Here is a 56676-nt window from a genome sequence, read left to right as displayed (position 1 = left end):
ATGGCAAGGCAGAAGACCTGACCTGGGAAATTTTCCGCGACACCTTGATCGAACAGGCGGAGCAGGGCGTGGACTACTTCACCATTCACGCGGGTGTGCGCCTGGCCTATGTGCCCATGACAGCCAGCCGCATGACCGGTATTGTGTCTCGCGGTGGTTCAATCATGGCGAAGTGGTGCCTGGCTCACCACAAAGAAAGCTTCTTGTACGAGCACTTCGAAGACATTTGCGAAATCATGAAGGCCTACGACGTCAGCTTCTCGCTGGGCGATGGTCTGCGCCCCGGTTCCGTGTGGGACGCTAACGATGAGGCCCAATTGAGCGAGCTTCGTACTCTGGGCGAGTTGACCCAGGTGGCCTGGAAGCACGATGTGCAGGTGATGATTGAAGGCCCGGGCCACGTGCCCATGCAGTTGATCAAGGAAAACATGGACATTCAGCTGAAAGAATGCCATGAAGCGCCGTTCTACACCCTCGGCCCGCTGACCACCGACATTGCTCCCGGTTATGACCACATCACCAGCGGGATTGGTGCGGCGCAAATTGGCTGGTACGGTTGCGCCATGCTGTGTTACGTCACGCCCAAGGAACACCTGGGCTTGCCAAACAAGAAGGACGTGAAAGACGGCATCATCACTTACAAAATTGCTGCACATGCCGCCGATTTGGCCAAGGGGCACCCTGGTGCTCAAATTCGGGACAACGCGTTATCGAAAGCACGTTTCGAATTCCGCTGGGACGATCAGTTCAATTTGGGTCTGGACCCAGACACGGCTCGTGAGTATCACGATGAAACTTTGCCCAAACAGAGCATGAAGGTGGCGCACTTCTGCTCCATGTGTGGTCCGCACTTCTGCTCCATGAAAATTACCCAGGACGTGCGCGAATACGCCGAAAAGCTGGGTGTTTCTGAAAAAGACGCCCTGAGCAAGGGGATGGAAGAGAAATCCATCGAGTTCATCAAGAAAGGGTCTGAGATTTACCACAAGACCTGATTTTTAAAAGATAAATTGACACCGCCCCGTCGTCTTTGTACGATTAGGCGGTGTTTTTTTATTACAGGAGTGCTCGGGCCTTTCCCGACCGTCTATGGATAGTTCCAGTTGTCGAAGTTGTTCAAACTTCAACTCGCCGTCAGTGGCAAACCTTTTCAAAGCGCATGTAGCGCACCAGTTCTCCAAGTCCTTCCAGCCTAAAAATGCTCGATCAAGCCTTGCGTTTGCCGCCCTTGCTTCGCCTATGGGTCAAGGAGATTCCTCATGGAAGTGCTGATTCTGCTGGGTTTGATCGTGACCAATGGTTTGTTTGCCATGTCCGAGATCGCACTGGTGACAGCCAGAAAGGCGCGTTTGGTGAAATTGGCAGCAGAAGGCGACAAATCTGCTGCAGTTGCGCTCAAGTTGTCTGAAGATCCCACAAAATTTTTGTCCACCGTTCAAATTGGCATTACATCGATCGGCGTGTTGAGCGGTATTGTGGGCGAGGCAGTATTGGCCAAGCCACTCGCCCTTTGGCTGCAAACTTTCGGGTTGGAAGTGGCGCTGACCGATGTTGTTTCCACAGCCATTGTGGTGGTGGGCGTGACGTATGTGTCCATTGTAGTCGGCGAACTGGTGCCCAAGCGTTTGGGGCAGATCAGCCCCGAGGCGATTGCCCGCCTGGTTGCAAGACCCATGCAAATTCTGGCGATTGCCACACGCCCCTTCGTGATGTTTTTGTCTTTTTCTACCCGTGGTTTGCTGCGCATTATGGGTGTCAAGGAAAACACAGACAACGGCGTCACCGAGGAAGAAATTCATGCCATGCTCGATGAGGGCTCTGTTTCTGGCGTGATTGAAAGCAGCGAACACACCATGCTGCGCAACGTATTCCGTCTGGATGACCGGCAGCTGGGTTCACTCATGATTCCCCGTTCCGATGTGCTGTACCTCGACATTCGCCTGCCCCAGGAAGAGAACCTGAAGCGAGTTATTGAGTCGGAGTACTCGCGCTTCCCCGTGGTGGATGGCAGCCTGGACAACCTGATTGGTGTCATTCATGCCAAGCAGGCGCTGGCTTATGCTGCACAGGGCAAAATGCCTGACTTCTCCACCAACTTGCAGCAATGTGTGTTTGTTCCTGAAACCTTGACGGGTATGGAGCTGTTGACCCAGTTCCGCAGCAACAACATGGACATTGCCTTTGTGATTGACGAGTATGGCGAACTTGAAGGCATTGTGACCTTGCACGATTTGATGGAAGCCCTGACTGGTGAATTTACCCCGCACAACAAGGAAGACTCGTGGGCGGTGTTGCGAGACGATGGCTCGTGGCTGCTGGACGGCGCAATTGCCATTTTGGAATTGAAAGACACCTTGAATATCAAGAGCGTTCCGGAAGAAGAGAAGGGGCGCTACCACACCTTGAGTGGCATGGTGATGCTGTTGACTGGGCGTTTGCCGGCCACCGGCGACACTGTTGATTGGGACGGTTGGCGTTTTGAAGTGGTGGACATGGACCAAAAGCGAATCGACAAGATTTTGGCCTCACCGATTCGCGAAGAAGAACAAACCGACGAATCGGCCTGATCGCCAAGCCGGCAACAAAAAAGCCTCAGCACATGCTGAGGCTTTTTTGTTGGGTGTGTGTTTTTCTATCGAATTTGTGGGCGATTGCCCCACAGCAGTTTTTCCTGCATTTCGCGGGTGGTGTTGCTTGTTGATTCTTGTGGCGCGGTTGCAGCGTTGTTGCCATTGCCAAACAAGCCTTTCAATTCAGTCACTTCACTTTGCGATGAGCCCGCGGTGTTGCGATTGCTCGCTTCGCGAATGATTTCCCCGGTGTATGGGTCGATCACAATGTTGGGGTCTTGTTTTGATGATGTTTCTGCCGGTGGCGGGGTAAGTACGATTGGGTTGTTCGCACGTGATTGAGTGGGTGATTTGGCAGTTGATTCAGCGGTACTTAGCCGCGCACAACTTTGCGCCGACAAATTATTCATCTCGGTCAGCATATTGAATACCGCGTGTTCAATCACCATGCGAACGCCTTTTTGAATGGGTTCTTGGGTGCGCTCGGCTGAATTGATATCGACCAAACCATCACTGAATAGTCGGAAATAGCCGCCATTTAATTCTGTGCCGATAATTTGTTTCTGAAGACTTTGTATGTTCACAACTTCAAGCGTTTTTGTATTCACGACGCGCAGGTCGACCGCCACGTTCATGACAAAGTAGCGGGCTGCGGCACCAATGAAGCGAATGGACGATTCAATGCTTCCGCTGCGAATGTTGTAGTTCACTTCTGTGATGCCTCCCACAATGTGATAGTCCGAACCCGGCAGGGTGCCTGAAAAAATTTGCCGGTGTGCTTTGCTGTCGGGGTTGTCTGTAATCAACTTGTTGTCGGCGTACTTCAGTTCCATGTCGGCGATGGTGGTGTCGAATCGCTCAACGATTGGGACCCCGGTTTTTGCCAAAGCGGAAATGACCATCAAGGCAGCACCCTGTGTGATGCGCTTGCCGTTGACCAAATCTTCCTTGCCCGTGAAGTCGCTGACCCGGCCAACTGCGAATCGTTTTGAATTGGGGCCGCGCCCGCCCACCATGGGCTTGAGGCATTCAAGCGCGGGACTGTAGCGGGTTGTGTTTTCCACCACGCTTGCGCCGTCGAAGGGGCTGACATACTCCGCTTCACTGAAGGAGGGTAGTGTTGTGCATGCACTGGCCGATGCAGCAAGCACCGAAATAAATGCAAATTTTGGAAGCGGGTAGCAGAACATAGTGGGCCTTTGTTTATTCAGTATCAGTGCGTGACGTGGGTTCTCAGAAACCGCCGTCAATCGTGGCGTTTTGAGAGCCGTTGTTGATTTGGGTCGCATTAATGACAACGGTGTTGTTGTTGCCTTCGGTTTGCACATTGATCAGGTTGCCAATGGCGGTGGATGCGAATCCCCAGCCTGGAGAGTCAACTTGGGTGCGGTTGAAATTGGCGTCGCGGCGGGTGCCTGCGGGGGAGTCAATGTCGGTTACGCTGCGCATGCCATAGGGTGTTTCGAATGAGCTGACGTTGCCTTCAAAGGTTTGGGCGAATGCGCCGCCAAAGCTGAAGGCCAGTGTGGCAATACAGATTTTGAGTAATTTCATTCGAGTGGTTCCTTGGTTTCTTGAGGGGGCTTTGGGTAGGAATTCACCCCAAGCGACCTTTGGCTGTAGGTTGTCGCTTGGGGGAAAAAAGTTCAATTAAGGACGAGCACTGCCAATTGAAATGTTGTTGCCTACTGCTGTAGCAGAAGCGGTCAGGCGGGTGGGGTCCCAACGGTATTCGGCCACAGCCACGTTGTCGCTCACGTTGCACTGGGCCACTGACAATTCAGCCAGGCTGGCATTGTCCAGGTTCAGGCTGAAGTTGTTGCCAATTGAAACGGCTTCGATCAGTACTTCGCCAGTTTTGGAGGTGCTGCGCTGGGACACATTGACGGAGGCCAGTTGATCGCCGTAATTGCTCTGTGAGACGTGACGAACAGGCACGGTCGAGGAGGCGCTGAGTGAAATGGCAATGTTGTTGCCCACTGCTTGCGCGGAGCCTGTGATATTGCCGTTGTCGCGCATGACCACGTTTTGCAGGTCAACGATTGCAGCATTGGTGCCGGTGTTGCTTTGAATGAAAATGCCGTTGTGGTTTTCGCTCAAATAATAGCTGCTGTCAAAGTCAATGTTGGCGTCGATTTCAACTTGACAGTCGTTGCCTTGACAGGTGGCAGATGCAACGGAGTGCATGGACAGCAAGGCAGCCAGAATGGATAACGATTTTAGGGATTGCTTCAACATGAAGAGTGCTCCAGGAATATTGATGAGGGCTAGAAAAGACAACGGGGATCGGGCAGTTGGGCGACGAGCGTTGTCGCATTAATCAAAATGCTCCCTTTGAGTGACGGGGGTTACCTAAAAGTTCAGATCGCCCTTCGTTCTGGGTTCACAGGATTTTCGAGGGCCAAGGGAGTAAAATATGGACTTTCCTTGTCACCAACCGAGCGTTCCGTGAATCAAGTAGACATCAAGCCTGTTGAGTTCGATTTGCCATCACAGGCCAGCCCTGCCACAAGTTGTAAACCATCCCAAGCGTGGGCCCGCGTGCCCCAGCAGCCCGGGCCTGAAGAAAGGGCTGCACTGAAAGCGGAAATCAAGGCTTTGCTCAAAGCGCGCGATGCCGTGCTGGTTGCGCATTATTACGTGGACGCTGAACTGCAGGATTTGGCCGAAGAAACCGGCGGTTGTGTGTCCGATTCGCTGGAAATGGCGCGTTTTGGACGCGAGAGCAAGCAGCAGAACCTGGTGGTGGCTGGTGTGCGTTTTATGGGTGAAACCAGCAAAATTTTGAATCCCGAGAAGCGGGTATTCATGCCTGATCTGGATGCGACATGCTCACTCGACCTGGGGTGTCCCTCGGATGAGTTCAATGCTTTTTGCGACCAGCACCCCGATCGCACGGTGGTGGTGTACGCCAACACCAGTGCAGCCGTGAAAGCGCGCGCAGACTGGATGGTCACCTCAAGTATTGCTTTGGACATTGTTGGGCACTTGCATGCGCAGGGTCAAAAGCTGATTTGGGCACCCGATCGGCATTTGGGCCATTACATTCAAAAACAGACCGGGGCAGACATGTTGCTGTGGCAGGGCTCGTGCCTTGTACACGACGAATTCAAGGCGGAGGAACTGAAACTGTTGAAGGCCCAGCACCCCGAAGCCATGGTGTTGGTGCACCCAGAGTCACCAGCCGACGTGGTTGCGCTGGCCGATGTGGTGGGTTCCACCACGCAACTGATCAAGGCCACTCAAACCTCGGGTGTGAACACTTACATTGTTGCCACTGACAACGGCATTCTTCATAAAATGCGACAGTTTGCGCCAGGTAAACATTTGATCGAAGCACCCACTGCCGGCAACTCAGCCACCTGTAAAAGTTGCGCCCACTGCCCGTGGATGGCCATGAATGGTTTGCAGAATCTGCGCGATGTGTTGAAAACCGGGTTTGATAGTGGTGTGGGCGAGGTGCAGGTGGACCTGGCACTGGGCAAGCAAGCTTACCGTTGCATTGACCGAATGCTGGATTTTGCCAAAACACATGGTATTTCAGGGCCACGTGGCCAAGGCCGCCTTGAGCAGGCGCATAAGGGAGTGGGGCCAGCATGAGTCGTTCGGAATTGTTTCAATCTTTTGGACCCGCGCTTGAACTGGCGTTGTTGAAAAATGTACACGATGCCATTGCCGAGGACATGGGCAACACCGATTGGACTGGTTTGCTGGTACCCGAAGGAAAGCGTTGCAAAGCGCAACTGCTGTGCCGCGACAAGGCTGTGGTGTGTGGCCAAGACTGGTTCAATGGCGTGTTCAATGCGCTGTGCCCGGATTCTTTGGTGCGCTGGCAGGTTCCAGAGGGGCACGAGGTGCAAGCTGGCACGGTGGTGTGTGAAATTGATGCGCATGCCCGCCCTTTGTTGACGGCCGAGCGTTCTGCGATGAATTATTTGCAGCTGCTTTCTGCCGTGGCCACCCGCACCCGCCATTTTGTACATTTGATTGAGGGCACCAACGCGTCCATTCTGGACACCCGTAAAACCCTGCCAGGCATGCGCTTGGCGCAGAAGTATGCAGTGCGTGTGGGTGGCGGTTTGAATCAACGCCTGGCTTTGTACGATGGCATTTTGATCAAGGAAAACCACATTGCAGCAGCGGGTGGTATTTCACAGGTGTTGGCGAGTGCCGACGCGCTGGGTGCGCCGCATGTAAGTGTGCAAATTGAAGTGGAAAGTTTGGTGCAGCTTGAAGAGGCGTTGCAGGCCGGTGCCAAGTCGGTGCTGCTGGACAACTTTGGCCTTGAAGCCATGCGCGTGGCGGTTGAATTGAACAAGGGCAGGGCTGTTCTGGAAGCCTCGGGCGGAGTGAATGAGCACACGGTGCGCGCAATTGCAGAAACAGGCGTTGATCGCATTTCGATTGGATCGCTGACGAAAGACGTGACGGCGGTGGATTACTCGTTGCGGGTTCTGGATTAAGAGCCGGTTGATCCAAACCGGCAGCCTGGCAAGCGACAAGCAGTCGCTGCCGCACTCACTTTTTCTTGGGTCGCTGCAACACCGTGGGGAATGCTTTTGGCAATGTGCCTGGATAATCGGCACTGAAGTGCAAACCACGGCTTTCCTTTCGGCTTAGTGCGCTGGTCACAATCAGGTCGGCCACGTCCACCAGGTTGCGCAGTTCAAGCAAATCCCGGCTGACCCGGAAATTGCTGTAAAACTCGAGAATTTCCTCGCGAAGCAATTGAATGCGGTGCTGCGCGCGCTCCAGGCGTTTGTCGGTTCTCACAATACCCACGTAGTTCCACATGGTTTGGCGCAGTTCTGCCCAATTGTGGGAAATCACCACCTCTTCGTCGGGGTCGGTCACCCGGCTTTCGTCCCAGTCAGGCAAGCCCATGGTTTCGCGGTGGGGTTTGGTCAAAATGTGGTTGGCGGCGGCTTGCCCCAACACCACACATTCCAGCAAGCTGTTGCTGGCCAGGCGGTTGGCACCGTGCAGGCCGGTGTAGGCGGTTTCGCCCACGGCGTACAGGCCGGGAATGTCGGTGCGGGCGTTGTGGTCGGTGACCACGCCACCACAGGTGTAATGCGCTGCGGGCACCACAGGAATGCCTTGCTTGGTGATGTCGATGCCCAGTTCAAGGCAGCGCTTGTAAATGGTCGGGAAGTGCTTTTTCAGCTTATCGGCTGGTTCGTGGCTGATGTCCAGGTACACGCAATCCAGACCGCGTTTCTTCATTTCAAAGTCGATGGCGCGGGCCACGACGTCACGCGGTGCCAGTTCGGCACGTTCATCGTGTTCGGGCATGAAACGGGTGCCGTCGGGCAGTTTCAACAGGCCGCCCTCACCACGGACTGCTTCGGTGATCAAAAAGCTTTTGGCGTAAGGGTGGTACAGGCAGGTGGGGTGAAACTGAATGAATTCCATGTTGGAAATTCTGCAGCCAGCACGCCAGGCCATGGCAATGCCGTCGCCGGTTGCCGTGTCGGGGTTGGTGGTGTAGTTGTACACCTTGCCCGCGCCACCGCAGGCCAACACAATGTAGGGGCAGGTCAGGGTGAGCACGCGCTGTGATTGCTCATCCAGTATGTACGCACCCAAAATGCCGGCTTTTTTCTCGCTCAACCTGTCTCCGGTGATCAGGTCGATCACCATGTGGTGTTCAAACAATTGAATGTTTGGGTGGTTGCGTGCCTTGGCTTCTAGTGTGGTTTGTACGGCGTCCCCTGTGGCATCGGCCACATGCAGAATTCGCCGGCGGCTGTGGCCACCTTCGCGTGTCAGGTGAAAGCCGTTGGGTTCGGTGTTACTCGGGCCTTCTTCGTCTTCACGAGAAAAAGGCACGCCCTGTTCCACCAGCCAGTCGATGGATTTCGATGCATTTTCAAGAATGAATTGCACTGCATCACGTTCACACAGGCCGCCACCTGCCACCAGGGTGTCTTGCACGTGCTCGGCAACGCTGTCTGCGGGGTCGCGCACAGCGGCAATGCCACCCTGTGCCCAGCGGCTGGCAGAGTCAGACACAGAGCGTTTGCAGATAATGGCCACTTTGAGCTTGTCAGCCAATTGCAGGGCTGTGGTGAGTCCTGCTAAACCACTGCCGATGATGGCGACGTCGAACTGTTTCATTTTCACGGTGATGCTTTGGGTGTGTGAATGGTCATGTCAACATCATATCGAAGCAGAGCGCGCTCGGGTCAAATACAGCCAGATTTGAGGTGCTATTTGAAGCGTTTAGAGTTGATGAACCATCTGATCATGATTGCCAATCAGGTGTTTCAATTTGAATTCGTCAAATGACATGGGTTTGGACAACCAGAAGCCTTGAACATAGTCGGCCCCCAGTTTTTTGACCAGTTCGTATTCGGCTTGTGTCTCTACGCCTTCGGTCGTCACCAGCAGACCCATGATGTGTCCCATTTCAATGGTTGATTCAAGAATGATTTGTCCATCGGTATCAATGTCTGCGCCCTGTACCAGGGAGCGATCAATTTTAAGTTCAGTCACCGGAAAGCGTTTCAAATAAGCCAGGGAGGAGTAGCCCGTGCCAAAGTCGTCCACCGCAATCTGAAAATGCATGGCGGCAAGTTGATTCAGTATGTCCAGCGCTTGCTCGGGGTCTCGCATCGCAGCGCTTTCGGTGATTTCCAGCACAATATGGCGTGAGGCGTCGGGTTGCCTGCTGTGCATGTGTTGCATGAAATCAATCAGGCTGAAGTCTTCCAGATCCATGGCGGACAGGTTCACCGACAGCCTGATGTTTTGATTCGCGCACAGATTGATGATGGCGTAGGTTTGCTTGAGGACCAGGCGGGTAATGTCGCGAATCATGCCTGTTTGCTCTGCTAGTTCGATAAAGGCGCCCGGCGCAATCAAACCGTGGGTGGGGTGATTCCAGCGCAACAACACCTCCGCCTGATTGATGCTGTTGGTTCGAAGGTTTAGCTTGGGCTGAAAGTACAGACAAAACTCGTCGTCGGTGATGGCCCTGCGCAGTTGGGCAATCAGCTCAAGGCGGTTGGCTGAGCGTTGTTCAAGCCGGGCCTCGAACACAATGCTGGTTTGGCGTGTTTTCTTGGCCAGTTGGCGGGCGATTTCTGCCCTGCGCATCAGTGTCTCGGGGCATTGGCCGTGCTCGGGGTAATGCGCAAGGCCAGCGTGGCTTTGAATATCCAGCTGGTAGTCTTGCACCCGCAGTGAACCGTGAAGCATGCGTTTCAGGGTGTGCTTTTTCAACATGTTTTCAAGCAGCTCTCGCGGCAACAACATGCAGAAAATATTGCCTTCAAGCCGTGCAATCACCAGGTTTTCCTGACAAATGCGACTGGCCTTGCGTGCCACTTTGATTAACACTTTGTCGGCAACATCATGTCCCAGCACTTCATTGATATTGTCCAGGTTATCGATGCCCCAAATCACAATACTCAATGGCTCGCGGGCGCTTTGTGTTCGCTCCCTTAATGCGAGCGTCAAATACGCGCGGTTGTCCAGTCCGGTCAGCTGGTCTTTGTACGCGGTTCGCCGAATGACTTTGTCGCGTTCTTGCAGGCTTTTGGCCATGTGGTTGAATGTGAACGCCAGTTGGTTGATTTCGCCAATTGAGCTCTCGGAAAGCCGCCAATCGTAGTTACCGTCGGCCATCAGTTGCGCACTGGCGGTAATTTCGCCCAAAGGTTGGGTAATGGATTGACTGATCCAGCGACTGCACAAAGTGCTGATGACCAGCATCAGGGCGGCGAGACCAAGGAGATCCTCCAGCTGCATGTTCAACAATGAGGCATTGGGAATGTGTGTTGCCCACAAGGTGATGACCTGGCCTGCCGCGTGTTCAGGCGGAAGCATGGCCTGAAGGGCATGCAGACGGATGCCATTTCCGCATTGAAAACGACGAATTTCAGACCCGGGTAGTGTGGGCACCAATTCGCAGCCTTTGGGCCAATGCGACGTACCCTGCGCACCTTCAAGATTGCCGGAGTGGTAATAGACCGGTGTCATGGCCAGGGCGTGGTCGTGCCCTGTGTGGTCGCTGTGGTCGATGGCTTGCGCTTTCGCCATGAGTAATTGGTCGATGTGTTCAGCATGCTGTGCGCTGAACTGATTGTTCAAAATGGCGTAAATGCAGAGCGACAGGGCCAACAAGGCGGTGACGCAAACCAATAGCGTGCGTGAATTGAGCGATATGACGGCGCTGTTGGAGATGAATGCACGCAACAGCCCGTTTTTTTTCGATGAAAGCATGCCGTATAGAATTTGCGAGGTTGAGCCTGATTAAAGCAAATTCAGGCTCGGCAAGGCATACCGCAAGAGGGGAGGTCTGTTTGTGCTTCAGCGTACCTGGTACAGGAGGTCCCAAACGCCATGGCCCAATTTCAGACCTCGGTTTTCGAACTTGGTCAGTGGCCTGTCGTCGGGGCGTGGTGCAAAAGGCGCATCAGCCATATTTTTCCAGTGGGGTGCCACACTGAGTACATCGTGCATGTGGTGGGCGTAGTTTTCCCAGTCGGTGGCGCAGTGCAGCACACCACCTGGCTTCATCTTCGTTGCAAGCTTGGCGACAAACTCAGGTTGAATCAGGCGCCGTTTGTGGTGACGGGCTTTGCGCCAGGGGTCGGGGAAGTACAGCAGAACTTTGTCCAGGCTGGCGTCTGGAATCATGTCACGCAACACATCGACCACATCGTGTGAAATGATGCGAATGTTTTCAATGCCGTCTTCTTCGATTTTCTTGATCAGCGAACCCACGCCGGCGGTGTAAATTTCTACGCCCAGGTAGTTCACATGGGGATGTGTCTTGGCTATTTTGGCGGTGGTTTCGCCCATGCCAAAACCAATTTCCAGCCAATTGGGCTGGCCGGCGGTGCCCCATTGTTTGCTGAAATCAATTTGAGCCTGTGCGCTGTAGGCGATGCCCCATTTGGGCATGCCGTCTTCTATAGCACGTTCTTGGGCGCGTGAAATATGCCCCCGACGTTTCACAAAACTTTTAATGTGCTGGTCGCGAAACGGAATGTCGGGGGTTTGGTCTGTCATTTTGAGCTGGATGAAATAACGCCTTCCACTGGGGAAGAAGGGCTGGCTGTGTAAAACTTTTTCGGCATTCTACCTGCAAGAAAGGCCTCGCGACCGGCCTGTGTGGCCAAACGCATGGCGCGCGCCATTTGTACCGGGTTTTGGGCCTTGGCAATCGCGGTGTTCATGAGTACACCGGCGCAACCCAGTTCCATGGCAATGGCTGCATCGGAAGCGGTGCCCACGCCAGCGTCCACGATCACCGGCACTTGCGCTTTTTCCAGAATCAGGTTGATGTTCCACGGGTTCAAAATGCCCATGCCTGAGCCGATCAGGGAAGCCAGCGGCATAATGGCCAAACAGCCCACATCTTCAAGCTTGCGGGCGTAAATGGGGTCGTCGGAGCAATACACCATCACGTCGAAACCATCGGCCACCAGTTCTTTGGCGGCCACCAATGTTTCTTCCATGTCGGGGTACAGGTTGGTGGGGTCGCCCAGCACTTCGAGCTTGCACAGGTTGTGGCCGTCGAGCAATTCGCGGCCAAGTCGCAGGGTACGCACTGCGTCTTTGGCCGTGTAGCAACCCGCGGAGTTGGGCAGGTAGGTGAATTGGCTGGGTGAAATGTAGTCGAGCAGGCTGGCTTCGCCGGCGTTTTGGCCGATGTTGGTACGGCGTATGGCCACAGTTACAATTTCGGAGCCACTTTCAGTGATGGCCTCGCGGGTTTCTTCCATGCTGGCGTATTTGCCAGTGCCCACCAGCAAACGGCTGGTGAACTCACGGTGACCTACTTTCCATGTGTCCTTGGTGTTTTGCATGTTGGGTACTGCTCCTGATGGTTTAGCCGCCGCCCACTGCGACCACAATTTCCAGATTGGCCCCTTGGCTGATGGTTGTGGTGGCGTGCTGGCTTTTTGGCACAATTTCGCCGTTGAGTTCTACAGCAATGCGTTTACCGGTTAACTGGAGGCTTTCCACCAAGTGGGCAACCGTGCTGTTGTTCGGTAATTCACGATTTTCACCGTTGACTGTAACTTGAATCATGGCTTGAGCGAATGAGCTTATGTAAGTTTGTTACTATCGATTAACGCGATAAATAAACTGCATCAATCTTGCTTCCGAGCATTGATTCTCTCATTATCTGAAAACGAAATAACCGCGCGGCGCACAGAAACCGGAGCCTACATGCACTCAGTAGTTCATTTGTTGAAAAGTACCACCTTCCCTAGCGTAAAGCGCTTGAACCTGGAAACCATTCAGGTCAATTTGGGTTACCTGTGCAATCAAAGTTGTACCCACTGCCATGTGAATGCAGGCCCCAATCGCACCGAGTTGATGCAAGACGAGCAAATTGATCAGCTGATTACCCTGATGGATCAGGGTTGGGTGAAAAAGCTTGATTTAACCGGTGGCGCACCCGAAATGAACCCGCGCTTCAAGCGCCTGGTGGTTGCGGCCCGCAAGGCGGGTGTGCATGTGATTGATCGCTGCAACCTGACCATTTTGAGCGAACCGGGTTATGAAGACCTTGCCCAGTTTTTGGCCGACAACGAAGTTGAAATCTTCGCTTCATTGCCGTGTTACCTCGAGGACAACGTAGACAAGCAGCGCGGCAAGGGCGTATTTGATGCCAGTATTGCGGGCTTGCAAAAGCTGAACGCCTTGGGCTATGGCGACAGGCTGCGCTTGACACTGGTGTTCAACCCGCAAGGTCCTGCCTTGCCACCCCCGCAAGAGGCGCTGGAAGCTGATTACAAGGCAGTTTTGTTTGAGAAGTTTGGTATTCGCTTCACCGGTTTGGTGACCATTACCAACATGCCGATTGCCCGTTTTGGCAGCACCTTGATCAGCAAAGGTACGTTTGAAACGTACATGAATACGCTGAAAGGCGCCTACCGGGAAAGCAATCTGGACGCGGTCATGTGCCGCAGTTTGGTGTCGATCGACTACGAGGGCACACTGTACGATTGCGACTTCAATCAACAGTTGGGTTGGCCGGTGCGTGATTCGCAAGGCCGGGCGCTGACTTTGGCTGATTTAACGCAAACTGCTTTGGATTCCATCGAGGTGGTGGTGGGCGACCATTGCTACGGTTGCACGGCGGGTCAGGGCAGCAGTTGCGGTGGTGCCTTGGCGGCTTGATTGCCCGGTGAAGCCAGCGCGGTCTGTTGGCTTTTCTCCATCAGCCGTTTGGCCAGCCGCAAGGCACTTTCAGATTCTTGCGACGCAGATTCAGCAACCTGTTCAACCTGGCTGAGCAAGTTGGACCAAGCGGTTTGATTTACGGCCATGTACTCGGCCAACTTGTTCGATTCATGTTGGCCCATATTGATTTTCTGGCTGGCCAGCACCAAACCTTCAATGGATTCTTTCAGGGCCTGCTGGCTTTGCTCCACCAATTGCTGCAATTGCCGGCTGTTTTCCGGTTCTGTCAGGGTCAATTCCATTTGCGATGCGTCAAGCCGGCCTAAAAGTTGTCGGCTTACTTCGCCCGCCTTGCGCAAACCCTGTGCCGCACTTCGAATGTCGGAGCGCAAACCTTCGAGCTGGGTTTGCATGATTTCCATGTGGTTTTCGGCCTTGGCGTTGCGTTGCTCACTGTTGAGGGTGGATTTCACCACCTGTGTACCTTGGGTAGACAACTGGTGGAATGATTTGGCGAACTGCAACACGGCACGTCCACTTTGATTCAATTCCTCCAGCTGCTGCCCAATTTGCATCAGCGTGCCACGGTGTTCCAGTTGCTGGTTGCTGTTGAGTGCTTTTAATACGCCTTCCAAAGCTGCATGCGCACCTTCCCGTTTCTGGTCGTTTTCTTGTTGGCTGTGCAGTGCCCGGCTTAACATTTGCACCCTGCGGCTTAGGGCCAGGGTTTTTCGGTGGGTGTTCCATTGAATACCCAAGGCAACGCCGATCGCTGCCAACAATGTGGTCAAGCCGAATAGCAAGACCAGATAGCCGTTGGTGGCTTGGGCAATGTGCGATTTGAGTTGTGCGAGTTTGGGCAGGGTGTCAAGGCGCAACTGGATTTCCAGTTGGCGCTGCGTGTCCAGGTTTGAATCAATGCCTGCGACCGGGCGCGAGAGTGCTTCAATACTTTGCGTTAACAACACCTGCAAGGTTTGGCTGTGCAGGCCACCGAACCACTGGATTCCCTTGTTTTGCTGGCTGACCTGTTGGCCAATTCCCAGCAGGGCTTTTAAACCCTGAGGTTGCACGGTTTCACTGCCCGGGCCATTGAGCGCCAGCAATTCTTGTTGAACGCGGCCTTCCACCAGGTTGATTTGGGTCAGTTGGGTATTGCGAATGTTGTCCGATTGGCTTTTGGCAAACAAACCGGCCACCAACAAGACCAAAGCTGCGACCAGCAAGCCCGCAGAAAACTGACCCAGTTGCCGAACAAACTTGGGCCTGACCGGCGTTGGGGCGTGGTCTTCAAACGCTTTGGCAGGGTCGGCTGGTTGTTCGGTCATTGATCCATGGTTTTTTGGTTTTTAGATTTGAGTCATCTCGAAATCTTCTTTGCGGGCCCCGCATTCCGGGCAAACCCAGTTTGGTGGAACATCTTCCCATTTGGTGCCAGGAGCAATGCCTTCATCGGGCACGCCAGCGGCTTCATCGTATACCCAACCGCAAATCAAACAAATCCAAGTATTCATTCTGAGCTACTTCCAGAAAAAAAATTGCAACGGGTGGATAATACTGAGTTTGGCAGCCGACTACAAAGGTTGTCGGTTTTTTTTGGGTTTTGAATGACACTGACCGTACCCTTGGTGCTGACCTTTTCAGCATCGGATCCCACTGCTGGCGCGGGTTTGCAAGCTGATGCCCTGACAGTTTCGGCGCTTGGCGCACATCCTTTGACCATCCTTACCGGGCTGACGGCTCAGAATACCGTGGGTGTTCAGCGCTTCGAGCCATGTTCGGCCGACTGGATCAATGCCCAGTTTAACGTCTTGCTTGAGGACGGTGTCGCGCCAAGTGCGCTCAAAACCGGTGTGTTGGGCAGTTCGGCGGCGGTGGCCGCGGTGTTGAAGGCCAAAGCCTTATGGCCCCATGTGCCACTGGTGGTTGACCCCGTGCGGGCTTCCGGGCGTGGAGATGCTTTTGGCGGACAGGACTTGTTTGATAGTTACAGAAACGAGCTATTCCCGGTGGTTGACCTGTTAACTCCGAATTGGCCCGAGGCCAAGGCATTCACCGGGGCTAAAAATATTGACGAGGCGGCTGAACGCCTGCTGCAAATGGGTTGCAAGGCGGTGCTGTTGAAAGGCGAGCACCTGGACTCAGGCGATGTGGTCAACCGATTGTATGTGGCAGGCAAGCAGCTTGTTGAATTTCCCTGTGAGCGCCTTCCCGGGCAATACCATGGCTCTGGCTGTACATTGGCCAGTGCTTGCGCCGTGGGCCTTGGGCAGGGTTTAAGTGTGCAGGAAGCGGTTGAATTGGCGCTGGAATACACCTGGCAGGCCTTGAGTTACGGGTTCGCCGTGGGTCAAGGGCAGTTGATTCCTGACCGCATGCACCTGATGCAGCATTTGGGAGAGGATGAAGATGAGTGAGCTCGCCAATGAGCCGACCAATGCGCTTGTTCGAGGGGTGTATGCAATTACCCCTGAACGCTCCGCCATCTGGACCCCCGATGCAATTGTGGATTGTGTGGCTGCTGCGCTGGAGGGTGGCGTGCGCTTGTTTCAGTGCAGACAAAAAAATTGGAACCAAGCAGAGTTGATTGAGTTTGTCGGGCAACTGAACTCCCTGTGCGAGAAGTACGATGCGGCACTGATTTTGAATGATGTGCCCTCTGGCGAGTTTTCAAAATTTGACGGTGGCGCGCTGGTGGGTGTGCATCTGGGCAAAACCGACGAAGCCATCTCGCAGGCGCGAAGCCGCCTTGGGGCCAAATGGGTGGTGGGTGCTTCTTGCTACAATCAGTTTGAACTGGCAGAACAAGCTGTGCGCAATGGCGCAAGCTACGTGGCCTTTGGTGCCATGTACCCCAGCGGCACCAAGCCCAATGCGGTGCGGGCTGAACTCGAGTTGTTGTCAAAGGCCCGCGACTTGGGGGTGCCCACAGTGGCCATTGGTGGAATAACACTGGCGCATGTGCCCGAGTTGATGAAAGCTGGTGCCCATGCGGTGGCGGTGGTGAATGGTTTGTTTGGCGTGAAGCCGGATGGGGCGCAGGTTTGCAGTGTGGCGCAGCAGTGGGTGGATGCAGTGGAAACGCAGTATTAATAATTTGGAGTTTCAACAATGAGTGGTCAAGAAGTGAGCCAAAACGAAGTGCTGTTTGAACGCGCACAAAAAACAATTCCTGGCGGTGTGAATTCACCCGTGCGTGCTTTTCGTTCTGTTGGTGGTACACCCCGATTTTTCAAGCGTGCGAATGGCCCTTATGTGTGGGACGCGGATGACAAACGCTACATCGACTACATTGGCTCGTGGGGCCCCGCTGTATTGGGCCACGCCCACCCGGACGTAATCAAGGCAGTGCAAGAAGCCGCTGTGGGTGGTTTGAGCTTTGGCGCGCCCACCGAGGGCGAAATTGTGATGGCTGAAACGCTGTGCGAGATGTTGCCTTCGCTGGAGCAGGTGCGCCTGGTCAGTTCCGGTACCGAAGCCACCATGAGTGCCATTCGATTGGCCCGTGGCTTTACAGGCCGCGACACCATTGTGAAATTCGAAGGCTGTTACCACGGCCATGCCGACAGCTTGTTGGTGAAGGCGGGTTCTGGTTTGTTGACTTTTGGCAACCCCACCTCGGCCGGTGTGCCTGAAGATTTTGCCAAGCACACGCGCGTGCTGGACTACAACAATGTGGAGCAGTTACACGCGTTGTTCAAGGCCGGCGGCAGCAGCATTGCCTGTGTCATCGTAGAGCCGGTAGCGGGCAATATGAATTTGATCAAGCCCACGCGCGAGTTTTTGAATACTTTGCGCGACTTGTGCACCCAGCATGGAGCCGTGCTGATATTTGACGAGGTGATGACTGGTTTCCGCGTGGGGCCGCAAGGTGTGCAGGGCGTGTACGGCATCACGCCTGATTTGACCACGCTAGGCAAAATTATTGGTGGCGGCATGCCCATGGGTGCATTCGGTGGTCGCAAAGACATCATGGCCTGTATTGCGCCGTTGGGACCTGTTTACCAAGCGGGTACTTTGAGTGGCAACCCGGTTGCGGTGGCTGCAGGTTTAACCACCATGTGCCTGCTTAAGCAGGAAGGCTTTTACGAAAAGCTGGAAACTCAAACCCGCAAATTGGTGGAGGCCTTTAACCAGGTGGCGTATGCGCATGGCGAAACCTTCTGTGCAGACAGCATTGGCGGCATGTTCGGCATTTATTTCAGCGAAAAAGTACCCACCAGTTTTGCGGAAGTGAGTGCGTCGAATCGGGATCGCTTCAACAAATTTTTTCACGCTATGTTGGATGCCGGAGTTTACCTGGCGCCGTCGGCTTACGAGGCTGGGTTTGTGTCGGTGACGCACGACGATTCAGTGGTTGAGGCCACCAAGGTGGCGATTGACAAGGCGTTTGCGGCGATTAAGTAAGTTCACTGTTGCGAGTAAAGCCCCGCTCAGGTTCAAGCGGGGGCTTATTTTTTCTGTGTTGCAATATTGTAGATTGCGGCTTGTTCTTCTAGTCGCTCGGCCAACCACACTTTGATGATGGATTGACGAGTCACGCCCACCCTGTTTGCCTCTCTGTCCAGAGATTCAATCATCCACTCCGGGAAATCGACATTGACGCGTCTTTGCTGATTTGGACGGTGTGCCGACCCTAGGTCTAAATGTTCGGTGATGTTGGCTGCGCCTTCATCAAATTTTTTATCAAATGTTTTAGCTTTCATATAAAGCGACCTCTTCATTTCGTGCACGTCTCACCGAGATGATTCGAAGATTGCCATTTCGTCTGGTAAACACAGCAGTCCAGATTTTTGAATCAATTCGTCCAATCGCGATTGATCGGGGTTCATCGACTGTTTTTGCATCGATCTGTATCAAACACGGATCTGCCCAAAGTGCTTGTGCTTCGACAAAGTCGATTCCGTGTTTTGTGTGGTTACTTCTGCTTTTGGTCGAATCAAATTCAAAGTTCGGAATTGGTATAAAATTTATACCTTAAATGTATGTTTTTAACAATCATTAGTGCTTTTTTCAGAGAACTTGTTCCATAAAAAAACCGCCCGGGTTTGCACCCAAGGCGGTTTTTTTATTTGTGGGGTGTTGCTTAGCAGACCAACAAGTACACCATGTACAAGGTGATGAACACTTGAATCAAGAAGAAGGTAGCGCGTAGCATTACCAAAATAAATGAAGTGCCAAGAAGATGTGAAATGCTTTGCGCGATGCGGGCGTACAGAACAAACACGGCAATCGCGCTGATCGCTTCAATTTCACCCATTAGCCCAGCCATCGCCACAACGCCTGCAAACACCGGGAAGTTTTCCAGGCAATTCAGGTGGGCAGATTTTGCTCGCTGCAAGAACATCGGGTCGATTGGTTCTTTGCCACGCTCCCAGCTGTCAATACGCTTTTGGCCCAGCAAGGCTTGGGGCACCCGCGGCAGGGCATAGAACAACGCCAGAACTAAAATCCATCCGGCGTAAAGCAATACGGTGGTGTAAGCGTTCACTGTTTTGTCTCCTTCTTGTTGATTGAATCCGTTTGTGTGCTTGAAATTTCACCGCTGATTATGGGTGAAGGCACTTGCACTGACCATCATAAGTTCGGACAAAAACCGATTTCACTCTTTCTGTTTTTTCACCACTGCATATCGCTCAAGCGTTTTCTTCCTCGCCACATCATGTTCCACCACAGGCCTTGGGTAGGTTTCGCCCAGCACAACCCCTGCCATTTGCAGCTCGAACGGCGGGCATTCAGCGGGGTTGTGAATGTACTTGTTGGAAAGCTTGCTCAGTTCGGGGCAGTACTTGCGAATGAATTTGCCGTCGGCGTCAAATTTTTCAGACTGACTGTGGGGGTTGAATATGCGGAAGTAGGGTTGCGCATCGCAGCCTGTGCTGGCAGCCCATTGCCAGCCACCATTGTTGGCGGACAAGTCAAAGTCGTTCAATTGTTCAGCGAAATAACGCTCGCCCCAGCGCCAGTCAATCCCAAGGTCTTTGGTCAAAAAGCTGGCGGTGACCATGCGTAGCCGGTTGTGCTGGAAGCCGGTTTGGTTCAATTGGCGTTGCGCTGCGTCGACCAGGGGGTAGCCTGTCTTGCCTTCACACCAGGCCTTGAAAAGGCGTTTTGCCTTCTCATCATCATCCCAGCGAATTTGGTCGTATTCAGGCTTAAAGGCTTTTTCGGCAGCATCGGGGCGGTGGTAAATGATCTGGAAGTAGAAGTCGCGCCAAATCAACTCGTTCAGCCAGCCCATGGCACCTTCGCTGCCATCGAATTTGAACCGGTCATAGGCCGCCTTGGCCAGCCTGCGAATGGAAATGGTGCCAAAGCGGTTGTGCACACTCAGGTAGCTCACCCCTTTCACCGCAGGAAAGTCTCTTTTGTCCTTGTATTTGTCGATGCGCTCCAGAAAATCCTCAAATGCATCGAGTGCACCTTCTTCGCCGGGTTTGATCATGTCCAGCAAATTGGTGCGCGTGAATCCCATGTCTTCCAGACTGGGGGACGGCAGGTTCTTGTCGGCCGTCAAAGAATCAATGTGCGCCTCGCTGGGGTAGGGGGTTAGGTGGAATGCATCCAGTTTTTTCAGGCAGGCGTTTTTGAATGGCGTAAACACACTAAAAAACTTACCGGCCTGGGTCAAAACCTCGTCCTCTTCAAAAATGGCCTGGTCTTTAAAGCGGAACAGTTCAATACCCTTGCCCTGTAAGGTTTTGCCAACCGTAATGTCACGGTCAATGGCAGCCGGTTCATAGTCTTTGTTGGTGAACACGGCCTGCACACCCAGTTTCAAAGCCAGTTCGGGAATCGTTTTCTCGGCGTGGTCGTGCACCAGGTGCAGGTCGCCGCCAAAGTCCTGAAGTTTTTTCTTCAAGGCCATGCAGCTTTCCCAAATGAACTCAACCCGGCGGTCGGCTTTGTTGCTTAGTGCATCCAGAATGGTTCTGTCGAAAACAAATACGCAATGCACCTGTTTGCAGTGCTTCAGGGCGTAGAACAGCGCGGCGTTGTCGTGGGTACGCAAGTCGCGTCGGAACCAAACAAGACCTTTGGCGTACTCGCCTGGCTTGGGTTGGGTAGATAAAGGGTGGTTCTCGAGAAGTGATGCAGCCATGGGGAACAACTTAAATTGGGTTGGTCTGTGCGCTTTAAGGAGGGTAGAGGAACGCCTACCCACTTTTGCACAGTTAAAAGGCATTACAATTTTGGCATGAGCGAGACCGAAATTTCTACACCCACTGAATTTAGCTTGTCTGGTCAGTTGTTGATCGCCATGCCGAATATGCTCGACCCCAGTTTTGCGGGGTCCGTGGTGTATTTGTGTGAGCACTCTGGCAAGGGTGCCATGGGTTTGGTCATTAACCGACCAACCGACCTGCCCATTGAAGGTTTGCTCGAGAAAATCAATGTGGACATTGAAGGCTACTTGCCTACGCATTACCCGGTCATGATGGGCGGGCCCGTTGCCGCCGAGCGCGGTTTTGTGCTGCACACCGAGCCTTTGAGCTGGAACTCCTCCCTGAAGGTGAACGACGAAATTTCCCTGACCACCTCGCGCGATATTCTTGAAGCCGTGGCCCGCGGCGAAGCGCCCGGCAAATGGCTGATCACCTTGGGCTATGCGGGTTGGGGCGAGGGGCAACTTGAAGAAGAGCTTGCCCAGAATGCATGGCTGACCGTCTCGGCCAATCACGAAATATTATTCGACACGCCTTTGGAAGAGCGATTTGCCAGCGCCTACGCCATGCTGGGCATCGACCCCGCCTTGATGAGCGGTTCCGCGGGGCATGCGTAACAAGATGCAAACACCCAAGCCTACCCAATACCTGGCTTTTGATTTTGGATTAAAACGAATTGGTGTCGCATTCGGTAATTCGCTGACCAAAACGGCCAGCGGTGTGGCGGTGGTCGAGGCGCAAAACGACGATCAACGATTTGGCAAAATTGAAAGTTTGATCAAAGAATGGCAGCCAGAAGGTTTGGTGGTGGGAGTACCACGCCAGCCTGACGGTGCCAGCAACGAATTAACCACTCGATGCGAACGCTTTGCCCGTCAACTTGAGGGGCGTTTTGCCCTGCCGTGTGCCATGGTGGACGAGCGTTACACCAGTGCGATCATGGAAAGCTGCATGGGAGGCAAGGCCGCCCGCGAGAACAAGGGCCGAGTCGACATGGGCAGTGCCTGCCTGATTCTGGAACAATTTTTTCTGGAGGGACGATGAGCCTGCCCAACCCCGAAGCCCTGTATGCCCGATTGCGAGATCAAATTGAGAAAGCCTTTCCTGACCGCTCCGAATTGGGTTTGATCGGCGTTCACAGTGGTGGCGCATGGATCGCTGAACGCTTGCACAAAGACTTGAACTTCAGCTTGCCTTGCGGATTTCTGGACAGCGCTTTTTACCGTGACGACTTTTCCGAGCGTGGGTTAAAAGAGACGCCCAAACCTGCAGAGGTTCCATTTGACGTACAGGGACGCACCATTTTGTTGGTGGACGATGTGCTGTACACCGGTCGAACCACGCGTGCCATTGTGAATCACCTGTTCGATTTTGGTCGCCCCGCAAAAATTGAGCTGGCCGTGTTGCTGGATCGTGGTGGCCGAGAGTTGCCGATTGATGCACAGTACGTGGGCAAGCACTTGCCCTTAAAACCAAATGAAGCGTTTGTATTGACCCAAGATGATCAAGGTGCTTTCCGCCTGGAGCTGGAGGTAAAACCAAATTGAATAACCCTCAACTGAACGCCGCGGGTGAACTGATTCACCTGTTGAGTATTGAAGGGCTGCCCAAGGCGATGATCCATCGCATTCTGGACACGGCAGAGTCATTTTTGTCGGTGACCGATCGCGAAGTGAAACAAGTCCCTTTACTGCGCGGTAAATCGGTGTTCAATGTGTTCTTTGAGAATTCCACCCGAACCCGTACCACGTTCGAGATTGCGGCCAAGCGTTTGTCCGCCGATGTGGTGAACTTGAACATTGGTTCGTCGTCGACCAGCAAGGGTGAGTCGCTGATCGACACCATCGACAACCTGGCAGCCATGTCGGCTGACATGTTTGTGATGCGCCACTCGGAAAGCGGCGCGCCAACCTTCATGGCCCAGCACTTGAACCGCACCAGTGGCGGCACCATTCATGTGATCAACGCAGGCGATGGTCGGCATGCCCACCCCACGCAAGCGCTGCTCGACATGTACACCATTCGCCACTACAAAAAAGATTTCACCAAATTGCGTGTCGCGATTGTTGGCGATATTTTGCACAGTCGGGTGGCACGTTCAGATATTCACGCATTGACCACGCTGGGTTGTCCGGAAGTGCGCGCAGTAGGCCCCAGCACCTTGCTGCCAAACCACTTGGACAACATGGGTGTGCGTGTATGCCACGACCTGGTGGAAGGCATCAGGGATTGCGATGTCATCATCATGCTGCGCTTGCAGAAAGAGCGCATGACAGGCGCGCTGATTCCTTCTGCCCAAGAATATTTCAAGCATTTTGGTTTGACCGAAGAGAAGTTGCGCCATGCCAAACCCGATGCAATTGTTATGCACCCAGGCCCCATGAACCGCGGGGTTGAAATTGATTCTGCGGTGGCCGATGGTCCCCAAAGCGTGATCTTGAATCAGGTGACTTTCGGGATTGCGGTGCGCATGGCGGTGATGAGTATTCTGGCGTCGTCCAGCAAAAGCGCTTAAATTGAACAACGAGGACAAACAATGCGAGTGTTGATTTCTGGCGGACGTGTGATTGACCCCAGCATCGGTATCGATGCGATCATGGATGTTGCCGTGGCCGCAGGCCGCGTGGTGGCGGTGGCCCCCAAAAGTGAAATGCCCGCCGACTTCGCGCCCAGCAAAACCATTGACGCCACTGGCTTGTGGGTATTCCCCGGGCTGGTGGACTTGTCTGCACGCCTTCGTGAGCCCGGCTATGAATACCGCGCCACGCTGGAAAGCGAAATGGAAGCGGCCATGGCGGGTGGCATTACCTCGCTGGTGTGTCCACCTGATACAGAACCCGTGCTGGACGAACCTGGCTTGATCGAAATGCTCAAGTTCAAGGCCCGCCAATTGAACCTGTCCAAGGTGTACCCGCTGGGCGCCCTGACCACGGGTTTAAGTGGCGAAACGTTGACCGAAATGGCCGAACTGACAGAAGCGGGTTGTGTTGGTTTCAGCCAGGCGGAATCGCCCATTCGCGATTTGCGGGTGCTGTTGCAAGCCATGAAGTACGCCCGCAACTTTGGGCTCACGGTTTTTTTACGCCCAACCGAACCCAACTTCAGCAAAGGCGGTGTGGCCCACGCGGGTGCTTATGCTTCTCGCATGGGCTTGAGCGGTATTCCCGTGATGGCGGAAACGATCGCTTTACAGGCCTATTTTGAGCTTGTGCGGGCCACCGGTACGCGCATGCACATTTGCCGCATCAGTTCTGCCAAGGGTATTGAGCTGGTTCGTCAAGCCAAGGCGGAAGGCTTGCCGGTCACTTGCGATGTGGCAATTCACCATGTGCATTTGACCGATTTGGACATTGGCTTTTTCGACCCCAATGCCCACCTGATTCCGCCTTTGCGGGAACAACGCGACCGGGACGCCATTCGCGCCGGTTTGCTCGATGGCACCATTGATGCCATTTGCTCGGACCACACCCCCGTGGACGACGACGCCAAGTTATTGCCGTTTGCCGAAAGCGAAGCCGGTGCAACCGGGCTTGAACTCTTGTTGACCTTGGCGGTGAAATGGATGCGTGAGCAAAATGTGCCGCCTGCTCGAATTGTGGAATTGTTGTGCGGCAACCCAGCCGACATTATTAAAGTTCAGGCAGGCAGCCTGCGCACTGGCATGCCGGCAGACCTTTGTTTGTTCAACCCCGATGTGGACTGGGTGGTGGGTGAAGCAAGTTTGATCAGCCAGGGCAAACACACGCCATTCAATGGTTTTCCCATGCAGGGCAAAGTACAACTGACCATGGTCAACGGGAATGTAGGCTACAGCAGCCTTGATAAAAGCAAAATGAAAGTGTTGGCGGCTTAAGGGCTTTCAGGCTTAGGGACTTCAAGGCATGCGTAAAGTGTTCATGTTGCTTCGTCTGGTGACGCATCTGTTGTACGGTTTTGTAGTGGCTTTGGTGTTTTGGCCGTTGTTGGGCAAGGCTTTGAGGCAGGGCGTTGAAAAGCGTTGGGCACGCCAATTACTGGGCATTTTGAATGTGCAGGTGAAAGTGGTGTACGAATCGGCGGAATCAAATTACGCCATTCACCAACCCTGTTTGCTTTACAGCACCCATGTGTCCTGGCTCGATATTTTTGCGTTCAACAGCATTCATCCTGTGACCTTCATTGCCAAGTCTGAAATTTCAAAATGGCCCATTGGTGGTTTGCTGGCCAAGCGCAGCGGCACGCTGTTTATTGAGCGGGGCAAACGCCACGCCGTGCGCGATGTGATTCACGCTGCGGTGAAAGTGCTGGGCACGGGGCGCTGTGTGGCTGTGTTTCCCGAAGGAACAACCGGGCCTGGCGATGCGCCTTTGCATTTCCACAGCAACTTTGTGCAACCCGCCATTCAGGCCCATGTGCCTATGTTGCCTGTGAGCTTGCAGTACTTTACCCCCGATGGACAGTTTTCAGCCGAGCCCGCCTTTGTGGGCGAGCAAACGCTGCTGGAGAACATTCAGGTTTTGATGAACAGCAAGACCGGTTTCGTGGTGCAGTTGTACATTCATGCACCAATTGATACCGATGGGCGAACCCGGCATGAACTCAGCGATGAAGCGCACCTGAAGATCTGTGAATTGTGCCGGCAAACCAGTGGTGCAAGTTCAAGCGAGTAGGCCGGGTTTAAGGAATGGCAGGCAAGGGTGGCTCGACTGCTTCTACCTGAATAATGGCTTCATCTTCAAGCCGCAGCGCCGTCAGTTGCCCGCCCCACACACAACCTGTGTCCAGACAATATCCCGCCTTGTTTTTCAGCGCCCCCAGTGTAGACCAGTGTCCAAATACAATTGGCCCTTCGTTTGCAAACTCGCGTGGGGTATCAAACCAAGGCTTCAGGTCGGGCGGCGCGTCGGCAGGTTCCAGTTTGTATTTGAAATCAATTTTGCCGTCGTCGCGCACCATGCGCATGCGGGTAAACACATTCACAATCAAACGCAGGCGATCAAATCCTTCGAGGGTGGGGTCCCAACGATTGGGCTTGTTGCCATACAATTCGGCCATGAATGTTTTCCATTCGGGGCCCGCCAGCATTTGTTGCACTTCACCGGACAACTGAACGGCATCGCTGAAACTCCATTGGGCCAGAATGCCCGCATGCGTCAGCAAAGCATTGTGCAGTGCGTGGTTAACGTTCGGCAGGCGCAAGGCCAAAGGCTGGCTGCGTAGCCAATCAACCAGTTCCTGGCCGTCGGGCGCGTTGACCACTTCAGCAATGGTGTCGCTTTCGTGGCTGCGGCCACTGTTGCACCACAGGGCCAACAGGTGCAAGTCGTGATTGCCCAGCACGGCGTGGGCGCGTTCCCCCAGGCTTTTTACAAACCGCAGGGTATCCCGCGATTTTGGGCCGCGATTCACCAGGTCGCCTGCAAACCACAGCTCGTCAAGCTGGGGGTTGAATTGCACCTTGTCCAAAAGCTTGAGTAAAGAATCCAGACAACCTTGAACGTCGCCAATCACATAGTTGGCCATATTGAAAACAAACCAAAACAACGAAAGTAGTATTATGCCTTGTGTATGTGCTTTCAATGCGACAAGGCCATTGCGTCTTCTTTTTCCTTATTCGACTAATTCAGGTATTCACCCATGAGCATCTCCTCCTCCATTTTCAAGGCCTATGACATTCGCGGCATTGTGGACGATACATTGACCGAGGACGCAGCCTATTGCGTAGGCCGTGCTTTGGGGCAATTGGCACTAAGCCGTGGCAAGAACGAGGCAGTGGTAGGGCGCGACGGTCGCCTCTCAGGCCCTCGCCTGTGCGGTGCTTTGGCTGACGGGTTTCGCGATGCCGGTGTGAATGTTGTGGATGTTGGCATGGTGGCCACCCCCTTGGTTTATTTTGCAACCTTCTTGCTGGGCAATGGCACCGGGGTGCAGGTCACCGGCAGCCACAACCCCCCGCAGTACAACGGCCTGAAAATGATGGTGGCGGGTGAAACGCTGTATGGCGATACCATTCAGGGTTTGCTGAAATGGATTCAAAATGAAAAGCCTGTGCGTGGCGTGGTGCCTGGTGTGCAGCGTGGCGGCTACCGCGAGCTGAATGTGTGGCCCGATTACCTGGGTAATATTCTGGGCCACATTAAACTGGCGCGCCCCATGAAAATTGCAGTCGATTGCGGCAACGGAGTGGCTGGCGCATTTGCCAAAACCCTGTACGAAGCCTTGGGCTGTGATGTCACCGAATTGTTTTGTGAAGTGGATGGCAACTTTCCCAACCACCATCCCGACCCTGCTCACCCTGAGAACCTGCAAGACCTGATTGCCTGCGTGAAAAACGGTGATGCTGAAATTGGTTTGGCTTTTGACGGTGACGGTGACCGCCTGGGTGTGGTGACCAAAGACGGCGAAATCATTTACCCCGATCGACAGCTGATTTTGTTTGCACGCGATGTGATCGCACGCAACCCGGGTGCCATGGTGATTTACGATGTTAAGTGCACGCGCCATGTGGCCAAGGCTGTGAAAGCAGCGGGCGGCGAACCCTTGATGTGGAAAACAGGACATTCCCTGATCAAAGCCAAGTTAAAGGAAACTGGGGCACCGCTTGCTGGCGAGATGAGTGGCCACGTGTTTTTCAAAGAACGCTGGTTTGGTTTTGATGACGGTCTGTATGCAGGTGTGCGTCTGCTTGAAATTCTGTCGCGCGGCAGTGATCCCAGCGCAGAATTGAATGCGCTCCCGAACTCATCCAGCACGCCTGAATTGCAGTTGCAAACTGCCGAAGGCGTGAACTTTGAAATCGTCAAGCGCTTGCAAGCTGAAGGAAAGTTTCCGACTTCAGAATCCGTGAATACCATTGATGGTGTGCGTGCAGAATATGCAGATGGCTTCGGGCTTGCACGCCCGTCCAATACAACACCGGTGGTGGTCATGCGCTTTGAAGCCGACAGTGATGAAGCATTGGCACGCATTCAAGGTGAATTCAAGGCGGCTATTCTTGCCGTGGCCCCCGACGTTAAATTGCCTTTCTAAATGAGTACCGTGAACGATTCTGAAATGATCGAGGCCACTCGGCTGTGGGTGGAGCAGGTGGTTGTGGCCTTTAACCTGTGCCCATTCGCAAAACGAGAATTGGTGAAAAACCGGGTGCGTTTTGTGGTGAGCCAGGCAGTTGATGAAGCCACTTTGCTGGATGAGCTGGCACATGAATTGGCGCTGCTGAATGTGGATGAATCAGTGGAAACCACTTTGCTTCTTCATCCCCGGGTATTGCAGGATTTTTACCAGTACAACGATTTTCTGGAATTGGCTGACCAACTCTTGGTGGATATGGACCTGGAAGGTGTGTATCAAGTGGCCAGCTTTCATCCGGAGTATCAATTTGGCGGCACAGAACCTGACGATGCCGAAAACTACACGAACCGTTCCCCCTACCCAATGCTTCACCTGCTGCGTGAAGACAGTTTGAGCGACGCAATCGACAGCTACCCGGAAGTTGATTTGATCCCGGAGCGCAATATTGAATGCATGAATGAGCAAGGTGCGGAGAAAATGCGTGCTTTGCTTGAAGCCTGCTTGCGCAACGATTCTGGGGCAGATCGCTGATTCTGAGTTTGCTTCACATTGTCAATTAACGTTACAAGTTGGAAAACATGGCCAAAGCCAATCCAGAGAAATTGAACTGGAAAGTGTCGATTGTTGATTTGATGAAGTTGTTGGGATTGGACGGCAGTTTGGCAGCGCGCAAGGAATTGGCCGCTGAGTTGGGATGCCCGGCCGAGAAAATGGGCGATTCTGCTCACATGAACATGTGGCTGCACAAAACTGTGCTTCAAAAACTGGCGGACAACGGGGGCAACATTCCGGCTGATTTGCGGGATTGATTGTTGAATATTTGTTGATGAATAAAACGGTTGTGGTGCCACACACCACAATCTTTCAGATTTGGTGTTTGACTCTAATCCGAGAAAAGAAAACAGCCGCCTTAACGCAAAGTAAAGCGGTGGTTATATTTCCGCGGTTTTTGAGTTTTTCTTCTAGTCCAAAACCTTGGATGTAACTTTGGAGTTTCGAGGAAAGCCTCGAAAAATCTAGTTGAAAGGAAATCGGGGTGCTTGCAAACTAAGGGCTCACATCCCTCCTCTTTTGCTTCTGAGGTTTGCCCGATTAACCATATCGGGCATTTTTTTTGCCTATTTTCTGGGCACTGTTTCCCAATTCAAGTAGCATTGCGCCTGTAACAAACAAGCGATCAAGCCGTGGCCACATACACAGTCAAAGAGATGTTTTATACCCTGCAAGGCGAAGGCGCCCAAGCTGGCAGGGCGGCTGTATTTTGCCGGTTTGCAGGCTGTAATTTGTGGACGGGTCGCGAAGAAGACCGGGCAACAGCTGTTTGCAAGTTTTGTGACACGGATTTTGTCGGCACCGATGGCGTGGGTGGGGGCAAATTCAAGGATGCAGCAGCGCTGGCGCTGGCCATTGCCAATGCATTTGAAGGCGATTCAACATGGAACAGACCCTATGTGGTGTTTACTGGTGGAGAGCCCACGCTGCAGTTGGATACAGCCTTGATTGAGGCAGTGCATGCCCAGGGATTCGAGATTGCCATTGAAACCAACGGCACCTTGCCTGTGCCTGCGGGCGTGGACTGGATTTGCGTCAGCCCGAAATTTGGCAGTGAGCTGGTGCAAACCACCGGCCACGAATTGAAAGTGGTGGTACCGCAGTTGGGCCAAGACCTGGATGCATTGGGTCAACTGGATTTTGAGCATTATTTTGTGCAAGCCATGGACGACGCTGAACCAGCCAGGAAAGCAAAGAATATGCAGGTGGCCATTCAAACCTGCCTGCACAAACCCCAGTGGCGTTTGAGCGTTCAAACCCACAAAGTGATCGGAATGCCATGAAAGTATTCAAGCAATTTACCTTTGATGTAGCCCACCAATTGCCAGACTGGCCCGGTCTACATGGGCACAGCTACACCGCCGAGGTGTGGTTTGAAGGTCCAGCCAAAGATGGTTATGTGGTGCCTGAAAGCCTGCTGAGCGAGCAGGTGGGCGCTGTGCACAAGCGCCTTGATCATTCTTATTTGAATGAATTTATTGAGCTGCCCACCTCGGAAAATATCGCCCGCTGGATTTGGGATCAGCTTCGCCCGGTCGGACCTTTGATCAAAGTGAAAGTGTTTCGCGGGTCAATCGGGTTCGGGGTTGAGTTTGACCTGGAAGATGCGAAGGCGGAAGGCCGGGCGTGAGGTAAAAATATTACGCCAAAATTTTCTTCGCCTTGTCGCTGGTGATCTGCTGCGCCCACACAAACTGCCTTGAGTCGTCGGCAGTCATTGGTCGGGCCAGTCCAAAACCCTGTAGTTCAAGTACACCCGATTCAATCAGAAAGTCCCGTTGCTCGGCGGTTTCAACGCCTTCAGCCACCACGCCCAGGCCAAGCGCCTTCGCCATGGCCAATACGGTTCGGGACAAGATAACGCTGTCGGTTTTGTTGGGCAAATTGCTCACAAACGAGCGGTCGAGTTTGATGGATTGAACCGGCATGCGGTGCAGGGTGGCCAGCGAGGAATAACCCGTGCCGAAATCATCGATCGACAAAGAAACGCCCAGTTCATGCAAGCGGTTCAGGTCTTGTAAAACAGTGTCCTGATTCTGCATCAATACGGTTTCGGTCAATTCAAGCTCAAGCAGTTTGGGTGGCAGGCCACTCAGTTTAAGCACCTTTTCGACAGTACCGCACAGTTTGCCATCCAGCAATTGGATACCCGATACATTCACAGAAACACTGATTGGATTCTTCAGTTTTTTATTGGTGTCTTTCAGCCATTTGCAGGCTTTGCGCATGACCTGTTCACCCATGGGAATGATCAGTCCTGTTTCCTCGGCGATCGGAATGAACTGGGCAGGGGGAATCAGCTCGCCAGTGCGTGAACGCATGCGAGCCAGGGCCTCAACGGAACAAATGGAGCCGTTGGCATTGAATCGCGGTTGGTAATGCAATTCGATGCGGTCGTGCAAAATTGCATCGTGCAAATCATTTTCCAGATCAACCTTGGTTTGCAAGGTGGCACTCATATTCGTGTGGAACACGCGCACCGTATTTTTCCCGGCCTGCTTGGCCTGATACATCGCAATGTCGGCATGTTTCAGCAAGCCCTCAACATCGGTGGCATCGGTTGGAAACAGGGCCACACCCACAGAGGCACCCACATAAATTTTCTTTTCACCCAGCTCAAACGGTTTTTTGCTGACGGCATCTACCACCTTGCGGCCCACATTGAATGCGGTGTCTTGGTCGGCAATGTAGGGCAGGGTGATTACAAATTCGTCGCCCGACAAACGGGCAACAATGTCTGAACTTCGAACCACGCTGCGCAAGCGTTTGGATACGGCAATCAGCAGGTCGTCTCCCCGGTCATGGCCAAGCGTGTCGTTCACCGCTTTAAAGCCGTCCAGGTCGATGAACAGCAAGCCCAGTTTGAAGTCCTGAACCTGGTCGTTGCCAAGCAGTTCTTGCAGGGTTTGCGACAAGGCCAGGCGGTTGGGAAGACCCGTTAACGGATCGTGTGTGGCTTGATGCCGCATTTTGCTTTCACTGCGCTTGATCGAACTGATGTCGGTGAAGAAAATCGAGATCAGCTCGTCGCTGGGGTAAGCCTTTACTTGGTACCACATGTCATTGGCGGGGTCTTGCCACTGAAATGTTTCAGGCTGCATGCTGCCTTTGGCCTGATTCACATATTTAAACAGCGGTGTTTTCTTCAAGTGGGGGGCACGTTCCCACACCATTCGACCCAGCAAAAGTGCAGCACTTTTGCCCAGCAATTCGGCGCCTTTCTCATTCAGGTAGTTCACGTAGCCATTCATGTCGATGGCAAAAAATGCATCGTCCATGGACTCAAGAATGTTGTTGATTCGTTCTTCGCTTTTCAGCAAGGCTTCTTCAAGATGAATATTGCTCGAACGGCCAATCAGGAGAATGTCTGCACCAATACAGGCAGCTGTCCAGTCGAAGTACACCACATCATTGAAGGTGTTGCGCAGGCGAAAGGAACCATCGGTAGAGCCGGTTTGATATTTCACCTGGTCAAGTACCCGCTTGAACTGACCTACATCGGTTCGAAACACCAGGTTTGCAGCATCCAGGTTTTGCAGTTGTTCGCTGCTTTGCCCCAAAAACTCCTCCAGCGAAGGGCTGACCTTTTTGATTCGCCCTTTGTCGTCAACACTGAGTAACACGCTGGTTGGAATTTTTTTGTCGGCGCTCTCGGCTGAATCAAGCCGTTGCTCTGGGGTGTTGGTCGTTGGCAGTGCCGATGACGGTTTGCCATGCTTGACCTCTTGTTCGTGAAGCACGCCAAATTCGCCATGGGCCAGCATTTGCAAACGAAACCACTGCTCATTCACCTTGACATGGCCGGTCCAGCCTTGTTGGCGAAGCAAGGCGTTGGACAGGGCGCGGTAAATGGACATGCCATACCGGCTCACAATTAATTCACCGCCCGATTTGAATCCCAGTTCTTGCCGAAACAGTTTGCTTGCAGCGATCAGGCTGAGTTCATCCGTGACGTGTCCCAACAAGGCGTAGCGAAAGGCTCCACTGTCCAGCAATTCATTGATCAGTGGATCATCCAGAATATTGCTCAGGCTCATACATCGAACCTCGAAAGCCGCTTCTCCATTTCACGCATCAAATCATCGGAGCGCAAAATGGTTTGAACCGTGCTGGCCAGCGTACGGAATGCACTCTCGGTGCGCGTTTGCATGCCTTCCATGGCACCCAGAACTTCCCAGCCCTGGCGTTGATTGCCATGACCATTTTCAACCCATTGGTGCGTTGATCTGTCGATCGACACCAGCTGATTTTCAATGGCACTCAGACCACTTTTCAGAACATCCATCCTGCCCATGAAAGCATTGGTACGCTCATTCAGATTGTCCAGTGTTGTCAGGGTGGCTTGCAGTTGTTGGGCAGCGCCTGGCGACAGCTCTTTCTGGACTTCCTTGTGCAAGGCCTGTATTTGCTGGCTTGAATCAAATGCCTGTTTGCTGATGCGTTGCAACTGCTCCAAAGATTGATTCAGTTCATTGAGCAGATCAAAACTGTCCTCTGTGACCTTTTTGGACAATTCAGCAGTGCTTTGACCCATGCGTGTTTGATTGCCCAGACTTTGGACGAAGTCGCGCAGCTTTTTGGAAGCCAGCGAACTCTCTTCCAGCTGCTGGTTGTTGTCCGAGCCCAATTCTTTGGCAATTTGCGACAATTCGCGAATGTCGGTCCGGAGCATTTTGAATGCAGCAACCACGAACGCCATGTTGTCGGCGTAATCATTGAACACCTGGCCCATGGGGGATGTTCTGCCCAGTTCATCGGTTTGTGCGCGAACCCGCAGGTTAATGCCTTTCTCTTTGTCCAGATAGGCCAGTAATTTGGTGCTTTCTTCGGCAGCCAGTGCGTGTTGGCGAAGCACCTGTGCAATCACTGTGAGCAGCAGCACTTCGGTGGCGATATAGAAACTATGAAGGGCTACTGCGGGCAGACCTGAAAAGGGGCCGCGAAATATATAACAGTCGAAACCAGCTTGTTGAAGCATGTCGAACACAATGTGATGAATCACAATGAACAGGCCCATGCTGAGCAGGGGGCGTGTATCCCGATAGGCCAGCATGACTGGCAGCAACATGAAAAAACTGAAATGATATTCAGGCAAACCGCGTGAAATGTGCACGTGCAGTGCGCCCATGCCGACCAGCAGCAGCGCATTGATGTGCATGGTCAAGGGGTGGCCTGCATACAGCCGGGTGACCACCAGGCTGCCTAGAAACAAAGGAATTCCCCAGCCGAGGGCTTGGGCAATGTTGTTGTAGGCAAAGCCTTCCAGCGCAGCAAATGCAAGGCAAACAAAACTGACCACCACGCACAGCCAGTCGGCATTGATGCGTATTGAGGCGAAATCAGTGGCGTTGGCTGCCGCGCCAGACAGCTTGCTTAAAAATGCGAAAAACCCGCTAGAGGGTAGTTGCACCCGGGTGTGGGAGGCGTGTTGTTTCAGGGCCGAGTGCTGGGCATGCATGGTGAATTCTCGAAATTGACTTTGTCCAAATGTTAATTTCGAGAGTACCGGAAGTTATTTCCAATCAATCACCTGAATAGAGTGGATTTTCACCCCTTCAGAATCGTTCCTCCGGGGTCAGCAAACGCCACTGCCCCACGGGCAGGTCACCGAGCATCACGCGGCCAATTCTTACCCGTTTCAAGCCCACGACCCTTAGGCCCACGATCTCGCACATGCGGCGAATTTGTCGTTTTTTGCCTTCGTTCAAAATGAAGCGAAGCTGGTCCTCGTTTTGCCAACTCACGCGGGCAGGTTTCAGGGCTTCACCGTCCAGGCTCAGGCCATAACGCAGCATTTCCAGCCCACGGTCAGTCAATTCACCTTCAACTCGAACCAGGTACTCTTTTTCCACCGTGCTGTTGGCGTCGATCAATTGCTTGGCAATGCGGCCGTCTTGTGTCAATACCAACAAGCCCGTGGAGTCGATGTCCAGGCGGCCAGCCGGTGCCAAACCTTTCAACATGGCAGGCTGAAATGGAGTGGATGTTTTTCGATCCGCCTGGTTTTCAAGGCTTAAGCATTCCATGGCGGCTTTGTAGCGGCCTTCGGGTTGACCGGATACCACGCCAATCGGCTTGTGATACAAAATGGTGACTTGTTTGCCCAGCACATTTTTCGCGCGAGCGTCCAGGTCGATCGTGACGGTGGGCAGCACTTTGGCACCCAGTTCGTCGACTACTTTGCCATTCACACGGACCCAGCCGTTTTCGATCAGGTAATCGGCCTCGCGACGGGAACACAGTCCTTTGGCCGCCATGATCTTGCTCAATCGTTGCGGCTCGAATGGGTCCAGCATGTCGAGTGTGTTGGTGCCAGTCACCTTGCTGCGGCGTGGGCGCGCTGTGCCTGCCGTTGGGGCGGTGGGGGCGCTGCGCAGGGCGGCACGGTTGCGGTCGGGTTTTGCCGGTACAGCTGCCTTGCTGCTTGCTGCACCCGGTCGGCCACGACCGGCCGTGGCAGGTTTCTCAGCCACGGCTGTTTTGTTTCGGTTGCTGGGGCGTGCGGGTGGGCCAGAACGGCCCGAGTCGCCACTGCGGCCTGCGCTGCCATTGCGGCCTGCGGGTTTTTTCATGATTTCAGGGTGTCCTTGTGCATTGAGGCCGTATTGTAGGTGAAATCAATGGCTTAGGCTATGTCCTCTGCAGATCGGGTGGCAACAGCTTGTACAACACAGGGGTGACCAGGCGACCAATAAAGGTTGATGAAATCAATCCGCCAATAATGACCCACGCCAGTGGCGAATAAAGTCCGCCACCTTGTAACGCCAGTGGCAACAGGCCGCCCACAGCGGTGGCGCTGGTCAGCAAAATCGGCAGAAAGCGCGTGCGGCCGGCTTCTTCAATCGATTCGTCCAGTCCCTTGCCTTCTTCGCGCAACTGGTTGGTAAAGTCCACCAACAAAATCGAGTTCTTGATTTCAATCCCGATGAGCGCAATGAAACCGATCATGGCCGTGAAGCTGAGCGAGTTGCCGGTCAGGAACAACGTCACCATGCCCCCAGTGACTCCCAGTGGAATCACGAACAGCACAATCAGCGTGCTTTTGAAGCTGCCAAATTCCAGCACCAGAATGGCGAGTATGCCGAACACGGTAACTAAAATGGCTGTGCCAAAACCTGCAAAGCTTTCCTGTCGGCTTTTGACTTCTCCGGCCATTTTGTAGCGGTATCCAGTAGGCAGACCCATTTCATCAATTTGCCTGGCCACTTCGTTGCTGATTTTTTCCGTGTTGTAACCCGTGCGGGTGTAGGCGGTGAGTAGCACTGCGCGCTCTCGGTCAAAGCGGTAAATGCTGTTCAGGTTGTCGTCCAGTTCGAGCGTGGTGAGTTGGGTCAACGGCACGGCTTGCCCTGTGCGGGCAATCACATGAAAGTCATCCAGCGCACTCAAACTGCTTCGTGCGCCCGCAGGGCCTCGTACGCTGATGGTGTAGGCATCACCGTTGCTTTGGCGAATTTCCCCTGCATTGGCTCCTGCAATCGCCAAGCGTACAGCCTTGTCCAACTCGGCCGAGTTCACACCCAGCAAACCAGCTTTCTCGAAATTCACTTTCAAGCGCAGGTCGCTACGCCCGGTGCGCTGGGGATTGTCGACGTTTTGTGTACCCGGGGTGGCCAGCATGATTCGCTCAACCTGTGCAGACAATTCGCGAAGCGTTTCAATTTCGGGGCCCACCAAACGGATACCAATGGGCGCATCAATCGGCGGTCCATTCTCGAACTCACGCACAATCAAATTGGCACCCGCAATGGTTTTTAGCTCGCCGCGAATGGTATCGAGCAGCTTGGGGGTGTCGTCGTTGTACTCCTTCAGTTGAACAAACAGTTCACCCACGTTGGATTGTTTGTCTTGCTGGAACACGTTGTAATAAATTTGCGGATTGCCTTCACCCACCGTGGCCATGACAGCAGTAATTTCGTCGAACTGGCTTAGCTTGTTTTCAACTTGTTTCACCACGGTGTCGGTGGCGGTCAGGCTGGAGCCCGGAGGCAAGCCCACTTCGATGACAAACTGGGGTGTATTCGCTTTGGGAAACAGCGACATACCCATAAGTGGTGCCAGGCCGAGGCTGGCTACAAACAGGATCAGCGAAGCGGTAACCACTGTTTTCGGGGTTTGCAAGGCGCGGTGAAGCAGGGGGGTGTAAATTTTGTCAATCAACCCCATCAGCTTTTGCAGCACAATGTTGCCGTGTTCATTTTCCTCTTTTTTCAGCACACGGCTGGCCAAAAACGGAATGATGGTCAGCGCAACAAACAGGGATGCGATCACGGTGAAAACCACCGCAACGGGCAGCGAGCGAATGAACTTGCCGGCATTGTCGGGCAGCATTAACAGGGGCAGGAATGCAAACAACAGCGTTGCAGTGCAGCCCAAAACAGCCAGTGAAATTTGCTTGGTTGCCAGGCGTGCAGCATCCACCCGGTTGTATCCCATGCGCAGGTAACGCGCAATGTTTTCAATCACCACAATTGAATCGTCAACCAGCAAGCCCAGGGCAACCACAAGGCCTGCAATCGAAAGCTGGTTGAGCGAAAAGCCGGCATAGTACAAACAGGCCAGGCCGGTAAGCAGGGACAGCGGTACACTCACCATGACAATGCCCGAGGCGCGCAAGCCCAGTGGCAGCAAGGTAATCAGCACCAGCGTTACAGCAAGGCCAAAGTCGAAGGTCAGGCGATCAATTCGCTTCTCCACGTTTTTGTATTGCTCAAACCCGCGTTCAAGCTTGATGTTGTGCGGCAATGTTTTCTCGAACTCGTCTGCTGTTTCCTGCAATGCTTTTTGGGTCACAAAAATATTGCGCTCGTCTTTCTGGTTGGCGGTAACAAACACCGCACGCTGGCCATTGAAGCGGGCCATTACTTCCTGGTTTTCATAGTCCCATTGCACATCGGCCACATCGCCTACGCGAACCAGGCGACCACCCAAATCGCCGCCCGTACCCGTGCCTGCAATGACTGTGTTTCTGATCTCCTCAACGCTGCGGTACTGGCCTGATGTTTGTACGTTCAGTCGGCGTGCACCTTCTTCAACAGGGCCGCCTGGAATGTTCAACGACTCGCCTTGAATAACCCGTGCCACATCGGCTGCCTGCAGTCCCAGTTCTGCCAGTTTTTTAAAGTTCAGGCTAACGCGCACTTGCTGTTCAGGATAGGCCCAGCTTTCGCTTTCGCGTACCGAAGAAATTCGCTCAAAGGCCTCTGACAAATCCTCTGCATAGTTGGCCAGGTCGGCGTAGCTGCCGGTTTCAGACACCAGGGAATATTGAATGATGTTGGTGAAGCCCGGGTTGATTCGCTCAATTTCCAGTTTTTGAATGCCGGCCGGAAGGCTGTCGCGAATGCTGTTCAACTCGCGGTTGACCTCGTCGAACTTTTTGTCGACATCCACTTCTGCATTGAAACGCACAAACACCACGCCACCACTGTTTCGCGAGGTTGACAGCATTTCTTTCAAGTCATCCAGGCTACGAAGTGCATCTTCAATGGGCTTGGCAACTTGCTGCTCCATTTCGCGCGGGTCGGCCCCGGGGTAAATCACGTTGATGCGAAACGCGCTGATGTCGAAGTAGGGGTCTTCGGTTCTGGGAATGTTTTGATAGGCGCTGATACCGATTGCGGTCAGCAGGAAAAAAATCACCAGCGTGAACTGGTAATTCTTGATTGAAAAGTCCGAGAGTTTCATTTGCTTTACTCCTGAACTTTCACGGTTTCACCGTCGTGCAGATAGGCTGCACCGGTACTGACCACCCGTGTGCCTTCTGGCAATGTGTCCTGAAGGGCCAGGCGGTCACCTTGTATAAAAGCCACTTGAACAGTTTGGCGCTTCACGGTGTTGTCAGCTTGAATTGTGTATATCCAGGCGGCTTTGTTGTCACCTTCCACGACAGCTTCAATGGGCAGGTAACTGCGGGTGCCGCTGAAATTGGCAGGTTCAATGCGGGTACGGCCTTGCATGCCCGAGAGCAGGTTTAGCTTTTCATTGGCGCGCGTGTCCACTTCAACCAACACGCCGTAGGTGCCGGTGGCGGGGTCGGCCGCCTGGCTCAGCTCTATCACCTTGGCCGGCCATTTGACACCGGGAAGCGCATCAAATTGCACTTCTGCCTTTGCACCCAGTTGAACGTGTATGGCCTGCTTGTCAGCCAGGCTCGCTTTCATGACAAAGCCGCTGCTTTTGCTGCCAAGCAGCAATATTGGTTGACCTGGTGATACGACCTCGCCTGTTTGGGCAAATCGTTTCAGAATAACGCCGTTGGCCTGTGCCTGAATTTCTGCAGTCTGGCTTGCATACTGCGCTTGGCTCAGTTGCGCGCGTGCCGCTTGTGCAGCGGTTTCAAGGTTGTCGAGTTGCACCCTGGAAATGACTTCCTGAGCGCGCAATGTTTTGCCGCGTTGCAAATCGCGTTGTGCTTTGTCAAATCCTGCGCTGGCTTGGCTAAGCGCAGCGTTGACGTCTTGCTTGTTCAGTGCGGCAAGGCGCTGGCCTTTTGCCACAGTTTCACCTTCGCGCACTGTGATTGTTTCGATCACACCGCCCACTTTAAAACTTAAACGTGTTTCATCGCGAAACGCACCAATGCCCGCAACTTCAATCAGGTTGGCGGCTGGCCCGGTTTGCACCGTTTCGGTTTTTACCAAACGGTATTCCACCGCAGGCGCTTCCTCGGGCGTTGCCGGGCCACAGGCGGCCAGAACGAGAAGGGAGAGGGCTGAAAAGACGGATACGGGTTTCATGGTTGAGCTCCTTCCTGTTGGCTTGGCTCGGGAATGTTTCGGTTGTTGTATTGCCAAATTGCGTGATCGATTCGGGCTTGATAAACCGCAGTCACCAAACCAAGGCGCGCTCTTGTGGCACTTTGTTCTGCGCTCAAAAATTCAACTTGTGTGGTTTCACCCGCATCGCGTTTTCGCTCGTTGATTCGAAGGCTTTCCTCAGATGCCGCCTGTTGGGCCATGCGGGCTTGAATGCTGTCCAGCGACACCAACAGGTTTTCTTTGGCCTGCAATTTGGCCAGTTGCAATTGTCGGTTGACCTGTCGCGCACGCGCTTCGAGTGCTTGCACCTGTGCCTGGCTGCGTGCCACCTCGCTGCTGCGAATGCCCGCATCGGCCAAGGTCCAGTTCAGAACCACCGATGCGCTGGCAAAGCCAGTGTTCGGACCCGTGCTGTAGTCGCGGCCCTGGTAGCCGCCTTCAACTGAATAACCCAGCGTGGGTTTGTAAGTGGCCCGGCTGGCATCCAGCTGCGCGCGTTGGGCGGCCAGGCTGCGTTCGAGTCGGGTTAGTGCCGGGGCAGGGGTAGTGCCCAGCGTTTTCGGAGTGAGTTCGTTCAGCAATGTATCAATGGCACTGGGGCTGAGGTCTTCTTGCGGCAGTTCAACAACACTGTTGTTGGGCGCATAGCGCAGCAGGTTGAAATATTCCTTGGCCAGCAAAGCCTGTGTTTGGGCTTGACGCAAAGCCACCTGAATTTCAAGTGTTTCGGCCTCGGCGCGTTTGGGCGCATCCAGTGTGGTTTCACCGGCTTTGTACAGCACCGTGTTGATACGCTCGTTCTCTTGCAAAGTGCGCAAGCTCGATTCAAGTATGTTGATACGGGCCCTGGCCTGCGCGTACTGCCAGTAGGCGGTATGCAGGTCGCGTACCAATTCTTCTTTGACCTGCAACTGCGCGGCTTCTTGCGCGCCCACTGCCTGGGTTTGCGCTTGCAGTTGGCGATCCAGTACGGGTTCGTAAATCGGCCCTCGCACAATCAGGCGCGTGTCTTGTTCTGTGGGGCGCAGCAGCGGTATGGATTGATTTTCAACAGTGGGGAATCGCGCGGGCTGACCTGCCGCAATGGCCTGTGCGTTCAGCGTGGCGTACACCGGGTTCAGCAAATCGCCTGCCGGAAAATCAATGGTGCGTCCGCCTTCGGCCACGCTTGCCCGCGCCTGCAGGGCAAGGCTGGGGTAAAAGCGCGCACGTAAATTTTCAAGTCGCTGTCGCTCAGCTTCGACTTCGAAGCTGGCCTGTGCCAAGGCCGGGTTATTGGCCATGGCTTGGCTCAAGTACTCATCAAGGGGGGCGTTGGCTTGACTGGGTTGTTGAATTTGAAAGGCCATCAACAGCAATGCAGCCATTAGACGTCTGTCAAGCAAGGAGTAAAAAAAAGCGCCCCTTCGATGGGCGCTTGGGAGAAAATGTTCGATCATTTCTTGCCTCCGCAATTGCGGTTGATCAGGGATTGCATGACCAGCTCTACAGCTTGATTCATGAAAGACTCTTTGGAGATGCCCATGGTTGCCATGAAGTTGGCTTTGGTTTGTGCCAACTGAATGGTTCCGTGCGTGAAACCCCACAGGGTGATTGAAATTTGCATCAGGTTTTCAAGGTCGGCACGCAACGTTTTGTCGACCATGCCGGTGGCCAAAGCAAGCACCATTTCTTCATGCACTTTTTGTCCCGCTTGAATCATTTCGAGCGCAGAGTTACATGGATCGCCAAATGCCATGTCGGGCGAAGACGCTTCAAACTTGGACATTGCGGCAAAGTGTGTGGGGTATTCTTCAGAAAACTGCATGTAGGCATGTCCAATGGCGCGGATTTGCTCCTCACCGGTGACGTGCTGTTTTCGCACGGCTTCAAACATTTCGCGCAGTATGCGCAAACCCCGCAGGCAAATGGCCAAATGCAAGGCTGCTTTGTCTTTGAAGTACACATACACCAGTGCGCGAGACACTCTCGCCTTGCGCGCAACCTGGTCCATGGTGGCTACGTCAAAGCCCTTTTCAGAGAAAACAAGTTCGGCTGCGTCCAGAATTTCTTCCCGGCGGCGTTCCTTTTCTTCTTCTCGACGTTCGATCACATAGTTCATGGAGTGGATCTTAGTTTAACCGTTGACATAGTGTCAACGGTTTTTTGATTCGACTGTTCGAAACCCTGATTTGAATCGATTTATCAAGTTTGTTTGCCGCACGGGGTGGGCGCTTCGTCAATTAAAGTTAAATCATGGTGAATTGTTTCTGTGAGAAGCGCGGTGGTTAAAAAACTGGAAGGCCTGGAGCGGCAAGTGGTGTATGTGATCGATGATCACCCGATCATTAGTTTCGGTTTGGTCGAAATGGTGAAGGACATTGCACCCCATGCCCGTATCCGCCAATTCTCCACGCTGAAAGAAGCGGCACGCCATGCAATAGAAGAGTTTCCCGCCCTGATCATCACCGATTTTCATTTGCGCGATGTGCAAGCTGAAACTTTCATTGGTTTGTTCGAAACCCTGTTTCCGGAAATCCCGGTATTGATTACTGCGAACGACGACAAGGTGATGGGACACTTAAAACGCCACCAGCTGGATCGGTTCATCGCATTTTCAAAATTCACTCCCTTTTCAAAAATGATCGACTTGATTCGGGTGGGCTTGAGTCAAGCCAATATTGAATTGCTCCAAATGCCTGTGCTTTCCAAGGCCTTGACCCACAAGCAGGTTGAAGTGCTCGAGTTGATTGGGGCCGGGCACAGCAACAAGGAAATTGCCCTGCTTTTAAAGATCAGCGTAGAAACTGTCAAAGGCCATGTGAAGGACATCCTGGAGCGACTCAAAGCCAAGAACAGGATGGAGGCATCCATCATTTATCGGCATACCCAGATTCAAAAACACAGTGCTGCAGAACCGAGTCTGCACAATAATTAGTCAGGGCATCTAATTCCTCATGTTTTGAAGGGCTTGGACTACTTGTCCACATGCTATCCCCTAGGTTGTGCCCACTTTTTGGGGATATCCACAGCAATCCAGAGTGCTCAATTTCAATCGATTCGGTAAACTGCTTACACGCAGTCCAATGTCGTCCTTTAACAGGAGAATAAGAGATGAGCAGCTCGCCAGAACTAGAAGAGTTCATGAATGGACTGATTCGCAGAAATCCCGGCGAACCAGAGTTTCACCAAGCAGTGCATGAAGTTGCGCAGCACATTATTCCTTTTGTCGCGAAGAATCCGAAGTATGAGTCTGCGCAAATTTTGCAGCGGCTGACCGAGCCTGACCGCATTGTCAGTTTTCGCGTGTGCTGGGAAGATGACCATGGCAATGTGCGCACCCAACGTGGTTATCGTGTGCAGCACAGCAATGCGATCGGCCCGTACAAAGGTGGCATTCGTTTTCACGACAACGTGACTCAAAGTATCCTGAAGTTTCTCGCTTTCGAGCAAACATTCAAGAACAGCCTGACCGGTTTGCCAATGGGTGGTGGCAAGGGTGGCTCAGACTTCAATCCTAAAGGGAAAAGCGATCGCGAGATCATGCGTTTTTGCCAGGCTTTCATGACCGAGCTGTCCCGTCACATTGGTCCATTCACCGATGTACCCGCAGGTGATATTGGTGTGGGTGGTCGCGAGATTTCTTACATGTTTGGCCAATACAAAAGAATTCGTAATGAATTCACGGGCGTGCTTACTGGCAAGGGCCTGGCGTTTGGGGGCAGCGAAATTCGAGTCGAAGCCACCGGTTATGGCGTGGTGTATTTCATGGAAGACATGTTGAACCACAAGGGCCTGAAGTTTGACGGCAAGATTTGTTCGGTCAGTGGTTCGGGCAATGTGGCGCAGTACGCAGTTGAAAAAATTCTGACACTGGGTGGCAAGGTGATCACCATGTCGGATTCTTCCGGAACGCTTCATGACAAAGACGGCATTACTCTGGAAAAGCTGGCACATATCAAAGAACTCAAGGAAGTGAAGCGCGCGCGCATCAGTGAATACCTAGAGAAGTATCCGCAAGCGGAATTTATCGCGGACAAGCGTCCCTGGCATATTCCATGCGATCTGGCTTTCCCCTGCGCTACCCAGAATGAAATCAACGCGGAAGAAGCTGACTTGCTGGTTAAAAATGGTTGCATGGGTGTGTCTGAAGGCGCCAACATGCCGTCTGAAAAAGGTGCCATTGATGTGTTCCAGAAAGCGCGAATTTTGTTTGCACCTTCGAAGGCAGCCAATGCAGGTGGGGTGGCTGTCTCGGGTTTGGAGATGACCCAGAACAGCATGCGCCTGTCGTGGTCACGCGATGAACTGAACCAACGCCTGCGTGCCATCATGGGCGATATTCACATGCGTTGTGTCAAGTATGGTGCCGAAGAAGATGGTCACATTGACTATTTGAAAGGCGCGAATGTGGGCGGCTTTGTGAAGGTGGCTGATGCGATGCTGGCGTATGGCGTGATTTAAAAGCACAGTGGTTTGAATCGCAAAGGGGGAGCCTGTCACCAGGCTGCCCCTTTTATTTTGGTAGGATGGCTGGTCAATTTTCACAAAGATACCTACGCCATGAATGTTCTAATTGTGCATGCCCACCCCGAGCCGCAATCGTTTTGTACCGCGATGATGAAACGAATGCGTGATCGTTTCGAGGCACAAGGCCACACCGTGACCGTGTCGGACTTGTATGCGAAGCAATTCAACCCGGTGGCCAGCGCCAGCGATTTTCCCGACCGCGGCAATCCAGACTACCTGGTCTATGCCCTGGAGCAACGGCACGCTGAAAAAAACAATACCCTGCCTGCAGACATCGCGGAAGAAGTGCAGCTGCTCAAAAATTGCGACCTGCTTGTCTTGAATTTTCCGTTGTACTGGTTTTCCTTGCCCGCTATTTTAAAAGGCTGGATTGACCGCATATTTTTATCTGGCGTGGTTTACGGGGGGCGTAATTTCTACGACCGCGGTTTGATGAAAGGCAAACAGGCCTGGTTGACTTTTACCTTGGGCGGTCGGGAACACATGTTTGGTGAGGAGGCGATTCATGGCGAATTGAATACCATGCTGCGCCCTGTACTGCGAGGCAGCCTGGGTTATGCCGGGTTCGATGTGATTGAGCCCTTTGCTGCTTATCATGTGCCTTACATATCTCCAGAAGCTCGAGTCGAAATGCTCGAGCAACTCGACACTGCAGTAGATACATTGGGTTCCCGCTCGCGGGTCTCGTATCCCAGTCTGGACAATTTCGATCCTCAGATGAATCCATTGAAGTAAGCAGGCAATAAAAAACCCGCGGTGCTTTGGCACAACGGGTTTTAATGAAGTCTACAGAAGACCTTTCATACGAAAGGTCGTGTAGCGGTCTTATTATTTTTGCTATTTCTGGATTACTTCATGCCCAGTTGCTTTTTGATCTTGGCGATCACGTCAGTTTGAACTGACTTGACCATGCCCTTGACTTGTTTCTCAAGGTCCTTGATCTGCTTCTGAACATCACTCAACAATTTCTTGCGGTCTGTTGCGCTAAACACTGACTTGGCTGCTGCGGCTTTCGCCTTGGCAGCTGGCTTTGCTTTGGCCACAGTTTTCTTGGCTTTGGCTGCAGCATTCGCTACGCTGGCAGTGGCTGCCTTTGCGCGGGATGTGACTGGCTTCTTGGCTGCTGGTTTCGCTGCAGGTTTTTTAGCAGCCGGCTTCTTGGCGGCTGGTTTTGCGGCGGCGGGCTTTTTGGCTGCAGCAGGTTTCGCTGCTGGCTTTTTAGCTGCGGCAGGTTTAGCTGCTGGCTTTTTCGCTGCAGCGGGTTTTGCTGCTGCTGGTTTTTTCGCGGCGGCGGGTTTTGCTGCTGCTGGTTTTTTAGCTGCGGCAGGTTTTGCAGCGGCTGGTTTTTTTGCAGCGGGTTTTCTTGCTGCTGGTTTTTTAGGAGCTGGGGTTGTTTTGCTTGCCTCGGCTTCGACTGGCTTTTGATCTGTTGTAACCATGTTGTGTAACCTTCCTTAAACGGTGTGGTGAGTTATGTGTACATCAAATTTAATTAACTGAAAAGCTTTTTTCATCAATACATGATCAACAACCCGTTTGTGTGTATTTTTCAATAGCTTTTGTCGTTTTTTTTTCGCACCAACCGTGTGCAAATTTTCATAATTTTTTCTGATATTTATTGGCACCGCTCTTGCTAGTTTGATGTTGAATTAACTTCAGGTGCACCACCTTGTTCAAGCATCTTTCCAAACTTTCCCATCACGCTGCCTGGCGAAGGCAGCTTGAGTTATTACTCGATTCAACCGGCGAAGGTATTTACGGCATCGACCTCAAAGGTCGCTGCGTTTTTATCAACAAAGCAGGTGCGGAAATGTTGGGTTACTCGGCCGACGAAGTGCTGGGCAGAAACATGCACTACCTGATGCACCACTCGTATGCCAACAATGATTTGATGCCAGTTTGTGAGTGCCATATTTTCAGAGCTTTTCAGGAGAACAAGGGTTGCCGCGTGGACAATGAAGTGCTGTGGCGCAGAGACGGTACTTGCTTTCACGCCGAGTATGCTTCTTATCCAATCTTCGAAGAACAAACTGTGGTGGGCGCTGTGGTCACGTTCAACGACATCACCGAACGGGTCGAAGCGCAAAATATTCGACAGGCGGCACAGGTGGAGTTGGAACGTCGCGTGTTTGAGCGCACTGCACAATTGCAAAAAGCACACGACAGAATGCGCAGGCTTTCTGCACACCTGACCACTGTTCGCGAAGAGGAGCGAACCCGAATCGCTCGCGAAATGCACGACGATCTTGGCGCCAAGTTGACTGCATTTGATCTGGAGTTGAAAGCGCTCTCCTATCGTTGCGCAAACGATGAAAAACTAACCCTGAGAATTGAAAGCATGTTGAGCCTTGCACAGGGTGCAATGGAGAGTTTGCGCCGAATACTTTCCGACCTCCGCCCGGGGGTTCTTGATCATCTTGGTTTGTGGGCGGCAGTGGAGCATTTGCTGGGCGAGTTTGCACAACGCACCAATGTGGTGAGCTCGCTCGACATTGACCCGGCACTGGAACATGTCCGCTTGAGCAAAGCGACGGAAACGGCCTTGTATCGAATTCTGCAAGAAGCCTTGAACAATGTCGGTAAGCATGCCGATGCAAACCGGGTAGATGTACAGGTTCACACCGAAGGACGTGCCGTTGTGTTTCAGGTCAAAGACAATGGTCGAGGCATGGCTGTTCGTACCTTCAATGCCGGGTTTGGTTTGATGGGTATTGAGGAGCGGGCTTGGGACATTGGTGCGCGTTGCTCGATTGATTCAATTTTGGGGCAGGGTGTTTGCATCAAACTGCGCTTGCCCGAGGTACTGGCCTAATGAATATTCTGATCGTGGATGACCACATGATTATTCGCCGCGGACTGGTCCAGATTCTTGATGAGTTTGGTGGGCAGTACATTAGCGAGCAGGCAGCCGATGGCGTGGAGGCCATGCAGAAACTGCGCAAAGGCAATTTCGACGCAATACTGCTGGACGTGGCCCTCGGCGAGCGCGATGGGTTCGATGTGCTTAAAAGTGTACGGAGCGAATTCCCAAAGCTGGGCGTTGTCATGTTGTCTGTGTACCCAGAAACCCAATTCGCCCTTCGGGCTATTCGCAGCGGTGCCAATGCTTATCTGAATAAAGGATGCTCACCCGCCGAGTTGACGCAGGCCCTTCAAATGGCCTGCGCGGGGCAAGTGTACCTAACCCCTGCTACGGCCAATTTAATGGCGAATGATTTGCGCAAGCCCACGGACCGTGCGCCGCATGAACGATTGTCCAACCGCGAAATGCAGGTGCTGCGTTTGATGGCGCAAGGCGAAACAGTTCAACACATTGCACAGGCGCTTTGCCTTTCGGGCAATACGGTTTCAACTTACCGGGCCCGCGTGTTCGAAAAACTGGAACTGAAAAATCTTGTTGATCTTGTGAACTACACCAAGCAACACGGCCTGTAGTTTTCTTGTAGGGGCAGCACTACAACACAATCACAAATGGCGTGATACCCAGCCCAAAGCGGGCACGGCATACTGAATTCATATTCAACGCAGTGTTGCTGGAGAAGCGCGAATGGCCAGAATGCAGGGTTTCAGACTGGGTGTGTACGTATTCAAGGAGGGCGAGGTGGTGGACTACGCCGCCCCCTACGGTGTGTTCTCGGTGGCCAAGCGTTTTGATCCCGAACTGGAAGTGTTCCTGGTTGCTGAAAGCATGCGACCTGTGCAAACGCAAGCGGGCTTTACCGTGCTGCCCAACTATTCATTTTCTGACACACCGGCCATGGATGCATTCCTGATTCCCGGTGGTTTTGGTACCCGTCAAGAAATGAACAATGGCAATTTGCACCGTTACATTCGGACCCTTCCTGACAACTGCTTGCTCACCAGTGTGTGCACGGGTTCGTGGATCTATGCCCGCATGGGGTTGCTCGACGGCCTTGCTGCCACCAATCGCAAAGAACCCGATCGCCTTGAAGCGTCGCACTTGGGTAAAACCCCGATCGACCGCCTTGCGGAAATTGCACCCGCTTGCCAGGTAAGCCATGCACGTGTGGTGGATGCAGGTCGAATCGTGACCGGTGGCGGAATCGCCAGCGGCATGGAAGTTGGCTTTCACTTGCTGCGCCGCGCAGGTTACGACGAAGAGTTTATCGCTGAGGTGGCCCGAGTGATGGAGTACACCAAGGCCTACCAGCAATACCAGCACGACATTGATTACTTTCGCCCCGCTTTGAACCGCGCTTCAGCCTGATTGTTGCTTAAACCGCTTAGGAGTTCACCATGTCTTTTTTCAAGAACCCGTTTGACCCCAACACCCGTCTCGGCATGCGCTGCGCCTGTGGGCAACACAACAGCCAGGCTGAGCATGATCAGCAATTGGCAGTGCAGCAAATGGAAGAGCGTGCTGTTGAGAATGCAGTGATGCATGCGCTGTTTCCCAACGACCAATTGCGCCGCAATTTTCTGCGTGCTGTGGGCAGTGGCACGGCCATGGCTGCAATCGGCAGCATGTTTCCGTTGGCGGCAGCCAAAGAAGCATTTGCACAAAGCAATGGCCCCTTGGAAAAGCAAAAGCTGAAAGTCGGCTTTATTCCGATTACCTGCGCAACACCCATCATCATGGCGCAGCCCTTGGGCTTTTATGCCAAGCAAGGTCTGGATGTTGAAGTGGTGAAAACTGCGGGTTGGGCGGTGGTGCGCGACAAAGCGCTTGCCAAAGAATACGACGCAGCACACATGTTGTCCCCAATGCCTTTGGCCATTTCAATGGGCGTGGGTTCAAACGCCATTCCGTGGACCATGCCAGCTGTTGAAAATATCAATGGTCAGGCCATTACATTGGCGATGAAGCACAAGGACAAGCGCAACCCCAAAGATTGGAAAGGTTTCAAGTTTGCGGTGCCTTTTGACTATTCCATGCACAACTACCTGTTGCGCTACTACCTGGCCGAAGCTGGTTTGGATCCTGACCGTGACGTACAAATTCGCTCGGTACCGCCTCCCGAAATGGTGGCCAATATGCGGGCCGACAACATTGACGGCTTCCTGGCGCCCGACCCTGTGAATCAGCGTGCCGTGTACGACGGTGTGGGTTTCATTCACATTCTGTCAAAAGAAATTTGGGCGGGGCACCCATGCTGTGCGTTTGCCGCCAGCAAGGAATTTGTGACCCAAAACCCGAACAGCTACAAGGCGCTGTTGAAGGCTGTGCTGGATGCCACGGCCTACGCTCGAAAAGCAGAGAACCGAAAGGAAATTGCAGCGGCCATTGCGCCCACCAATTACCTCAACCAGCCGCTGACTGTGGTGGAGCAGGTGTTGACAGGCACCTACGCGGATGGCTTGGGTGGCATTCAGAAAGACCCGCAGCGTATCGACTTCGACCCCTTCCCGTATCAAAGCTTTGCGATCTGGATTTTGACGCAGATGAAACGCTGGGGCCAAGTCAAGGGCGACATCGATTACAACAAGATTGCGAAAGATGTTTTCCTGGCCACGGACGCAACCCGTTTGATGAAAGAGCTGGGCATGCAAGCGCCACCCAGTTTAGATAAAAAATTCAGCGTGATGGGCAAACCTTTCGATCCCAAGAAGCCGGAGGAATACCTCAACAGCTTCGCAATTTCCAGAACCAAGGGATAAGCGGCATGAAAAGTTTCAAGAATCAGAAATGGGCGCCATCGGCATTGTCTGCATTGATCCTGGTCGTGATGCTGGCGATATGGACCATTGCAACAATGCCCGAGGAATCCGAAGTGATCGTAGACCCCGAGTACGCTGCCCTGGTCGGGCAGGCTGCTTCCACGGGCGGAGAAACCCCATTGCCCACACCGGGTGATGTGGGTGCAAAGTTGTGGGGCCATGTCAGTGACCCGTTCTACGATCGCGGCACCAACGACAAAGGCATTGGTATTCAACTGGGCTACTCCATTTTCCGCGTGTTGGTGGGATTTGGTTTGGCGGCCTTGGTGGCCATTCCCTTGGGCTTTGTGATTGGCATGTCGCCTTTGCTTTACAAGGCGCTTGATCCTTTCATTCAAATTCTGAAACCAGTGTCGCCTTTGGCCTGGATGCCGCTGGCCTTGTACACCATTCAAGACAGTGATACTTCAGCCATTTTCGTGATCTTTATTTGCTCGATTTGGCCCATGTTGGTGAACACCGCCTTTGGTGTGGCCGGGGTTCGGCGCGATTGGTTAAACGTCGCCAAAACTTTGGAGGTGAGTTCGCTGCGCACCGCTTTTCAAGTGATATTGCCTGCAGCCGCCCCCACCATCATGACCGGCATGCGCATTTCTGTTGGCATTGCCTGGTTGGTGATTGTGGCCGCTGAAATGCTGGTGGGCGGCACAGGCATTGGTTACTTCGTATGGAACGAATGGAACAACCTGTCGATTGCCAACATCATCAGCGCCATTTTGTTCATCGGCTTGATCGGCATGTTGCTCGATACGCTGCTGGCTCGCATGGCCAAGCTGGTTAGCTACAAGGAGTAAACAACAATGACAATGACTGAACACAAGATATTCAGCAAAGACCTGGTGCCCACTGAGAAAGCTGCGGCCTTTCTGCAGGTGGAAGGTTTGGTAAAAAGTTATGCACCAGATGACACCAACGTGCCGCCTGTTTTTGAGGCAGTGAACTTTGACATTCAGAAAGGCGAGTTTGTCTGCATCATCGGCCACTCGGGCTGTGGCAAAAGCACCATTCTGAACATTCTGGCTGGCTTGGATGAAGCCACTCAGGGCTACGTGATCATGAACGGCAAAGAGGTGGTGGGCCCGTCGCTGGACCGTGGCGTTGTGTTTCAAAGCCATGCGCTGATGCCCTGGATGACCGCGCTGAAGAATGTGGAGTTTGGTGTACGGTCGCGTTGGCCTGAAAAGTCGCCAGAGGAAATCAGCGAACACGCCATGAAGTACCTGGACATGGTGGGTTTGAACAAGGCGGCCAACAAGAAACCGCACGAGCTTTCAGGTGGTATGAAGCAGCGTGTGGGTATTGCCCGCGCATTTGCCATTCAGCCGCAAATGCTGTTGCTTGATGAACCATTCGGCGCGCTCGATGCACTGACCCGCGGCACCATTCAAGACGAGTTGTTGCAAATCGTGAAGGCGACCGGTCAAACAGTGTTCATGATTACGCACGACGTGGACGAAGCCATTTTGCTGGCCGACAAGGTGATGCTGATGAGCCATGGCCCGCGTGCCCGCATTGCGGAAATTGTTGAAAACACCATGCCGCGCGAACGCACCCGAAGCACCGTGCACCATGATGCGCAGTACTACGCCATTCGCAATCACCTGGTTGATTTCTTGGTGAACCGCGCCGCGCCGGCGACGGAACCAGATGGCAACACGCTGAATGCCGAGTTGCACAAACAACCCCCAGTGGTACGCCCTGGCTTGAAAGCCCTGAGCAACACGAAAGTTAGCACCGAGACAACACCCCAACTAAATTTGATTCAAAGGAGTGCACCATGAAACGAACCGAGGTAACCGAAATGATTGTATTGGCCAAGCGCAAGAAAAAATGCACTTGGGACGACTGCGCCAAGGTACTGGGCCAGTCCAAGGAATGGAGCACAGCCGCGCTGCTGGGCCAAATGACCTTGACTGAAGAACAGGCCAAAAAAATTGGTGAGTACTTGGCCTTGCCACCCGAGGCAGTGGATTGTTTGCAAGTGGTGCCTTACAAGGGATCACTGCCAACAGCCGTGCCCACCGACCCGTTGATCTATCGCTTCTATGAATTGATCAGTGTGTACGGCACCACCTTCAAGGAGTTGATTCACGAGGAGTTTGGTGACGGCATCATGAGCGCCATCGACTTCAAAATGGACTTGCAGCGTGAGCCCAACCCCATGGGTGATCGGGTTAGCATCAACATGAGTGGCAAATTCCTACCTTACAAAACCTATTGATTTCAAGGTCGAATTCCAGGCCAGCTAAACGCCCCGGGTTAGAATAAGCGCTTGTCTTAATTCTTACCTGGGGTAAAGCCGTGACTGATTCAACTGCAAACAATGCCGCTGCTGGCGACGAACTCGTACTGCCTTCCGGCGTGAAGCTGACTTTTAAAAAGCGCGGTACTGGCACACAAAAACCTACACCAAACTCCATCGTTGAAGTGCACTATGAAGGCACCTTTCTGGACGGTCGCGTATTCGACAGCTCTATTAAGCGCAATGAAAAAATCTCTTTCCCTCTGAACCGCGTGATTCCTGCCTGGACACAGGCCTTGTGCGAAATGGTGGTGGGTGATCGTGCAATCGTGTTCTGTCCTTCAGACACGGCATACGGCGCACGTGGTGCGGGTCCAATTCCCGGCAATACGGACTTGGTGTTTGATGTGGAGTTGTTCGACATCCGATAAGGTTTTTTGCCAACTCGGCATGGGTTACTTGTGTCGCACTGAAAACCGCTTGATCCCTTTTTGAAATTCACCCTGACTCACCTCGCTCGGCAAAAGGGCGGGCCGAGTCTCGGTGTCGGCCCATGACCGACCGTGGCGGGTGAATTCAAACGGGGCGGTTTTCTTCAAGTGCGCCCCAAGCACTCCCACTACCGAGTTGGCTTAATCCGGCGCCAGCGTCTCTCCACCACCACGCAACTCACCGCGGTTCAATGCCCAATCGGCGGCGGAGTTTCGATCGCCTCGCCTTCAAGAAAACCTGCCCGTTTGAATTCACCCGCCGCGGTCGGCCATAGGCCGGCACCGAGACTCGGCCCGCCCTTTTGCCGAGCGAGGTGAGTCAGGGTGAATCTCAAAAAGGGAAATACAGGTTTTCAGGCGAGAGATTGAAATCCAAGCTGATTGGGTTTTCAAGCAACTTTGCGTAGTTGAAACTGCCGCGTTCCCCATTGAATCAGGAACGGCACCAAGGCCAGTGCAGTCAGCGACACCACCACTTCCAGCGAGATCAATTCTTCAAGCTTGTTGACCTTGGACAGTTCACTGCCTGCATTTACATACAACATGGTGCCGGGCAACATACCCAGGAAACTGGTCCACAGAAAGGTCCATGGTTTTACCCGCGTAAGGCCAGCCAGCAAATTGAACGCAACAAATGGGATGATGGGAGCCAAGCGCAGGCTGAGCAGGTAAGTCACTTCGTTTTTTTCAATGCCTTTGTTGATCTCATTCAGTTTGTTGGTAAATCTGCTTTCTACCGAGGACCGGAAAAAGTGGCGCGCAAACAGCATGGTGAGCAAAGCGCCGAAGGCAGACGCCGCAGTAGACACCACCAAACACAAACCAAATCCCATGCAGCCACCGCACACCAACATCAGCACGCCCGCACCCGGCAGGCACAGCGCGGTGAGCAGAACAAACACACCGAAGTAAATCAGGGTGACCAGCGTGGGGTTGTCCATGAAGTGCATGGTCAGTTCACGTTGAGCCATCAGCATGTCTTGCAGGGACACATCAGTGTTCAGCCACACCAGTAGCAGCAAAGCTGCGACAAGCAGCAGTGCTGTTTTTTTCCAGTGTTGTTGAACTGTATGGGGCATGCGCTGCTTCCTTAGCCTTTCAATACAATCGGTTCAATCGCATCGCCTTGCGGCAAAATTCGACCAATAATCGCGGTGTGTTCATAACCCAGTTTCTTTAAGGCGGCCACACAGGCCTCGGCCTGCTCGCCAGGTACTGTCGCCAACAAACCACCTGCGGTTTGTGGATCAAAAATTAGCGGGTAGCGCGGATCGTTCACATAATCAGCCTGATTGCGAATGGCTCGGCGCAAACGCACATTGGCCGGTTGCAGAGAACTGACAATGCCCGCACTGACCATTTCAAGGGCACCGTCCAGCAAGGGCAGGGCACTTAAATCAAGTTCAGCATCCACTTCGGAAGGCCGTGTCATTTCCACCAAGTGGCCGAGCAGCCCAAAACCAGTCAAGTCCGTGCAGGCTTTGGATCCGTATTCGCGCAGGCATTGAGCACCTACGCGATTACTTTTCACCATCGATTCCAGTGCAGCATCAATCCAGCGACCTTTGGTTTTCAGCTGCGGCAGCGCGGCGAACAGGGTTCCGGTTCCAATTGGCTTGGTCAGCAAAATCGCATCGCCGGGGCGCATGCCGCCTTTGATCATCACGCCGCCCAGGTTTTCATCGACCAAACCATTGATTGCAAAACCCAGTGCCAGTTCACGGCCTTCGCCAGTGTGTCCACCCACCAGTGCGCAGCCAGCGTCATTTAATACTTCCACGGCACCGCTCATCATCTGGAACAACAATTCCTCTACCTTGGACTCAAGGCCGGGTGGCACGGTCACCACGGCGGTGGCCGATTGCGCTTCACCACCCATGGCAAAAACGTCGCCCAGTGCGTGGTTGGCTGCCACCTTGCCGAAAATATAGGGGTCATCTACAAACGCCCGGAAAAAATCAACTGTGTGCACCATGGCTTTGCCGGGCGGTACTTTCACAATGGCCGCATCGTCGGGCGCGTGCAGGCCCACCAATACATCTTCGCGATCCACCGGCTTTAAGTTACCCAAGGCGCGAGATAAAACCGTGGAACCCACTTTGGCACCGCAACCACCGCAGCGCATGGCAATTGCGGAAATGGCCTGAAGGTTTTCTTCCTGCGTGAGTGCCAGGTTGGGCGTGTTGCCACCTGCGGGTTTTGCATTCGGATCCATCTGGGGAAATTCGCTGAACTTCGCCATGAAGCGGCGATCAATCCAGTCTTTCCACTGCCACACCCAAGCACCCGCAAAACCGAGATTTCCTTTGGATGCCACCGCGTACTTGTCGCCAGTGCTGATCAAGGCCAGCCAGGTTTTTTGGGGGCGGTATTCCAGCAGCTCGATCCCCTGCACAAACAGGTGCAGGTTTTTGGTCAATGGTTTGCCCATGCGCACCGCGAACACGCCCGCTTTTTCCAGCGGTGTGCTGGTTAAATTGGCAATGTCGCCTGCAGCAAAAATTTTTGGATCGCGCGTGGTTTGCAGGGTAGGGCCCACACTGATGAAACCGCGGTCGTCCAGTTCAAGGTCGGTGTTTTTCAGCCATGCAGCGCCACCGGCTTGCGTTACCCACATGATTTCGTCGGCGTGTAAATGCTCGCCTTGTTTGGTTTGCAGGGTGTGGCCGTCTAGCTGAACCACTTCCGCATCGCGGTGCAGCACCACGCCACGTTCATTCAATACTTTTTCGAACCGTGCGCGCACACCGGGGTTGTGGGTGGGCAGTACATCGGCATCTGCGGTGAACAGGTGAAATTCCAGTTCGTCGGGGTTGCGGCCCATGGTGCTTAATTCATTGCGCAAGCGAAACTGCATGGCCAGGGCCAGTTCTACACCGCCTGCACCGCCACCGACCACAGCAATGGTGGTTTTGCCAGCATGGGTTTTTACACGTTCAAGCAAATTGACCCAGCGTTGGTTGAAACGCGCAATCGGCTTGACCGGCACTGCGTTTTCCAGGGCACCTGGCACCAGTTGCACTTGCGGTGTGCTGCCAATATTGATCGACAGGGCATCGTAAGCAACCGGGGGGCGGTTTTTGCAAATGACTTTTTGATTGGCGCGGTCTATGCCCACCACTTCGTCTTTGAACAGCCTTGCCCCTGCGAAGGCGCACAGTCGGCCCAGGTCAATGTGTACGTCGTCGTAACTGTAATGGCCTGCAATGTAGCCAGGCAGCATGCCGGAATAAGGGGTGTGAATGTCGGTACAAATCAGGGTAAGCCGCACACCGGGCCACGGCTTCATGCCAAACATGCGCAGCACACCCACATGGCTGTGGCCGCCGCCTACCAGCACGATGTCACGAAGAATGGGTTGGTCAGATGTTTGCATGGTGTACTTCTACTTCGTTGTTGTTTTGATTGGCTCGTTGTACGAGTCGAATTAACTGGTTTTGTTCGTTTTCAGGTGCAAATAACCTGGCCCGGTCGGCGCACTGGTTTTTCAGCTTGGTGTACACACTGGATTTACCCGGTGGCAAGGGTTTCGGATTCACAATGTCTTCAAGCAACTGGGTCAGCATGTTGGCCAGTGCATGGGAATTGCCCAGTGGAAAGTAACCGGGGTAGCCTGCACCCAGCATGCCAATGTTGCCATCAATGTAACTGGCCACCACGGGTGTGCCGCTGCACACCGCTTCCATAATGACATGCGCCCCACCTTCCATTTTGCTGGCGTGTACCAGCACATGGGCACGCTGAATACGGGTGCGGGTTGCACCGTGGGCTTGGTTGCCAAGCCAGCGGTAGTTGGGGCACACCTGCATGGTTTCTTCAGCGGCTTGGGCCAGTTCCGGGTCCAGGGGGCCACCAATGTGGTCAATGAAAATTTCCGGATAGCCACGCAACAGCACCGCCGCTTCCATCAGGGTTTGCGGCATTTTTTCATCGCGCAAATGGCCCACCATGATCACCTTCAAGCGGCGCTTGGGTTTGGGCAGTGTTTTGCGTGACGAGGTAGACTGAAAGATCACAGCGGTTTTCGGGTGCAGTGCTTCGTTCAGTTTCTCGATGCCTTTTTCTTGCAGCACGATCAAGTGCTGCGCCAGTGCCAGCGACTTTTGTGCGGTTTCATCGGTTTCAATGTCGCGGTAAAGGTCGGTCCCGGTCAGGGCCAGCACCAAGCCCGGGCTGCCTTGTTCAGTCATGCCACGGCTTTGTGCCCAAGCGGCAATAGAGTCAGCAGACCGGCGTGCGTGTAGCGCAATCATGACTGCATCGTGAACGGTGGCAGGCGTGTTTTCCCAGTGTTTCACAATGCGCACATTGAAGTGCTCGGACAAAAACAGCTGCCAGCGGCGGGCGGTTTGCCAGTTGCCGTTGTTGGAATCGGCAAGGGCAGGGCTAACAATGACAACAGACGGTTTAATCAAGACAACAGCCACTTAATTTGACAGGGGGGAAATTGGGGCGCGAACCACCCAAAGTGGTACACTGCGACCCTGAAGAAGTTTACACGATCCATGC

55 protein-coding genes and 1 pseudogene (1 of these 56 only partly in view) are annotated in these 56676 nt (G+C 53.4%); 30 read left to right on the top strand and 26 right to left on the bottom strand.

Annotated features, from left to right (window positions below; genetic code table 11):
* Positions 1-995, top strand: partial view of a phosphomethylpyrimidine synthase ThiC gene (thiC, locus tag ACVL1J_RS07865; RefSeq protein ID WP_341237651.1) — the 3' portion only. The gene continues 922 nt to the left of window position 1, outside the view; 995 of the gene's 1917 nt are visible here — the last part of the coding sequence; its start codon lies off the left edge, out of view; the stop codon is at positions 993-995.
* Between the two features lie 264 nt (positions 996-1259).
* Positions 1260-2567: a hemolysin family protein gene (locus tag ACVL1J_RS07860; protein WP_341237650.1), complete on the top strand. Its 1308-nt coding sequence runs from the start codon at positions 1260-1262 to the stop codon at positions 2565-2567.
* A 65-nt stretch (positions 2568-2632) separates the two neighbouring features.
* On the opposite strand, the gene ACVL1J_RS07855 is transcribed toward ACVL1J_RS07860, so the two are convergent.
* From ACVL1J_RS07855 to ACVL1J_RS07845, 3 genes are all read right to left on the bottom strand, one after another.
* Entirely contained in the window at positions 2633-3721 is a 1089-nt protein-coding gene (locus ACVL1J_RS07855) for a CsgG/HfaB family protein (RefSeq protein ID WP_341237649.1), read from the bottom strand.
* An 82-nt stretch (positions 3722-3803) separates the two neighbouring features.
* Positions 3804-4124 (bottom strand): hypothetical protein, encoded by a 321-nt coding sequence (locus tag ACVL1J_RS07850; RefSeq protein ID WP_159568877.1) that lies wholly within the window; start codon positions 4122-4124, stop codon positions 3804-3806.
* A 96-nt stretch (positions 4125-4220) separates the two neighbouring features.
* On the bottom strand, positions 4221-4808 hold the full coding sequence (locus ACVL1J_RS07845; RefSeq protein ID WP_341237648.1) for a hypothetical protein: 588 nt from the start codon (positions 4806-4808) through the stop codon (positions 4221-4223).
* A gap of 210 nt (positions 4809-5018) precedes the next feature.
* Here ACVL1J_RS07845 and nadA point away from each other — a divergent pair, with 210 nt between their 5' ends.
* Entirely contained in the window at positions 5019-6170 is a 1152-nt protein-coding gene (gene nadA, locus ACVL1J_RS07840; RefSeq protein ID WP_491665262.1) for a quinolinate synthase NadA, read from the top strand.
* Positions 6167-7033 (top strand): carboxylating nicotinate-nucleotide diphosphorylase, encoded by an 867-nt coding sequence (nadC, locus tag ACVL1J_RS07835; protein ID WP_159568875.1) that lies wholly within the window; start codon positions 6167-6169, stop codon positions 7031-7033. Before nadA ends, nadC begins: the two co-directional genes overlap by 4 nt.
* 55 nt (positions 7034-7088) lie before the next feature.
* Here the strand turns inward: nadC and nadB are convergent, their stop codons facing one another.
* The 5 genes from nadB to thiS form a co-directional block, all read right to left on the bottom strand.
* A complete protein-coding gene (nadB, locus tag ACVL1J_RS07830; protein WP_159568874.1) occupies positions 7089-8690 on the bottom strand; it encodes an L-aspartate oxidase in 1602 nt (533 codons plus the stop codon).
* 105 nt (positions 8691-8795) lie between these two features.
* Entirely contained in the window at positions 8796-10799 is a 2004-nt protein-coding gene (locus ACVL1J_RS07825) for a putative bifunctional diguanylate cyclase/phosphodiesterase (protein ID WP_341237647.1), read from the bottom strand.
* An 87-nt stretch (positions 10800-10886) separates the two neighbouring features.
* Entirely contained in the window at positions 10887-11591 is a 705-nt protein-coding gene (trmB, locus tag ACVL1J_RS07820; protein WP_491665261.1) for a tRNA (guanosine(46)-N7)-methyltransferase TrmB, read from the bottom strand.
* A complete protein-coding gene (locus ACVL1J_RS07815; RefSeq protein ID WP_159568871.1) occupies positions 11588-12391 on the bottom strand; it encodes a thiazole synthase in 804 nt (267 codons plus the stop codon). The genes trmB and ACVL1J_RS07815 overlap by 4 nt, the downstream gene beginning before the upstream one ends.
* A gap of 22 nt (positions 12392-12413) precedes the next feature.
* Positions 12414-12614, bottom strand: a complete 201-nt coding sequence (thiS, locus tag ACVL1J_RS07810) for a sulfur carrier protein ThiS (protein WP_491665268.1) — start codon at positions 12612-12614, stop codon at positions 12414-12416.
* Positions 12615-12758: 144 nt separating this feature from the next.
* Here thiS and arsS point away from each other — a divergent pair, with 144 nt between their 5' ends.
* Positions 12759-13715, top strand: coding sequence for an arsenosugar biosynthesis radical SAM (seleno)protein ArsS (gene arsS / locus ACVL1J_RS07805; protein WP_341237645.1), 957 nt, complete (start codon positions 12759-12761; stop codon positions 13713-13715).
* On the opposite strand, the gene ACVL1J_RS07800 is transcribed toward arsS, so the two are convergent.
* Positions 13679-15046, bottom strand: coding sequence for a coiled-coil domain-containing 22 family protein (locus ACVL1J_RS07800; RefSeq protein ID WP_341237644.1), 1368 nt, complete (start codon positions 15044-15046; stop codon positions 13679-13681). The two genes, arsS and ACVL1J_RS07800, sit on opposite strands and share 37 nt — an antisense overlap.
* 21 nt (positions 15047-15067) lie before the next feature.
* Positions 15068-15232: a rubredoxin gene (locus tag ACVL1J_RS07795; RefSeq protein ID WP_008249735.1), complete on the bottom strand. Its 165-nt coding sequence runs from the start codon at positions 15230-15232 to the stop codon at positions 15068-15070.
* Between the two features lie 93 nt (positions 15233-15325).
* On the opposite strand from ACVL1J_RS07795, the gene thiD reads away from it, so the two are divergent.
* The 3 genes from thiD to hemL are packed head-to-tail and all read left to right on the top strand — an operon-like array spanning position 15326 to position 18125.
* A complete protein-coding gene (gene thiD, locus ACVL1J_RS07790; RefSeq protein ID WP_341237643.1) occupies positions 15326-16135 on the top strand; it encodes a bifunctional hydroxymethylpyrimidine kinase/phosphomethylpyrimidine kinase in 810 nt (269 codons plus the stop codon).
* Complete coding sequence (thiE, locus tag ACVL1J_RS07785) at positions 16128-16811, top strand: thiamine phosphate synthase (RefSeq protein ID WP_491665260.1); 684 nt, start codon at positions 16128-16130, stop codon at positions 16809-16811. The genes thiD and thiE overlap by 8 nt, the downstream gene beginning before the upstream one ends.
* An 18-nt stretch (positions 16812-16829) precedes the next feature.
* Positions 16830-18125, top strand: a complete 1296-nt coding sequence (gene hemL, locus ACVL1J_RS07780; protein WP_491665259.1) for a glutamate-1-semialdehyde 2,1-aminomutase — start codon at positions 16830-16832, stop codon at positions 18123-18125.
* A 44-nt stretch (positions 18126-18169) separates the two neighbouring features.
* Here hemL and brnA read toward each other — a convergent pair whose 3' ends face one another.
* From brnA to ACVL1J_RS07760, 4 genes are all read right to left on the bottom strand, one after another.
* Positions 18170-18424 carry a type II toxin-antitoxin system BrnA family antitoxin gene (gene brnA, locus ACVL1J_RS07775; RefSeq protein WP_491665258.1) on the bottom strand — a complete coding sequence of 85 codons (255 nt, stop codon included), beginning with the start codon at positions 18422-18424 and terminating at the stop codon, positions 18170-18172.
* Positions 18414-18677: a BrnT family toxin gene (locus tag ACVL1J_RS07770; RefSeq protein WP_474563399.1), complete on the bottom strand. Its 264-nt coding sequence runs from the start codon at positions 18675-18677 to the stop codon at positions 18414-18416. Before ACVL1J_RS07770 ends, brnA begins: the two co-directional genes overlap by 11 nt.
* A gap of 127 nt (positions 18678-18804) precedes the next feature.
* On the bottom strand, positions 18805-19209 hold the full coding sequence (locus ACVL1J_RS07765; RefSeq protein WP_159568864.1) for an MAPEG family protein: 405 nt from the start codon (positions 19207-19209) through the stop codon (positions 18805-18807).
* A 111-nt stretch (positions 19210-19320) separates the two neighbouring features.
* Complete coding sequence (locus ACVL1J_RS07760; protein WP_491665257.1) at positions 19321-20820, bottom strand: cryptochrome/photolyase family protein; 1500 nt, start codon at positions 20818-20820, stop codon at positions 19321-19323.
* A gap of 96 nt (positions 20821-20916) precedes the next feature.
* Between ACVL1J_RS07760 and ACVL1J_RS07755 the strand changes: the two genes are divergently transcribed.
* The 6 genes from ACVL1J_RS07755 to ACVL1J_RS07730 are packed head-to-tail and all read left to right on the top strand — an operon-like array spanning position 20917 to position 25533.
* On the top strand, positions 20917-21501 hold the full coding sequence (locus tag ACVL1J_RS07755) for a YqgE/AlgH family protein (RefSeq protein ID WP_341237957.1): 585 nt from the start codon (positions 20917-20919) through the stop codon (positions 21499-21501).
* Positions 21494-21928 carry a Holliday junction resolvase RuvX gene (ruvX, locus tag ACVL1J_RS07750; RefSeq protein WP_159568861.1) on the top strand — a complete coding sequence of 145 codons (435 nt, stop codon included), beginning with the start codon at positions 21494-21496 and terminating at the stop codon, positions 21926-21928. Before ACVL1J_RS07755 ends, ruvX begins: the two co-directional genes overlap by 8 nt.
* On the top strand, positions 21925-22431 hold the full coding sequence (gene pyrR / locus ACVL1J_RS07745) for a bifunctional pyr operon transcriptional regulator/uracil phosphoribosyltransferase PyrR (protein WP_341237956.1): 507 nt from the start codon (positions 21925-21927) through the stop codon (positions 22429-22431). The genes ruvX and pyrR overlap by 4 nt, the downstream gene beginning before the upstream one ends.
* The gene (locus tag ACVL1J_RS07740) at positions 22428-23399 is read left to right on the top strand and encodes an aspartate carbamoyltransferase catalytic subunit (protein WP_159568859.1); all 972 of its coding nucleotides are present in this window, start codon (positions 22428-22430) and stop codon (positions 23397-23399) included. Before pyrR ends, ACVL1J_RS07740 begins: the two co-directional genes overlap by 4 nt.
* Positions 23400-23420: 21 nt before the next feature.
* Positions 23421-24737: a dihydroorotase gene (locus ACVL1J_RS07735; RefSeq protein ID WP_159568858.1), complete on the top strand. Its 1317-nt coding sequence runs from the start codon at positions 23421-23423 to the stop codon at positions 24735-24737.
* Between the two features lie 28 nt (positions 24738-24765).
* Positions 24766-25533 carry a lysophospholipid acyltransferase family protein gene (locus ACVL1J_RS07730; protein ID WP_341237955.1) on the top strand — a complete coding sequence of 256 codons (768 nt, stop codon included), beginning with the start codon at positions 24766-24768 and terminating at the stop codon, positions 25531-25533.
* A 7-nt stretch (positions 25534-25540) separates the two neighbouring features.
* Here ACVL1J_RS07730 and ACVL1J_RS07725 read toward each other — a convergent pair whose 3' ends face one another.
* On the bottom strand, positions 25541-26386 hold the full coding sequence (locus ACVL1J_RS07725) for a symmetrical bis(5'-nucleosyl)-tetraphosphatase (protein WP_341237954.1): 846 nt from the start codon (positions 26384-26386) through the stop codon (positions 25541-25543).
* A 114-nt stretch (positions 26387-26500) separates the two neighbouring features.
* On the opposite strand from ACVL1J_RS07725, the gene ACVL1J_RS07720 reads away from it, so the two are divergent.
* The 5 genes and pseudogenes from ACVL1J_RS07720 (at position 26501) to ACVL1J_RS07700 (ending at position 30116) form a co-directional block, all read left to right on the top strand.
* The gene (locus ACVL1J_RS07720) at positions 26501-27892 is read left to right on the top strand and encodes a phosphomannomutase/phosphoglucomutase (RefSeq protein WP_341237953.1); all 1392 of its coding nucleotides are present in this window, start codon (positions 26501-26503) and stop codon (positions 27890-27892) included.
* Positions 27893-28465 carry a DUF1415 domain-containing protein gene (locus ACVL1J_RS07715; RefSeq protein WP_341237952.1) on the top strand — a complete coding sequence of 191 codons (573 nt, stop codon included), beginning with the start codon at positions 27893-27895 and terminating at the stop codon, positions 28463-28465.
* Between the two features lie 38 nt (positions 28466-28503).
* Positions 28504-28743, top strand: a pseudogene (locus ACVL1J_RS07710) (DUF3597 domain-containing protein); the annotation flags it as partial.
* 375 nt (positions 28744-29118) lie between these two features.
* Positions 29119-29769 (top strand): 7-carboxy-7-deazaguanine synthase, encoded by a 651-nt coding sequence (queE, locus tag ACVL1J_RS07705; RefSeq protein WP_256366101.1) that lies wholly within the window; start codon positions 29119-29121, stop codon positions 29767-29769.
* A complete protein-coding gene (locus tag ACVL1J_RS07700) occupies positions 29766-30116 on the top strand; it encodes a 6-pyruvoyl trahydropterin synthase family protein (protein WP_159568853.1) in 351 nt (116 codons plus the stop codon). Before queE ends, ACVL1J_RS07700 begins: the two co-directional genes overlap by 4 nt.
* Positions 30117-30126: 10 nt before the next feature.
* On the opposite strand, the gene ACVL1J_RS07695 is transcribed toward ACVL1J_RS07700, so the two are convergent.
* The 7 genes from ACVL1J_RS07695 to ACVL1J_RS07665 all read right to left on the bottom strand — a co-directional run bounded on the left by ACVL1J_RS07695 (position 30127) and on the right by ACVL1J_RS07665 (position 41347).
* A complete protein-coding gene (locus tag ACVL1J_RS07695; protein ID WP_341237951.1) occupies positions 30127-32523 on the bottom strand; it encodes an EAL domain-containing protein in 2397 nt (798 codons plus the stop codon).
* Positions 32520-33944: a hypothetical protein gene (locus ACVL1J_RS07690; RefSeq protein ID WP_341237950.1), complete on the bottom strand. Its 1425-nt coding sequence runs from the start codon at positions 33942-33944 to the stop codon at positions 32520-32522. The genes ACVL1J_RS07695 and ACVL1J_RS07690 overlap by 4 nt, the downstream gene beginning before the upstream one ends.
* Positions 33945-34041: 97 nt before the next feature.
* Entirely contained in the window at positions 34042-34782 is a 741-nt protein-coding gene (locus tag ACVL1J_RS07685; protein WP_201301446.1) for a pseudouridine synthase, read from the bottom strand.
* 334 nt (positions 34783-35116) lie between these two features.
* Positions 35117-38173, bottom strand: coding sequence for an efflux RND transporter permease subunit (locus ACVL1J_RS07680; protein ID WP_341238125.1), 3057 nt, complete (start codon positions 38171-38173; stop codon positions 35117-35119).
* Between the two features lie 5 nt (positions 38174-38178).
* Positions 38179-39225 (bottom strand): efflux RND transporter periplasmic adaptor subunit, encoded by a 1047-nt coding sequence (locus ACVL1J_RS07675; RefSeq protein ID WP_341238124.1) that lies wholly within the window; start codon positions 39223-39225, stop codon positions 38179-38181.
* Complete coding sequence (locus ACVL1J_RS07670; protein WP_341238123.1) at positions 39222-40613, bottom strand: TolC family protein; 1392 nt, start codon at positions 40611-40613, stop codon at positions 39222-39224. The genes ACVL1J_RS07675 and ACVL1J_RS07670 overlap by 4 nt, the downstream gene beginning before the upstream one ends.
* Positions 40614-40681: 68 nt before the next feature.
* The gene (locus ACVL1J_RS07665; RefSeq protein ID WP_341238122.1) at positions 40682-41347 is read right to left on the bottom strand and encodes a TetR/AcrR family transcriptional regulator; all 666 of its coding nucleotides are present in this window, start codon (positions 41345-41347) and stop codon (positions 40682-40684) included.
* 150 nt (positions 41348-41497) lie between these two features.
* Between ACVL1J_RS07665 and ACVL1J_RS07660 the strand changes: the two genes are divergently transcribed.
* The 3 genes from ACVL1J_RS07660 to ACVL1J_RS07650 all read left to right on the top strand — a co-directional run bounded on the left by ACVL1J_RS07660 (position 41498) and on the right by ACVL1J_RS07650 (position 44490).
* Positions 41498-42163, top strand: coding sequence for a response regulator transcription factor (locus tag ACVL1J_RS07660; protein WP_159568845.1), 666 nt, complete (start codon positions 41498-41500; stop codon positions 42161-42163).
* A gap of 176 nt (positions 42164-42339) precedes the next feature.
* The gene (gene gdhA / locus ACVL1J_RS07655) at positions 42340-43689 is read left to right on the top strand and encodes an NADP-specific glutamate dehydrogenase (protein WP_159568844.1); all 1350 of its coding nucleotides are present in this window, start codon (positions 42340-42342) and stop codon (positions 43687-43689) included.
* Positions 43690-43788: 99 nt separating this feature from the next.
* A complete protein-coding gene (locus ACVL1J_RS07650; RefSeq protein ID WP_159568843.1) occupies positions 43789-44490 on the top strand; it encodes an NAD(P)H-dependent oxidoreductase in 702 nt (233 codons plus the stop codon).
* A 113-nt stretch (positions 44491-44603) separates the two neighbouring features.
* Here the strand turns inward: ACVL1J_RS07650 and ACVL1J_RS07645 are convergent, their stop codons facing one another.
* Positions 44604-45194 carry a hypothetical protein gene (locus tag ACVL1J_RS07645; RefSeq protein ID WP_491665256.1) on the bottom strand — a complete coding sequence of 197 codons (591 nt, stop codon included), beginning with the start codon at positions 45192-45194 and terminating at the stop codon, positions 44604-44606.
* A 230-nt stretch (positions 45195-45424) separates the two neighbouring features.
* On the opposite strand from ACVL1J_RS07645, the gene ACVL1J_RS07640 reads away from it, so the two are divergent.
* From ACVL1J_RS07640 to ACVL1J_RS07605, 8 genes are all read left to right on the top strand, one after another.
* Complete coding sequence (locus tag ACVL1J_RS07640) at positions 45425-46567, top strand: sensor histidine kinase (protein WP_159568842.1); 1143 nt, start codon at positions 45425-45427, stop codon at positions 46565-46567.
* Complete coding sequence (locus ACVL1J_RS07635; RefSeq protein ID WP_159568841.1) at positions 46567-47190, top strand: response regulator; 624 nt, start codon at positions 46567-46569, stop codon at positions 47188-47190. The genes ACVL1J_RS07640 and ACVL1J_RS07635 overlap by 1 nt, the downstream gene beginning before the upstream one ends.
* Before the next feature lie 112 nt (positions 47191-47302).
* Entirely contained in the window at positions 47303-47983 is a 681-nt protein-coding gene (locus tag ACVL1J_RS07630) for a DJ-1/PfpI family protein (protein WP_341237546.1), read from the top strand.
* A 29-nt stretch (positions 47984-48012) separates the two neighbouring features.
* Positions 48013-49374 carry a CmpA/NrtA family ABC transporter substrate-binding protein gene (locus ACVL1J_RS07625; protein ID WP_159568839.1) on the top strand — a complete coding sequence of 454 codons (1362 nt, stop codon included), beginning with the start codon at positions 48013-48015 and terminating at the stop codon, positions 49372-49374.
* A gap of 5 nt (positions 49375-49379) precedes the next feature.
* Positions 49380-50228: a nitrate ABC transporter permease gene (gene ntrB / locus ACVL1J_RS07620; RefSeq protein ID WP_159568838.1), complete on the top strand. Its 849-nt coding sequence runs from the start codon at positions 49380-49382 to the stop codon at positions 50226-50228.
* A 12-nt stretch (positions 50229-50240) separates the two neighbouring features.
* On the top strand, positions 50241-51215 hold the full coding sequence (locus tag ACVL1J_RS07615; RefSeq protein ID WP_491665267.1) for an ABC transporter ATP-binding protein: 975 nt from the start codon (positions 50241-50243) through the stop codon (positions 51213-51215).
* Positions 51212-51655 carry a cyanase gene (gene cynS, locus ACVL1J_RS07610; RefSeq protein ID WP_341237545.1) on the top strand — a complete coding sequence of 148 codons (444 nt, stop codon included), beginning with the start codon at positions 51212-51214 and terminating at the stop codon, positions 51653-51655. The genes ACVL1J_RS07615 and cynS overlap by 4 nt, the downstream gene beginning before the upstream one ends.
* An 80-nt stretch (positions 51656-51735) precedes the next feature.
* On the top strand, positions 51736-52107 hold the full coding sequence (locus ACVL1J_RS07605; protein WP_201301414.1) for an FKBP-type peptidyl-prolyl cis-trans isomerase: 372 nt from the start codon (positions 51736-51738) through the stop codon (positions 52105-52107).
* A gap of 449 nt (positions 52108-52556) precedes the next feature.
* On the opposite strand, the gene ACVL1J_RS07600 is transcribed toward ACVL1J_RS07605, so the two are convergent.
* The 3 genes from ACVL1J_RS07600 to senB are packed head-to-tail and all read right to left on the bottom strand — an operon-like array spanning position 52557 to position 56582.
* Positions 52557-53246: a TVP38/TMEM64 family protein gene (locus tag ACVL1J_RS07600; protein ID WP_159568836.1), complete on the bottom strand. Its 690-nt coding sequence runs from the start codon at positions 53244-53246 to the stop codon at positions 52557-52559.
* Positions 53247-53257: 11 nt separating this feature from the next.
* The gene (gene selD / locus ACVL1J_RS07595; RefSeq protein WP_159568835.1) at positions 53258-55543 is read right to left on the bottom strand and encodes a selenide, water dikinase SelD; all 2286 of its coding nucleotides are present in this window, start codon (positions 55541-55543) and stop codon (positions 53258-53260) included.
* On the bottom strand, positions 55530-56582 hold the full coding sequence (senB, locus tag ACVL1J_RS07590; RefSeq protein ID WP_236550807.1) for a selenoneine biosynthesis selenosugar synthase SenB: 1053 nt from the start codon (positions 56580-56582) through the stop codon (positions 55530-55532). The genes selD and senB overlap by 14 nt, the downstream gene beginning before the upstream one ends.
* Between the last annotated feature and the right edge of the window lie 94 nt (positions 56583-56676).

The sequence above is a fragment of the Limnobacter sp. G6BE5S genome (genome assembly GCF_058448965.1).
Note: the sequence above shows the minus strand (reverse complement) of the source record. Positions and strands in the feature narration are given on the sequence as shown.

Bases quoted from the DNA above. Each gene is read 5' to 3' on its own strand.
- nadC (WP_159568875.1), top strand. From the start codon at position 6,167: ATGAGTCGTTCGGAATTGTTTCAATCTTTTGGACCCGCGCTTGAACTG.
- ACVL1J_RS07665 (WP_341238122.1), bottom strand. From the start codon at position 41,347: ATGAACTATGTGATCGAACGTCGAGAAGAAGAAAAGGAACGCCGCCGG.
- selD (WP_159568835.1), bottom strand. From the start codon at position 55,543: ATGCAAACATCTGACCAACCCATTCTTCGTGACATCGTGCTGGTAGGC.
- ACVL1J_RS07670 (WP_341238123.1), bottom strand. From the start codon at position 40,613: ATGGCTGCATTGCTGTTGATGGCCTTTCAAATTCAACAACCCAGTCAA.
- hemL (WP_491665259.1), top strand. From the start codon at position 16,830: ATGAGTGGTCAAGAAGTGAGCCAAAACGAAGTGCTGTTTGAACGCGCA.
- ACVL1J_RS07825 (WP_341237647.1), bottom strand. From the start codon at position 10,799: ATGCTTTCATCGAAAAAAAACGGGCTGTTGCGTGCATTCATCTCCAAC.
- ntrB (WP_159568838.1), top strand. From the start codon at position 49,380: ATGAAAAGTTTCAAGAATCAGAAATGGGCGCCATCGGCATTGTCTGCA.
- ACVL1J_RS07615 (WP_491665267.1), top strand. From the start codon at position 50,241: ATGACTGAACACAAGATATTCAGCAAAGACCTGGTGCCCACTGAGAAA.
- pyrR (WP_341237956.1), top strand. From the start codon at position 21,925: ATGAGCCTGCCCAACCCCGAAGCCCTGTATGCCCGATTGCGAGATCAA.
- ACVL1J_RS07600 (WP_159568836.1), bottom strand. From the start codon at position 53,246: ATGCCCCATACAGTTCAACAACACTGGAAAAAAACAGCACTGCTGCTT.
- gdhA (WP_159568844.1), top strand. From the start codon at position 42,340: ATGAGCAGCTCGCCAGAACTAGAAGAGTTCATGAATGGACTGATTCGC.
- thiE (WP_491665260.1), top strand. From the start codon at position 16,128: ATGAGTGAGCTCGCCAATGAGCCGACCAATGCGCTTGTTCGAGGGGTG.
- ACVL1J_RS07690 (WP_341237950.1), bottom strand. From the start codon at position 33,944: ATGCATGCCCAGCACTCGGCCCTGAAACAACACGCCTCCCACACCCGG.
- ACVL1J_RS07735 (WP_159568858.1), top strand. From the start codon at position 23,421: ATGCGAGTGTTGATTTCTGGCGGACGTGTGATTGACCCCAGCATCGGT.
- ACVL1J_RS07700 (WP_159568853.1), top strand. From the start codon at position 29,766: ATGAAAGTATTCAAGCAATTTACCTTTGATGTAGCCCACCAATTGCCA.
- ACVL1J_RS07650 (WP_159568843.1), top strand. From the start codon at position 43,789: ATGAATGTTCTAATTGTGCATGCCCACCCCGAGCCGCAATCGTTTTGT.
- trmB (WP_491665261.1), bottom strand. From the start codon at position 11,591: ATGACAGACCAAACCCCCGACATTCCGTTTCGCGACCAGCACATTAAA.
- arsS (WP_341237645.1), top strand. From the start codon at position 12,759: ATGCACTCAGTAGTTCATTTGTTGAAAAGTACCACCTTCCCTAGCGTA.
- ACVL1J_RS07680 (WP_341238125.1), bottom strand. From the start codon at position 38,173: ATGAAACTCTCGGACTTTTCAATCAAGAATTACCAGTTCACGCTGGTG.
- cynS (WP_341237545.1), top strand. From the start codon at position 51,212: ATGAAACGAACCGAGGTAACCGAAATGATTGTATTGGCCAAGCGCAAG.
- ACVL1J_RS07625 (WP_159568839.1), top strand. From the start codon at position 48,013: ATGTCTTTTTTCAAGAACCCGTTTGACCCCAACACCCGTCTCGGCATG.
- ACVL1J_RS07715 (WP_341237952.1), top strand. From the start codon at position 27,893: ATGAGTACCGTGAACGATTCTGAAATGATCGAGGCCACTCGGCTGTGG.
- ACVL1J_RS07760 (WP_491665257.1), bottom strand. From the start codon at position 20,820: ATGGCTGCATCACTTCTCGAGAACCACCCTTTATCTACCCAACCCAAG.
- ACVL1J_RS07845 (WP_341237648.1), bottom strand. From the start codon at position 4,808: ATGTTGAAGCAATCCCTAAAATCGTTATCCATTCTGGCTGCCTTGCTG.
- ACVL1J_RS07730 (WP_341237955.1), top strand. From the start codon at position 24,766: ATGCGTAAAGTGTTCATGTTGCTTCGTCTGGTGACGCATCTGTTGTAC.
- ACVL1J_RS07635 (WP_159568841.1), top strand. From the start codon at position 46,567: ATGAATATTCTGATCGTGGATGACCACATGATTATTCGCCGCGGACTG.
- ACVL1J_RS07675 (WP_341238124.1), bottom strand. From the start codon at position 39,225: ATGAAACCCGTATCCGTCTTTTCAGCCCTCTCCCTTCTCGTTCTGGCC.
- ACVL1J_RS07645 (WP_491665256.1), bottom strand. From the start codon at position 45,194: ATGGTTACAACAGATCAAAAGCCAGTCGAAGCCGAGGCAAGCAAAACA.
- ACVL1J_RS07815 (WP_159568871.1), bottom strand. From the start codon at position 12,391: ATGCAAAACACCAAGGACACATGGAAAGTAGGTCACCGTGAGTTCACC.
- ACVL1J_RS07850 (WP_159568877.1), bottom strand. From the start codon at position 4,124: ATGAAATTACTCAAAATCTGTATTGCCACACTGGCCTTCAGCTTTGGC.
- ACVL1J_RS07720 (WP_341237953.1), top strand. From the start codon at position 26,501: ATGAGCATCTCCTCCTCCATTTTCAAGGCCTATGACATTCGCGGCATT.
- ACVL1J_RS07795 (WP_008249735.1), bottom strand. From the start codon at position 15,232: ATGAATACTTGGATTTGTTTGATTTGCGGTTGGGTATACGATGAAGCC.
- ACVL1J_RS07755 (WP_341237957.1), top strand. From the start codon at position 20,917: ATGAGCGAGACCGAAATTTCTACACCCACTGAATTTAGCTTGTCTGGT.
- ACVL1J_RS07800 (WP_341237644.1), bottom strand. From the start codon at position 15,046: ATGACCGAACAACCAGCCGACCCTGCCAAAGCGTTTGAAGACCACGCC.
- ACVL1J_RS07860 (WP_341237650.1), top strand. From the start codon at position 1,260: ATGGAAGTGCTGATTCTGCTGGGTTTGATCGTGACCAATGGTTTGTTT.
- thiD (WP_341237643.1), top strand. From the start codon at position 15,326: ATGACACTGACCGTACCCTTGGTGCTGACCTTTTCAGCATCGGATCCC.
- brnA (WP_491665258.1), bottom strand. From the start codon at position 18,424: ATGAAAGCTAAAACATTTGATAAAAAATTTGATGAAGGCGCAGCCAAC.
- ACVL1J_RS07630 (WP_341237546.1), top strand. From the start codon at position 47,303: ATGGCCAGAATGCAGGGTTTCAGACTGGGTGTGTACGTATTCAAGGAG.
- ACVL1J_RS07685 (WP_201301446.1), bottom strand. From the start codon at position 34,782: ATGCTGGACCCATTCGAGCCGCAACGATTGAGCAAGATCATGGCGGCC.
- ruvX (WP_159568861.1), top strand. From the start codon at position 21,494: ATGCGTAACAAGATGCAAACACCCAAGCCTACCCAATACCTGGCTTTT.
- nadB (WP_159568874.1), bottom strand. From the start codon at position 8,690: ATGAAACAGTTCGACGTCGCCATCATCGGCAGTGGTTTAGCAGGACTC.
- ACVL1J_RS07695 (WP_341237951.1), bottom strand. From the start codon at position 32,523: ATGAGCCTGAGCAATATTCTGGATGATCCACTGATCAATGAATTGCTG.
- ACVL1J_RS07725 (WP_341237954.1), bottom strand. From the start codon at position 26,386: ATGGCCAACTATGTGATTGGCGACGTTCAAGGTTGTCTGGATTCTTTA.